The 57,671-nt window shown below is 55.5% G+C and carries 39 protein-coding genes and 1 pseudogene (1 of these 40 running past the window's edge); 10 read left to right on the top strand and 30 right to left on the bottom strand.

Annotation, left to right across the window (positions count from 1 at the left end; translation table 11 throughout):
• Positions 1 to 1,001, bottom strand: the 5' portion of a protein-coding gene (locus JG725_RS19165) for a Zn-dependent hydrolase (protein ID WP_172288678.1). Its footprint begins 205 nt before the window's first position; 1,001 of the gene's 1,206 nt are visible here — the first part of the coding sequence; it begins with the start codon at positions 999 to 1,001; the stop codon falls past the left edge of the window.
• 250 nt (positions 1,002 to 1,251) lie between these two features.
• Here JG725_RS19165 and JG725_RS19160 point away from each other — a divergent pair, with 250 nt between their 5' ends.
• A complete protein-coding gene (locus JG725_RS19160; protein WP_172288680.1) occupies positions 1,252 to 1,953 on the top strand; it encodes a GntR family transcriptional regulator in 702 nt (233 codons plus the stop codon).
• A 118-nt stretch (positions 1,954 to 2,071) separates the two neighbouring features.
• On the opposite strand, the gene JG725_RS19155 is transcribed toward JG725_RS19160, so the two are convergent.
• A complete protein-coding gene (locus JG725_RS19155) occupies positions 2,072 to 2,863 on the bottom strand; it encodes a siderophore-interacting protein (protein WP_199379463.1) in 792 nt (263 codons plus the stop codon).
• 413 nt (positions 2,864 to 3,276) lie between these two features.
• Here JG725_RS19155 and JG725_RS19150 point away from each other — a divergent pair, with 413 nt between their 5' ends.
• From JG725_RS19150 to JG725_RS19120, 7 genes are all read left to right on the top strand, one after another.
• Positions 3,277 to 4,059 (top strand): aldolase/citrate lyase family protein, encoded by a 783-nt coding sequence (locus JG725_RS19150; protein ID WP_330529056.1) that lies wholly within the window; start codon positions 3,277 to 3,279, stop codon positions 4,057 to 4,059.
• Between the two features lie 29 nt (positions 4,060 to 4,088).
• Positions 4,089 to 5,255 carry a siderophore biosynthesis protein PvsA gene (locus tag JG725_RS19145; RefSeq protein WP_199379461.1) on the top strand — a complete coding sequence of 389 codons (1,167 nt, stop codon included), beginning with the start codon at positions 4,089 to 4,091 and terminating at the stop codon, positions 5,253 to 5,255.
• On the top strand, positions 5,252 to 6,967 hold the full coding sequence (locus JG725_RS19140) for an IucA/IucC family protein (protein ID WP_233356503.1): 1,716 nt from the start codon (positions 5,252 to 5,254) through the stop codon (positions 6,965 to 6,967). The genes JG725_RS19145 and JG725_RS19140 overlap by 4 nt, the downstream gene beginning before the upstream one ends.
• Positions 6,967 to 8,136: an MFS transporter gene (locus JG725_RS19135; protein ID WP_199379459.1), complete on the top strand. Its 1,170-nt coding sequence runs from the start codon at positions 6,967 to 6,969 to the stop codon at positions 8,134 to 8,136. The genes JG725_RS19140 and JG725_RS19135 overlap by 1 nt, the downstream gene beginning before the upstream one ends.
• The gene (locus JG725_RS19130; protein ID WP_199379457.1) at positions 8,111 to 9,880 is read left to right on the top strand and encodes an IucA/IucC family siderophore biosynthesis protein; all 1,770 of its coding nucleotides are present in this window, start codon (positions 8,111 to 8,113) and stop codon (positions 9,878 to 9,880) included. Before JG725_RS19135 ends, JG725_RS19130 begins: the two co-directional genes overlap by 26 nt.
• Positions 9,877 to 11,055 (top strand): type III PLP-dependent enzyme, encoded by a 1,179-nt coding sequence (locus JG725_RS19125; protein WP_199379455.1) that lies wholly within the window; start codon positions 9,877 to 9,879, stop codon positions 11,053 to 11,055. Before JG725_RS19130 ends, JG725_RS19125 begins: the two co-directional genes overlap by 4 nt.
• A 160-nt stretch (positions 11,056 to 11,215) precedes the next feature.
• Positions 11,216 to 12,337, top strand: a complete 1,122-nt coding sequence (locus JG725_RS19120; RefSeq protein WP_172288692.1) for an ABC transporter substrate-binding protein — start codon at positions 11,216 to 11,218, stop codon at positions 12,335 to 12,337.
• 312 nt (positions 12,338 to 12,649) lie between these two features.
• On the opposite strand, the gene JG725_RS19115 is transcribed toward JG725_RS19120, so the two are convergent.
• From JG725_RS19115 to iolD, 24 genes are all read right to left on the bottom strand, one after another.
• Entirely contained in the window at positions 12,650 to 14,716 is a 2,067-nt protein-coding gene (locus JG725_RS19115; RefSeq protein WP_172288694.1) for a TonB-dependent siderophore receptor, read from the bottom strand.
• A 222-nt stretch (positions 14,717 to 14,938) separates the two neighbouring features.
• On the bottom strand, positions 14,939 to 16,603 hold the full coding sequence (locus JG725_RS19110) for a sulfatase (protein ID WP_199379453.1): 1,665 nt from the start codon (positions 16,601 to 16,603) through the stop codon (positions 14,939 to 14,941).
• Positions 16,604 to 16,782: 179 nt separating this feature from the next.
• Complete coding sequence (locus tag JG725_RS19105; protein ID WP_172288698.1) at positions 16,783 to 18,006, bottom strand: anaerobic sulfatase maturase; 1,224 nt, start codon at positions 18,004 to 18,006, stop codon at positions 16,783 to 16,785.
• Positions 18,007 to 18,152: 146 nt separating this feature from the next.
• Positions 18,153 to 19,607 (bottom strand): DUF1593 domain-containing protein, encoded by a 1,455-nt coding sequence (locus JG725_RS19100; protein WP_199379451.1) that lies wholly within the window; start codon positions 19,605 to 19,607, stop codon positions 18,153 to 18,155.
• 13 nt (positions 19,608 to 19,620) lie between these two features.
• Positions 19,621 to 21,204, bottom strand: coding sequence for a carbohydrate porin (locus JG725_RS19095; RefSeq protein ID WP_233356502.1), 1,584 nt, complete (start codon positions 21,202 to 21,204; stop codon positions 19,621 to 19,623).
• A 293-nt stretch (positions 21,205 to 21,497) separates the two neighbouring features.
• Positions 21,498 to 22,334 (bottom strand): BglG family transcription antiterminator LicT, encoded by an 837-nt coding sequence (gene licT, locus JG725_RS19090; protein WP_199379449.1) that lies wholly within the window; start codon positions 22,332 to 22,334, stop codon positions 21,498 to 21,500.
• 181 nt (positions 22,335 to 22,515) lie between these two features.
• Complete coding sequence (locus JG725_RS19085; protein ID WP_199379447.1) at positions 22,516 to 24,420, bottom strand: beta-glucoside-specific PTS transporter subunit IIABC; 1,905 nt, start codon at positions 24,418 to 24,420, stop codon at positions 22,516 to 22,518.
• Positions 24,421 to 25,173: 753 nt separating this feature from the next.
• Positions 25,174 to 26,571 carry a glycoside hydrolase family 1 protein gene (locus JG725_RS19080; RefSeq protein WP_199379446.1) on the bottom strand — a complete coding sequence of 466 codons (1,398 nt, stop codon included), beginning with the start codon at positions 26,569 to 26,571 and terminating at the stop codon, positions 25,174 to 25,176.
• A gap of 265 nt (positions 26,572 to 26,836) precedes the next feature.
• Positions 26,837 to 29,038 (bottom strand): catalase/peroxidase HPI, encoded by a 2,202-nt coding sequence (katG, locus tag JG725_RS19075; RefSeq protein WP_199379445.1) that lies wholly within the window; start codon positions 29,036 to 29,038, stop codon positions 26,837 to 26,839.
• A 356-nt stretch (positions 29,039 to 29,394) separates the two neighbouring features.
• Complete coding sequence (locus tag JG725_RS19070; protein ID WP_199379444.1) at positions 29,395 to 30,270, bottom strand: EamA family transporter; 876 nt, start codon at positions 30,268 to 30,270, stop codon at positions 29,395 to 29,397.
• Between the two features lie 101 nt (positions 30,271 to 30,371).
• A complete protein-coding gene (locus JG725_RS19065) occupies positions 30,372 to 31,643 on the bottom strand; it encodes a Glu/Leu/Phe/Val dehydrogenase (RefSeq protein WP_172288712.1) in 1,272 nt (423 codons plus the stop codon).
• Positions 31,644 to 31,757: 114 nt separating this feature from the next.
• Complete coding sequence (locus JG725_RS19060) at positions 31,758 to 32,363, bottom strand: TetR/AcrR family transcriptional regulator (RefSeq protein ID WP_172288714.1); 606 nt, start codon at positions 32,361 to 32,363, stop codon at positions 31,758 to 31,760.
• Positions 32,364 to 32,418: 55 nt separating this feature from the next.
• Positions 32,419 to 33,582, bottom strand: coding sequence for a pyridoxal phosphate-dependent aminotransferase (locus tag JG725_RS19055; RefSeq protein WP_172288716.1), 1,164 nt, complete (start codon positions 33,580 to 33,582; stop codon positions 32,419 to 32,421).
• A gap of 50 nt (positions 33,583 to 33,632) precedes the next feature.
• Positions 33,633 to 34,442: an SDR family oxidoreductase gene (locus JG725_RS19050; RefSeq protein WP_172288718.1), complete on the bottom strand. Its 810-nt coding sequence runs from the start codon at positions 34,440 to 34,442 to the stop codon at positions 33,633 to 33,635.
• A 2-nt stretch (positions 34,443 to 34,444) separates the two neighbouring features.
• Entirely contained in the window at positions 34,445 to 36,127 is a 1,683-nt protein-coding gene (locus JG725_RS19045) for a hydantoinase B/oxoprolinase family protein (protein WP_199379443.1), read from the bottom strand.
• On the bottom strand, positions 36,127 to 38,214 hold the full coding sequence (locus tag JG725_RS19040; RefSeq protein ID WP_199379442.1) for a hydantoinase/oxoprolinase family protein: 2,088 nt from the start codon (positions 38,212 to 38,214) through the stop codon (positions 36,127 to 36,129). Before JG725_RS19040 ends, JG725_RS19045 begins: the two co-directional genes overlap by 1 nt.
• Positions 38,215 to 38,268: 54 nt before the next feature.
• The gene (locus JG725_RS19035) at positions 38,269 to 39,609 is read right to left on the bottom strand and encodes an MFS transporter (protein ID WP_172288724.1); all 1,341 of its coding nucleotides are present in this window, start codon (positions 39,607 to 39,609) and stop codon (positions 38,269 to 38,271) included.
• A gap of 74 nt (positions 39,610 to 39,683) precedes the next feature.
• A complete protein-coding gene (locus tag JG725_RS19030) occupies positions 39,684 to 40,316 on the bottom strand; it encodes an RraA family protein (RefSeq protein WP_172288726.1) in 633 nt (210 codons plus the stop codon).
• A gap of 647 nt (positions 40,317 to 40,963) precedes the next feature.
• Entirely contained in the window at positions 40,964 to 41,995 is a 1,032-nt protein-coding gene (locus JG725_RS19025; protein ID WP_172288728.1) for an ABC transporter permease, read from the bottom strand.
• Positions 41,996 to 42,011: 16 nt separating this feature from the next.
• Positions 42,012 to 43,496, bottom strand: a complete 1,485-nt coding sequence (locus JG725_RS19020; protein WP_172288730.1) for a sugar ABC transporter ATP-binding protein — start codon at positions 43,494 to 43,496, stop codon at positions 42,012 to 42,014.
• Positions 43,497 to 43,528: 32 nt separating this feature from the next.
• On the bottom strand, positions 43,529 to 44,452 hold the full coding sequence (locus JG725_RS19015; RefSeq protein ID WP_172288732.1) for a sugar ABC transporter substrate-binding protein: 924 nt from the start codon (positions 44,450 to 44,452) through the stop codon (positions 43,529 to 43,531).
• 496 nt (positions 44,453 to 44,948) lie between these two features.
• Positions 44,949 to 46,163, bottom strand: coding sequence for an arabinose transporter (locus JG725_RS19010; protein ID WP_199379440.1), 1,215 nt, complete (start codon positions 46,161 to 46,163; stop codon positions 44,949 to 44,951).
• 190 nt (positions 46,164 to 46,353) lie between these two features.
• Positions 46,354 to 47,238, bottom strand: a complete 885-nt coding sequence (locus JG725_RS19005) for a sugar phosphate isomerase/epimerase family protein (RefSeq protein ID WP_172288736.1) — start codon at positions 47,236 to 47,238, stop codon at positions 46,354 to 46,356.
• Positions 47,239 to 47,327: 89 nt separating this feature from the next.
• Positions 47,328 to 49,268 (bottom strand): 3D-(3,5/4)-trihydroxycyclohexane-1,2-dione acylhydrolase (decyclizing), encoded by a 1,941-nt coding sequence (gene iolD / locus JG725_RS19000; protein WP_172288738.1) that lies wholly within the window; start codon positions 49,266 to 49,268, stop codon positions 47,328 to 47,330.
• 477 nt (positions 49,269 to 49,745) lie between these two features.
• On the opposite strand from iolD, the gene iolC reads away from it, so the two are divergent.
• Complete coding sequence (iolC, locus tag JG725_RS18995; protein WP_172288740.1) at positions 49,746 to 51,665, top strand: 5-dehydro-2-deoxygluconokinase; 1,920 nt, start codon at positions 49,746 to 49,748, stop codon at positions 51,663 to 51,665.
• Positions 51,666 to 51,945: 280 nt separating this feature from the next.
• Positions 51,946 to 52,800 (top strand): MurR/RpiR family transcriptional regulator, encoded by an 855-nt coding sequence (locus tag JG725_RS18990; RefSeq protein ID WP_172288742.1) that lies wholly within the window; start codon positions 51,946 to 51,948, stop codon positions 52,798 to 52,800.
• 140 nt (positions 52,801 to 52,940) lie between these two features.
• Here the strand turns inward: JG725_RS18990 and iolB are convergent, their stop codons facing one another.
• From iolB to JG725_RS18970, 4 genes and pseudogenes are all read right to left on the bottom strand, one after another.
• On the bottom strand, positions 52,941 to 53,774 hold the full coding sequence (gene iolB / locus JG725_RS18985) for a 5-deoxy-glucuronate isomerase (RefSeq protein WP_172288744.1): 834 nt from the start codon (positions 53,772 to 53,774) through the stop codon (positions 52,941 to 52,943).
• A gap of 24 nt (positions 53,775 to 53,798) precedes the next feature.
• Positions 53,799 to 55,304: a CoA-acylating methylmalonate-semialdehyde dehydrogenase gene (locus JG725_RS18980; RefSeq protein ID WP_172288746.1), complete on the bottom strand. Its 1,506-nt coding sequence runs from the start codon at positions 55,302 to 55,304 to the stop codon at positions 53,799 to 53,801.
• A gap of 454 nt (positions 55,305 to 55,758) precedes the next feature.
• The gene (locus JG725_RS18975; protein ID WP_172288748.1) at positions 55,759 to 57,261 is read right to left on the bottom strand and encodes a sugar porter family MFS transporter; all 1,503 of its coding nucleotides are present in this window, start codon (positions 57,259 to 57,261) and stop codon (positions 55,759 to 55,761) included.
• A 207-nt stretch (positions 57,262 to 57,468) separates the two neighbouring features.
• Positions 57,469 to 57,671: pseudogene (locus JG725_RS18970) on the bottom strand (gfo/Idh/MocA family oxidoreductase); the annotation flags it as partial.

Below are 57,671 nucleotides of genomic sequence, written 5' to 3'. Positions count from 1 at the left end.
GTTGAGGCGGCTTCAAGGCACGACATCATGTCGCTATCACAGATAACCGGCATCGATTTCGTCGTGGAAATTAAGGTCGCCTTGCAGCGATCGCGCCGGTTACTTTCCTGCACGACGCTTCTGAGCGTCTGCTCCATACGTTCAAGCACGGCTGCGGAAATATCGCGGAACTCAAGGAAAATCTCCGCCCGTCCCGGGATAACGGCAGACGGCGCGCCCGGATCGAGAGTGATATTACACGTGGTCCAGGTACTGTATTCGCTGCAAACGGTGGGGAAAAGCCGATCGAGATCGCTGAGCAGCCGCACTGCGGCAAGGCCCGCATCGCGTCGTTCACTCATCCGCGTCCCGCCGGCATGATCCTGCTGGCCTTCAATGACGATGCGCCAGGTCCAGATACCGACAATGCCGCTCACCACGCCGAGGCGAAGACCGGCATTTTCCAACTGGGTTCCCTGCTCAATATGCATTTCGAAAAAACCCCGGTAGCGCTCCGGATCGATCTGGAGGCGAGGAATACCCGCAAGCCCGGCGGCTTCCAGCGCCGAACGCAGCGGAGGGCCATTATGACGGCCACGGCTTTGGTCGATCTCCTCTTCAGTCAATGCCCCGACGATGCTGCGGCTTCCCAGATAACCGCCGGAAAAATGCCCCTCTTCATCGGCGAATGCGCAAACGTCGACGGCGAAACCCGCGCGTGCCAACGCCACGCCGGCAACGACGCCAAGCGCGCCATCAAGCCAGCCCGCTTCTATCTGACTTTCAATATGGCTGCCGACCAAGACTTTTGGCCCCGGTTTGTTCGTCCGTCCGAATACATTGCCAATGCCATCCATTGTGGCCTCAAGACCGACATCCGTCATACGCCGCATCAGCCAGCGACGGCTCTCCATATCGGCGGCGCTGTAGGTGGGACGACTCACGCCGGTTTTATAGGCGCCAATTTTTCGTAGCTCATAAAGATCGTTAAGGAATAACTCGCTATCCACTTTGTTGCTCATTTTCTTTCCCCTGACGCTGCATAGTAGAAACAGGCATTTTTACATGCACAATTGCACGCAATAAAACAAGCACAAAATATGCCAACATTTGCAACAGGATGAATGACCAGCAAGGAAAGAATCGCGCGTGCGGTGCAATAAAGATTTTTGTTGCTGGCCCCGGCATAAAACTGTTATTCATTCATATTATGATTGAATAGAGTTGAATCGCTGGTTATCTGAAAGTTAAAACACATAGACGTGGGAAGACATGACTGGACAGAGTAATAACGACAGGATCCGGGGGAAACATCCCAGTGAAGACCTGATTTATAATCACCTGATTAACGCAATTATCGACAAAAAACTGCGCCCCGGACATCACCTCAATGAGGTTAAGCTTGCTGAAAGCTATAATATTCCTCGCTCCAGAGTAAGGCGCGTACTCGAACGTCTGCGCGAGGAGGATATTGTCGAATTCAAGCTACATCAGGGGGTGTTTATTGCGCGGCCTACCGTGGCTGATGCGAAACATGTCTTCGAAGCCCGTCGAAAGCTGGAATACATTATGATCCAACTTGTCTGCGAGCGTGTGCAACCTGCCGATATCGTGGAGCTGCGCGCCCTGCTTGAACGTGAAAAAACCGCCTTTGACGCACGCCGCAATGACGTCAACCGTATCACCGCCGAGTTCCATTTCACCCTGGCCCGCATCGTCGGCAACCCGGTCATTGAACGAATGGTTTATCTGATAATACAGCGCTGCATCCTGGTTCAGTCAATGTATGAACCGAAAACCGACATCCTCTGTATGACGGATGAACATGCCGGTTTGGTCGACAGTATCGCCAACAAAGATGTAACCGGTGCTATCCGTAAAATGGAGCATCATATCGAGCACATCATTTCCAATCTCGATCTGAGCGAAACGCGTCACGCCGAAGCGGATATTTACGATTTATTCCTGCCTTAATGGTTCCCCGACTCATCAGGACTTCCGATTTCGGCGGTCTGATTGTCACATGGAAACCGGGAGCATCAACGCGCCGCTGGCCTGACAGCGCAGAGACAACGGCGAATGAAGGGTGAATTTACTTCCGGTGCCAGTAGGCGATGGCGCGAACGAAAGTCTCGTCACAGCCGCGGCGCTGGATAAAATAATCGCTCAGCCTTTTTACCGTCTCGCTTTCGCCGGTCAACCAGATGAAATAGTCGTCAGTCGGCAGCGAGATCTTGTCCAGCGCGCCGATGAGCCTGTCGAGGTTATCGGTATGCATCATTCCGTTCCCCAACCAGTTGACGTCAACGCCATTGAGATCGTCCAGATAGCCGCGGCCCGTGGATTCATCGGTATAAGCGAACAGATGGAGTTGCTCCGCTTTAATGGCGGGCCGGCGGCGTTTGAACGCCGGGAGGCCGGTTTCATCGCAGACGTAAAGCTGAAAATGATAATCATCCGGCACGATTAGCGATCCACGCGGGCCGCCAATAACCAGCTCGTCTCCCGGCCGCGCACGCTCGGCCCAGTCGCTGGCCACCCCGCCCTGATGGATATAAAAATCCAGCGTCAACGAATTCTCACCGTCAAATTCCAACGGCGTGTAATCGCGCCCGACAGGACGTTGGCCCTCTTGCCAAACGATGCCTTCCGCCGACACCTCCGGTAGATTCAGTTCGCCGTTTTTCGGATCGGGGAAAAAGAGTTTGATATGGTCGTCGAAACCCGGCGAGTTAAAACCCATTAGCTCCGCGCCGGTGAACTGAATGCGCCAGAAGCTATCCGCCACGCGGGTTTTATTAGCCACGCTGATGTGTCGGAAACGCAATTCGTTACGCACGCGCTGCGGCGCACGCTTATCGTTATCGTCAGTCTGTTTAACCAAAAGAAGTCTCCTTAATCCACCGCCGCTGACGCATGATTAAGCCAACATCCTGCCGTCATCCTCTGCGGTGCGCAGTCGGGTAATAAAATCGATGTTCATCAAAACAGGTCAGTCGCGGCAAGCATCGTCATCCTCGCCTTGCGTCCCAATGGAATGATTTCGGCAAAAACCGGCGTCAGTGAATCCGCTTTCATAGTTGAGAATCATTTCCATTTCGCTACAGATAATAGGTACATCGCCTGTTAAGCACAAGATGAGATAACGCGCGGATATTGACGCCGCTGATGGTGGCTTCATCAAAATGCTAATGGGACAACGCATAAGTAAACATTATGTAACATCTTTTCACTATAATCTCACATTGCTAATGATTATCTTTACGAAAATGATTATCATTAACATGGAGAGATAATGTGTTGTCATTACATCTGCACCCGCATAAACCGGTTCAACAGGCAATATTGGGTATGCTGAACTCGGTTCCCCACCCGACCATCGTGGAAATGATCGCCTGCGCCGGATACGACTTTGTGATCCTCGATCTGGAGCATCTCCCCCACAACGAAACGCTGTTACAGCAGTGTATCCACATTGCCCAGTTCCACCGCTGCGCGCCGCTGGTGCGCATCCCGCGGCCCGACCACAAACTGATCGGCCGCGTACTGGATATGGGCGCGCATGGCATCGTCATCCCCCAGGCGGAAAGCGCCGAACAGGTACTGGCGGTACGCGATGCCATGCGTTTCCCGCCGCAAGGCAAGCGCGGCATTACCGGCGGCAGCGTGACCGGTTTTGGCGCCCTGCCGCTGGCCGAGTATATCCAACAGGCTAATCAGGGTCTGCTGCTGATACCGATGATTGAAACCGCCGCCGGTCTCGCCGCCATCGACGACATCCTGGCGGTCGAGGGCGTCAGCATGATTATGGAAGGCGCGCTGGATCTGGCGCTGGATCTCGGCTTAGGCCCGGTTCCCCATCATGCGGACGTGGAAGCGCATATCCGCCGGCTGGCGCAACGCTGTCAGTCGGCCGACGTGCCTTTCTGCGCCAATCCCCGAACGGCCGAACAGCTGAATTACTGGCGTGAGTCCGGCATACGGGTCTGGCTATGCGGCGAGGATCGCGGATTTCTGTTCCGTAGCCTGCGCCAGCGCCTTGATGAGATCAAACCCACCGCTTTTTCCTATCCCGAATAACCATTTTCGTTATAAAACAGGTAATTATCATGCCGCAAAAGTCTCCTTTGGTGATCGTCAGCCACGTGGTCAACGCCGCCGTGACAGAAGGTTTTATCCCCGCCGCCCGTCAACTGGGTTATCCCGTCCTGCTGCTGACCGATCAGGGCATGGCACATAATCGGGCGTTGGCCGGCCAGGTGAAGATCCTCGAATGCGATGTGTTTAACCCGCTGGCCATTCTCGATACCCTTACCGATGGCGGTATCCAGCCTGCCGCCCTGTTCTCCAACAGCGACCATCTTCAGACCGCCGTCGCGATTGCCGCCGAAGCGCTCGGCCTGCCCGGCAAAGACTGGCGCATCTGTTACGCCGCCAAGGAAAAATGGCGCATGCGTCAGCGGTTAACCACGCTGGGGCTGCCCTCCACCTGGTCGACGCAACTATTGCCCGAGACGCCCGTCGCACCGGACTGGCCGTGGCCGCTGGTGGTCAAGCCCAGTCAGGGCGTGGCCTCTATGGACGTCAGTCTGATCGAGAACGCCGATCGGATGCAGCAGTTCCTCACCGCGCATCCCGCCCGCCCGACGCTACTGCTGGAGCAGTTTATTGCCGGGCCGCTGTTTACGCTGGAAACGCTGGGCGACGGTCAGACGTTGCTGCCGATTGGCGGCTTTGACGTTGAACTGTCGCCGCCGCCTCACTTTGTCGAAACGCGCGCCGTCTGGCAGGGCGAACACGGCGTGAAGTGGCGGCGACAGGCGCTGGAACAGTTGCGCCGTTTTGGCGTGGGTTTCGGCGTCTGCCACAGCGAATTCATCGCCACGCCGCAGGGGCCGGTGCTGGTGGAGATAAACTACCGCAGCATCGGCGACGGTCGTGAATTCTTGCTGGATCGCATTCTGCCCGGCGGCTGGTTCACCCCCATCCTGCAACTGCATCTGGGGCAGCCGGTTCCCGCCGTTCCCGCCGCCGCCACCCAGGCGCTGATCCATTATCTGGTCGCCGGAAAAGAAGGCACGCTGCATCAGGCGCCCCGGCCCACGCTACGTGAAGGCGTCCGGTATCGCCCGCTGAAAACGCAGGGCGAGCGCATCACGCTGACGCATTCCAATAAAGATTACCTCGGCGTGTTGTATGTCGAAGCCCGGGACAGCGCGGCGCTGCGTCAACTGGAACAGCAAACGCTGGCCCAGCTGCGTTGGGAGATCGCATGATGAATCATCAGGATTACATTACCCTGCGCATCATTAACGCCAGCCTGCGGGAAGACGTGTCGGCGCTGGTCAGCCGCGGCGACATTCGCCGGCAGGACGGGGAATACTGGCTGTACGCCGCCCATCTCAATACGCCGCTGCGTATTCAGGTGCAAAGCAGCGATTATATGCAGTCATGGGTGGCCGTCGCCCCGCGCTGGCAGATACCCGCGGGCGAAGGCTGGCAAACGCAGACGGGTTATGCCGACTGGCTGGCGCTGCTGATGCCCGATCGGGATGACGAAACCCGGCAGTTGTACGCCAGCTACCAGCAAGAAGCCGACGCCGCCTGCGAACAGGGAGAACTTTGCCATCAGGCGTTTTTGCAACAGCGCGACGACCTCGCCCGTCCGCTGCCGGCGCGCAGTTGGGGTGAGCGCCTGCGTCATGCCGATCAGATGGCCAGCTATCTCGATCACCCCTACTATCCCACCGCACGCGCCAAGTTTGGCTTCAGCACCGACCAGCTAAGCCGCTACGCGCCGGAGTTTTGCTCGCCGTTTTTGCTGCGCTGGCTGGCCGTGCCCGCCGCATCGCTGACGCTGACGCGCCCCGGTGCGCATCCGGACTGGTGGCCGTCATTTGCCCAGGTGGGGCTGGCCTGCGACCTGCGCCACAGCCACACCCTGATCCCGGTGCATCCTCTGACCTGGGAACAGCTATCCTCGCTGCCGGACGACGCCATTGCCGCGCCGCTGCCCTGGCTAAACGTATATCCCACGCTGTCCGTGCGTACCGTGCAGCTCGCGGATTTCCCGGATACGCACATCAAGATCCCTTTGGCGATGCGCACGCTGGGACAAAAAAACATCCGGCTGATAAAGCCTTCAACGCTGTACGACGGACAATGGTTCGCGCAGGTGCTGCCGCAGTTGGCGGCCCGCGATCCCATGCTACAGGGGCGGTATCGTCACGTGGATGAATCATTCTGCGGCCATCTGGGCGATGAAAAACTGTTCGCCTTTCTGGTGCGCCGCTATCCGCAGCCGCGTCAGGACGAAACCCTGGCGCCGGTGGCGGCGCTGGGCAGCGCCATGCCGGACGGCCGCGCCTATCTGGAATTTGTGCTCGACCAGCCCGGCATGCCGGCGCTGGAAGACTGGTGGCAAGACTATTGCCAACTGATGAGCGACGTCCATCTGACCTTATGGCTGCGCTACGGCATCGCGCTGGAGTCCAATCAGCAGAATGCGATTATCAGCTTTACGCCCGGGCAACCGCCGTCGCTGGTGATGAAGGATAACGATGCCGCCCGACTCTGGCCGCAACGCTTCGCGGCCGCGCGCCCGGATCTCCAGGCGCGCGTCGCCGAACTGCTTGACGAACGCATTCGGGTTGAGGATGAGCGCGCGCTGGCGCAGATGTTTATCACCATCACTCTGCAACTGGATCTCGCCGCTGTACTGGAAAATCTCGCCGACCGCGGCGCGCTGGATCGCCGACAGGGTTATCACACCCTGCGGCAGGCGCTGCTCGCCACCCTGCGACGATTGGATCGACAAGGCGTTGATACCCGTCTCCCCCGGCAGATACTGTTTGAAGAGACTTATCAGCCGGTGAAATATCTCCTGCTCAGCGGCAGTCTGCTCAGCAAACAGGCTTCCGGCGCGGCGGATATCAACAAATACTACGGACAGAGCGGCCCGAACTTTTTACGCCAGGTCGCGGAATAATGCGCGGCGTTCTGACCGTAGTGCTGGCCTGCCATTTTCTGGCGGCCTTTACCGTACTGGGCGTTCCGCTGTTTTTGCCGACGCTGTTGCAGGGATTCGGCATCCATGCCGATAGTTTGTGGATCGGCGTGTTATACAGTCTGCCCACGGTGGCGACGGCGCTAAGCGCGCCGCTGTGGGGGCGCTTTGCCGATCGTTTCGGCCGCCGGTTGTCGCTCCAGCGGGCATTGCTCGGTTTAACGGCGGCCTTTGTCATGGCGGGGCTGGCTCCGTCATTGCCGTGGCTTATCGCGGCGTTGCTGCTTCAGGGCATTGCCGGCGGGACGCTGGCCGCGGCCAATGGCTATTTGGCCGTCAGTCTCAGCGGCGCGGCGCTCGGCAACGCCCTGAACTGGACGCAGTTTTCCGCCCGGCTGGCGCTGCTGTGCGCCCCTGCCGGATTGGGCTTACTCATCAGCGCCACCCCGGTTCCGACCTTACGGCTGTACCTGTGGCTGGCCGTCCTGCCGCTGGCCGGGTTTGTGCTGTCGCTGTCGTTGCCCCTTGACGATGCGCCGCGCCATCCGTCATCACGGCCGCAACCGGCGCTTCCCGGCGAACCGCGTCATCCCGCCGCGATCCGGCTGTTGTCGTTACAGTTTCTGTTTAACTTCGCCATGGTGGTGACCTTTCCCTATTTTCTGCCGTTCGCTCAGCACTGGCTCAGCGGCGAAAGCCGCATAGGCCTGTTTTACAGCTGGCCGCATCTGCTTTATCTGTTGCTGCTTCCGCTGCTACAGCGCGTCACGGCATCTTCCGGGCATCTGGGCTATGGTCTGACGCTGATGGTTATCGCCGCGTTCTGGCACAGCGTGCTGGACAGCGCCGTCGCGTTGCTGGCGGCGCGCACCCTATTCGGCATCGGTATTCTGTTTGGCTATAACGGCATCAACCGGCTTATCAGCCAGACGATCGCCAGCCACAACGCCGGCCACGAGTTCGGCCGTCTGGATGCCGCCGGCAAATGGGCCGGCGTCGCCGCCGGTTTAAGCGCGGCCTGGCTGTGCGCCCACTTTTCCGTTAGCGCCCCCTTTATCGCTTCCGGCGTCGTCGCCGGATTGGCGTTGTTTATTTTTCTGTTCTCCCCGTTTAAGGAGTCAACCTATGAAGACCTCGCTCGCCGTCCATGAAAAACCGGGGACCGATGCGTTTATCGCCGCCCCGCTGCGTGATGCCGCGGAATACGCCACCTTCACCGCGCTGCTCAACTGCTATATCCGCGAGTTCGCCCAGCCGGCCGGTCAGGTCCGAACGGCGTCCGGCGGCAATATTCCGCAGGCGCTGGCCAGCAAGATGCTTGCCGGCGATGTGGTGGTGATCGACTTATGCGCCAGCCAGCGGCAATTGGCGATTAAGGCCGATCGCTGGAGTCTGCTGGGGCGCGGGCGTTATAACAGCACCCCGTTCATCAAGCAGTTCGGCAAACCCTGGCGGGCGATCTGCGCCGGGGAGGCTATACGATTGTTACAGGAAGAGATGGCCGCGCAGTTGCAACAGGGGATCAACCCCGAACTGGTGGAACAGATCGAGAACAGTATTCGCGTGACGCACGCCTTTCTTGAGACGCCGCTCCCGGCGTATCCCGACAATTTTGTGCGCAGCGAACAGAGCTTGATTTGGGGCCACCCGATGCACCCGACGCCCAAAAGCCGCAGCGGCGTCGATCCCGAGGCGTTGCTGGCCTGCTCGCCGGAGGCCGGCGCGCACTTTCCGCTGTACTGGTTTCGCATCGATCCCCGACTGCTGCAACAGCAGGGAGACGCACGGGCCGTCGCCATCTTGTCCACGTTGACCGATGAAGCCCACGCCTATCCCTGCCATCCCTGGGAAGCCGATCATATCCTCCGCTCGCCGCTCTACCAGCAGGCGCGGCGTCAAGGGCTGATCGCCCCGCTGGGCTTACGCGGCGCGCCGTTTTATCCCACGTCGTCGGTGCGCACGCTGTATCAGGCCGGATTACCCTGGTTCCTGAAATGCTCCATCCACGTGCGCCTGACCAACTGCGTGCGCAAAAACGCCTGGTATGAACTGGAAAGCGCCGTCGCGCTGAACACGCTGCTGGCGGAGACCTTTTGTCGACTGGAAAACCAGACGCCGGGTTTTCACATCATGCGCGAACCGGCCGCCAGCAGTCTGGATTTCAGCCTGATCCCCGGCGCCGATGCGCAGGAGGCGCGCCATTTGCAGGAGTGCTTCGGTATCCTGTACCGTGAAAACCTGCCGCCGGCCACCCGTCTGGATTGCCAGGTGGAAATGGCCGCCGCGCTCTTTGCCTGGGATCGCCAGGGCAATAGCCTGATCGCCCCGTTCATCGCCCGTCTGGCCGCGCAGCGCGATCTGTCATGGGCCGACGCCAGCCAACGGTGGCTGACCGCCTATCTTGATGTGCTGCTGCCGGGAGTGCTCAACGCTTTCTTTAATGAAGGCGTCATTTTCGAACCCCATCTGCAAAATACCCTGATCGGGTTGCAAAACGGCCTGCCGCACCGCGTGTGGATACGCGATCTGGAAGGCACCAAACTCGACCCGTCACGCTGGCCCGCCGCCGCGCTTAGCGGTATGTCGGAGCGGGCGCGGCAGTCGGTCTGGTATCCGCGCGACAAAGGCTGGCAACGCATCGCCTACTGTCTGCTGATCAACAACCTTTCCGAAGCGTTGTTCCACCTGGCCGGCGGCGACCGAACGTTGGAGCAACAATTATGGAATACGCTGGCGCAACGCCTGACGGGCTGGCGGCGCGAGCCGGAAATCGCCGCCTTGCTGTCAGGCGCCAAAATCCCGTCCAAAAACAACCTGCGCACCCGTCTGTTGCAACGCGCGGATAAGCAGGCCGACTATACGCCGATCGCACATCCTATGAGGGCTCCTGTATGACGCCTTTGGTTTATCAAACGCTCGATCGTTTACAGCAGACGCGTAGCGCGCCATTTTGCGCTTATGTCTATGACCTGTCGGCGCTGCGCGCGCATATTGCCGCCATGCGCGCCGCTCTGCCTGCGCAGTGCGAACTGTTTTACGCGGCCAAAGCCAACCCGGAAAAAGCGATCCTGCATACGCTGGCGCCGTGGGTGGACGGCTTCGAGGCCGCCTCCGGCGGCGAATTGCGCTGGTTGCGGGATCAGGTGCCGGACAGTCCGTTGATTTTCGGCGGGCCGGGCAAACTGCCTGCGGAACTGGAAACGGCGGTAGAACTGGAAATCGACGCCATCCATGTGGAGAGCCTGACCGAGTTGCGGCGGCTGAGCGATATCGCCACGCGGCGTCAACGCCCGGTCAGGGTGATGCTGCGGATGAACATTCCGCTGACCGGCATCGACGGCACCCGGTTAATGATGGGCGGCAAGCCGACGCCATTCGGACTGGACGCCGCCGAGCTGCCGTTGGCTATCGCCGCCATCGACGCATGCCGCTGGCTAAGCTTAACCGGTTTTCATTTCCACCTGATGTCCCATCAACTGGCGGTGGAAAATCATCTGGCGTTAATGCGTCTGTATCTGCGACAGGTCGCCCGCTGGTGCGAGCAGTTCGACGTGCAGATCCAACAGGTCAACGTCGGCGGCGGGATCGGCATCAACTACCGCGATCCGACGGCGCACTTCGACTGGGCGACATTCTGCCGGCGCTTGCCGGCGGTAATTAGCGAATGTCAGGCCGGGCACCTTAAACTGCGCTTCGAGTGCGGCCGCTATATCAGCGCGGGCTGCGGCTACTATGTGATGGAAGTGCTGGATATCAAGCGCAATCTGGGCGAGTGGTTCGCCATCGGCCACGGCGGCACCCACCATTTTCGCACCCCGGCAGCTCAGGGGCATAATCATCCGTTCAGCGTACTAAGACGCGAACAGCATGCGCCGGCCGTCGAAAATCAGCCGGTTACGCTGGTGGGGCAACTTTGCACCCCCAAAGATGTGCTGGCGCGACAGCAGCCCGTCGCGGCCCTGGCGATCGGCGACTGGCTGGTATTCAGTCTGGCCGGGGCCTATGCCTGGAACATCTCACACCAGAATTTCCTGATGCACGCTCCGCCGGAAGTGCTATGGCTTGAGTGACGGCAGCGCCACCGGCCGTCACGCCGATGGCGCGCCTGTTTTAAGAACCGATTGCTTTAAGCATCGATTGTTTTAAGAGTCGATTGTTTTAAGCATCGATTGTTTTAAGCGTCGATTCACTTTACATTTCGCTATCATCTTTAACCCAACGAGCAAAACCATGATCAGGTTCCCCCGTCGTTTACTGTTACTGCTGTGCATCATGACGTCCTCCCTTGTCCGCGCGGCGCCCGTCACGGTGCAGGACATCGCCGGACGGCATGTCACCGTTGACGCGCCGGTCTCGCGGGTGATGCTGGCCGACAGCCGCCTGCTGCTGGCGGTCAACATTCTCCATCCGGCCGAACCGCTGAAAAACATTATCGCCTGGGACGACTCGCTGCGGGTTCGCGCGCCGGATATGGCCCGCCACTATGCGCAGCGCTATCCGCAGCTCAAACAGATTACGGTGTTTGACAACCCCTACCGCAGCGATTTCAGCGTCGAACGCGCACTCACGCTGCGCCCCGATCTGATCGTATTCGATATCGGCGTTCTGCCCAAGCTACAAGGCAACGGCACGTTGGCGATGTTGGAAAAGAGCGGCATCGCGGTGATTTTCATCGATTTCCGTCAGCGTCCGCTGACCCATGCGCCAGACAGTATCCGCTTGCTGGGCGAGGTGTTCGGCGAACAACAGAACGCGGAACGTTTTATCCAACGCTGGCGGCAACTTTATCAACGCGTGCAGGATCGGGTGCTCACCCTTCCGGAAAATCAGCGACCCGGCGTGGTATTTGAGAACCATGCCGGCATGACCGGCGACACCTGCTGCGCGGTATTTGGCCGCAATAGCTACGGAGAATTTATTGCCGCCGCCGGCGGGCGCAATCTGCTGGCGGAGAAAGTCCCCGTTCAGGGCGCAGACGTCAGCCCGGAACTGCTGATTACCAGCAACCCGGATTATTATCTGTTAAGCGGCGCGGACTGGAGCCAGCGCGGTAAAGAATCGCTCGCGGTGCCGCTAGGCTATGAAGCCAGCCGCGAAACCGCCCTGCCGAGACTGTTGCATCTGATGGCGCGAAACGGCGTTGCCCCGATACCGGCGGTGCGGCAGAAAAAAGTGATGGCGGTTTATCACCAGTTCTACGACAGCCCGTTCAACGTTATCGCATTGGAGGCGATTGCCAAATTTCTTCATCCACAGCTATTCGCCGATGTCGATCCGCAGGCGGATTTGGAGGCGCTATATCGTGATTTCACCGGCGTGGAATACAGCGGGTTATTCTTTCTTCAGCCGTAAATAAACCTCGGGAACGTTTTTCAACGTTGCGTAGCAACGGCCCATAGAGTGACGGACAGGGCGCCCGTTATAAAAAGCCCGCTCCAACAGGAGCGGGCTCAGACCGTTGACAAACCTATCACCCTTTATCGAACGGTGATAATGGAATGGAAGAGTAAAGCGTCCGCGCCAGGGATGGCGCGGTTCGAGCTTACAGGGACGTACTTGCAGCGTCTTTACGATCCATCCATTATCGCCGCTCACCAGACTTTGTCAGCAAACTCAGCCCGCTCCAACAGGAGCGGGCTATACCGATGGGCGATCAAACCGGTATCAGAACTTATAGCTCAGTCCAGCGGTCACGGAACGTCCCGGCGCCGGCTGGCGTCCCCACGGACTGGTATCAATACCGCGGTACCAGTACTCTTTGTCGAACAGATTATTCACCGCAACATAGCCGCTCAGCAGATTACGGCCGGACTTGTACAGATCGCGGCTGACCTGCGCATTCCATACCCAGTAAGACGGCTGCTGCCCCGCGGATTCAGTGCTGTTGTCACGCACGGTGTTCGCCGCATCGGAAAAGGACTTGCTGAAATAGTAGCTTGACAGGGTAAAGGTGGTGCCGCGCCATGCGTAGCTGCCGTCCAGCGTAAGCTGGTGACGAGAGGCATAAGGGACGCGCTTGCCCTGATTCTGTCCGTTCAGCTGTTCCGCATCAAGATAGGCATAACCGGCGTGCAGCTTCAGGCCGTCCAGCGCGGCCGGACTCCAGAATCCTTCCAGTTCGACACCCTGATGGCGGGTTTTCCCCATATTCAGGAAACGGTCCGAGGTGTTTTCATAGGAAATCTGATCTTTATAGTCGATACGGTACAGGCCGGCGCTCAGGCTGACGTTATCCGCCGGGCTGTAACGTACGCCGCTCTCATAGTTCCAGGCCAGTTCCGAGCTGACATCGCCGCCTTTCACGATCTGCGTCACCTGCGCCGGGCGCAGGCTCTTCTGAGTGTTGGCATAGAGGAACCATTCCGGCGCCAACTGATAGCCGACCGTCAGCCCCGGCAGCCACTGGGCATCCTGCGCGGAAGTATTTACGCCGGTGATCTTATCGGCGTATTTTTCGGTCACACGCTCAAAACGCACGCCGGGAGTAATGGTCAGACGATCGTCCAGCAGTTTGACCGCGTTGCTGATATAACCGGCCCAGGCCCGGTCGTCGAAATCCCAATCGCGGGTGGTGGCCGTGGCGCCGCTGGCCAACGTACGCTGTTTCACCTGATAGTCGATCTCTTCTTTAATAAAGCGCGCCCCGATAATCCACTGCTGGTTCACGCTATCGCCGTCAATATCCAGGCTCAGGCGAGGCTCCGTTCCCCAGACGTTGAAGCTGCGCGGCGAGTTCTGCACGATCCTCGCAGGCAACGCGGGGTTCCAGGTCTGACCCGCCACCCCGCTCATCCCGACGTGGAAATCACGGTCGGATTGATGACCGAAAAACATCCAGTTAAACTCCGCCGAATCGACAAAGCCAAGCGATCCCAATTGCTGGTTATAGACTGCGCTATAGCGCTTGGTGTGACCGTCGTAATCATCCCACGGACGCGTGCTCTGACGACGATCGGCGCGGTAATCCGCGCCGGACAGCGCCCCGGCCAGCTCGGCATGGGCATCGTAATACTGGTAAGAAAGATCAAGGCTGGTCTCGTCGTTGATGTTCCACAACCCGCGGATACGGTAGTTTTGCACCTTACTGGCGCTGTGTTCGCGGAACGAATTGCCTTTCACCTGGTTGGCTTCCAACTGAAGGCCGAAGCTATCATTAATCATGCCGCCGGTACGCAGATAGGTATCCCACAGATTGCGGCCGCGGCCGAAGAACGTGGCGCGTTCGGCGATTTCATTTTCCCAGGCAACCGGGATCGGTTTACTGATCAGGTTGATTACGCCGCCGACGTTGTTCGGCCCGTACTGCACCGCCGCTCCGCCGCGCACCACATCAATACGGTCGATGGTGGCGAAACTGGTGGGGAACAACGACATGCCTTCCTGACCATAGGGCGCCAGCGCCAGCGGAATGCCGTCTTGCAGGATCTGGGAGCGCCCGCTGCGGCTGTCGTACAAACCGCGAACCGCAATCTGCGGCAGAATTCCCGTGCCGGTTTCATCCTGAATTTTCACCCCGGGCACGCGCTGCAACGCATCATCCAACGTCCGGTTCGCACCCTGATGAAGCTGTTCATGTGTGATGACGGTACGGTTGCCCGCCCAGGTTTTCACCTCTTCCGCTCTGGAATCACCTAAAATATTGCCATTAACGGTGATAGTTCCCTCATCTGACCATGCTGTATTGCTGAAAAGAATCAACGCCACGGCGCTGGCGATACGGCTGTGCTGCATGAATAACATCCTTCTTGTTGTTAATGATTCGCATAATCATATTGATAATCTTTACCAAAATAAAACGATATCTTTACACTTCTGGACGATTCTTCATTTTTTGCACACAATTCAGCCAGCAGAGGAGTTATCTAAAGCGGGAAATACGTTGTTGAGAGAATAAGGCGGCGGTTCACAGGATATTCATAGCGGGCACAGAATGCCCGCCGACGTCAGAGAGGATTATTTATCCATCATCTCCTTTAACAGCGGTTCGCTTTTCTTCACCGCTTCATTGGATGCTTTTACTCTAGCTTCTTTGCCGACCTGATCGGGAATAAAGCCGGCGAGGATCTCCTCATGATTATATCCCTTCAGCCATTCACGCGGGAAAGGCGCCAATTGCTCCCCGGCTCCTTCATGGCGATAGACCTGGCCTTGCCCTAACCGCTGGTTATAAGGAATGACATTTTTGCCCTGGTGATCGCGCAGTTCCTGATAAAGTTGCTTACGCAACGCGATCTTGGCATTGATGATTTTTTCATCCTTCGCATCGATCAGGTTGTGTTTTTCCTGCGGGTCATTGCGCATGTCATACAGTTCTTCCTTATCCCACACGCCATAGTACTGAATGTATTTATATTCCGGCGTACGAATGGCAAACGTGGTGGGCGTTTGCGGAAAGCTGTATTCCCAGAAGTATTCATAGACGAAGTGGTCTTGCCGTTTCGGCGCCGTTTGCCCCTCGACGCCAAGTTTCCAGAAGCTCTGACCATCATAGTTTTTCGGCGTCGGAACCCCCGCAGCCTCCAGAATAGTCGGGGCGATATCAATGTTTCTGACAATATCCTCCACGACCTTGTCTTTGGCAAAACCCGGACCGGATGCAATCAGCGGCACGCGAATCGACTCTTCGTAAGCATTGCGCTTATCGATTAAGCCATGCTCGCCGAACATAAAGCCATTGTCCCCCATCACCATAATAATGGTGTTTTGATCCAGACCTTGCCGTTTCAGCCAGTCGCGCACGCGCCCTACGCTGTCATCCACCGAACGCAGCGTTTCGTAGTAATCGCGCTGGTACTGCTGAAGATCCATGTTGGTGTTGTAAGGGTAATCAACGCCGTGCCAACTATTACGCTGGTTTTTCACCCACATCGGTTTACCGGCATAGTTTTCCGGGGTATCGGCATAGGTATCGGGCAGCGGGAATGTGACCCCTTTCATACTGCCGCGGTGGCGTTTAGCCGGCAGGAAATCCGAGTGCACGCCTTTATGCGACAGATACATCATGAACGGTTTGTTCTTATCAAGCTGATTCAGCCAGTTCACCGCATAGTCGGTCAGTTCATCGGTAATATAGCCTTTTTGCGGCACCATTTTTCCGTCGATATTAAGCATTACCGGCTTACCATAGTTGTCGATAGGGTAATAACTGCCCTGCCCCAGCAGCCCGACCCAGCGATCAAAACCGGCAAATCCTTTATTCGCGGTTTTATCCGCGCCGCCAAAATGCCACTTACCGAAGAAACCGGTTTGATACCCCTTGTCGCGCAGCAACTCCGGAAAATAGTTCAGATGCGAAAGATCCGACGGATTATTGTCCGACACGCCGTGATTATGGACATACATTCCCGTCAGGATACTGGCGCGGCTGGGCGAACACAGCGAGGTGGTAACAAACGCGTTTTTAAAATACGTGCCTTCTTTGGCGATGCTGTCCATATTTGGCGTATCAATGGCCGGATTCAGAAATCCGAACGCATCATAGCGCTGATCGTCAAGCAGGATGTAGATCACGTTGGGTTGTTGCGACACGACAGATGAGGAAGCTGGCGCGGCGGCATGCACGCTCGCCGCCTGCATGCAAGCCAGCGTAATTGCCGCCAGAAGTTTATTTTTTTTCATTACAGTTCCTTTCTCTATACACTAAATAATCCGAGTTGCAGAAAGTTGAGCGAGGAAAGCCAACGCACCTGCAACTTGAAGTATGACAGGTATATACCGTCTTCCCGCACCGTACGGATCAGACAGCATTAAAAAATCTACGTTTTAATGAAAATACCCAGACAGTCATTCAATTTCAGTTAATAGAATGTTTGTTTGATATTCCTCCTTATCTTTTTCATCGATTCTTTACGCACCATTTGCGTTAATAATGACTGCATGCGCGGCAGCACATGCAACAGATGCGTTTTAAATCCGTCACAAAAATAATTTTTATTCGGCCGGCCATCGCTGGAAATTTCAAAGCGATGTTTTGGGCAGCCGCCATGACATACCGGCCTTACCGCGCAATTCAGGCAATCTTTACTGATGTTTTTCAGTTTATGCTGACCAAAAGCGATATTGCGCGGTGAATTAACCAACGAGACCAAATCATCCTGATTAATATTTCCCAGCTTATGTTCGGGATATACAAAATGGTCGCAGGAATAGACATCGCCGTTCGACTCGACAATAAGATTTCCGCCGCAGGTTTCATTAATGACACAGGCGCTGAGCTGACCGGTCATTTTGGTCAACGTATGCTCAAAATTCATGACAAATACATTGCCCAAATCGTGTTGCACCCAGTAATCAAAAATAGTATTCAGGAAACGCCCGTAGGCTTTGGCGGGAACAGACCATTCCGTTACGCTGCACTGGCCGGAAAAATCAGGCTGGATCAGCATCAGTCCGTTTGCGTCCGGCTGCGCCGCACGGCGCTCCACCAGCGGAATAAACTGCATATAACGGCTGCCGATGCGCTTGAGAAAATGGTAAACGTCCAGCGGACGTTTAACGTTTTCCGCATTCACCACCGTCAACGTATTGAATTCGACCCGGTGACGCTTCAACGCCTCCAGCCCTTGCATCACGGCATCAAAGGTGCTTTTTCCGCTTCGGGTAAGGCGATGCGCGTCGTTGCTGATCCGGTCGCCATCGATCGACAGACCGACCAGAAACTGGTTTTCCTTTAGAAAGCGCGCCCAGTCATCGTCGATATTGATGCCGTTGGTTTGAAAGAAATTATTGATCCGTTTGCCGCCGCGGTATTGATTCTGTAACCGTAGCGCCTCACGAAAGAAATCAATGCCCAGCAGCGTCGGTTCGCCGCCCTGCCACAGAAAGTCCACCACGTCGGCCTGCTGCCCGCTGATATTTTTACGGATATAATTTTCCAGCGTTTCGCCATCCATCTTCCAACGGCTTTTCCGCTCTGGATAAAGGTGCTCCTTCTCCAGATAAAAACAGTAAGAGCAATCGATATTGCATACCGAACCCGACGGCTTGGCCATCAATTGAAAATTGGCAATGGATTGGCTCATGGATACCTCTGTCTCTGCTTACGGGGGGGACAACCACTTATTGAGTTCCGTGCGGTTGGGATTGCCAACGTCCTTGTCGGCCGATAGTCATCAAACACAGCGGTTTCTTTTCTCCCGACGCGCGATCGTCAATCCGGCGCCTCCATTCACTGCGCTGCGGGCAACACCGTCACAATCGCCCGCCGATAGGACGTTAATGCCGGAGAGCCGTTGTCTTTCCCTTCCAGAATAATATGGAACGGCGTCGCTGTCTTGACGGCGGGCGCGGTGAAACGGGTTTGTTCCCCCTGTTGATGAGACAGCTCAAGTCCCGGCCCAAAATGAATGCCCATCGCCGTTGCGGTCGGTTCTTTGTATTGCCACCAGCGATACGTGACCTGATTGCCGTCGACATCGCCGGAACCCTGCGCCGAGAGCGTGACCACCTCGCCGGATTTCACCTGCCAGGACAAAATCTGTGTCCCCGGCGCGCCATTGAGCACCAGATTGGGGTTATGGTTGGCTTTTTTCACCTCCCCGGTCAGAGTCCAGTCCATTCGGGCGGCAAAGTCATTCTGGAAAGCATCGCGCCACCGCCAGATCGTCGCTGGCGCCGTGCGGTATTTTTTCCCGTCGACGCCCATGACTTCATCCGATGTGCTGACGCGCAAGCCTCCCGCATCATCCGGTGCGACAGCGGCATAGCGCCCGCCCCAGCCGCCATATTCCGGATGTTCAGGATCGCCAAGCCCGGTGCGCAGCAAATACAGGAAGGATGGCGAATCGCCTTCCATCGAGTATTCCACCGCCGGATATACCGCGCCCAGCGGGCCTTTACGCCGGATGTTCTCCGCCAGCCAGTCGTTATTCACTTTGCTCATATCGCCGCCGATCGCCCGCGACGAAGATATCCCGATCCAGGTTGACAGGAAATACTCATTCCAGGCATGAATGCTGGTGATATAGCGCAGCTGCGGGAAATTACCGCGGATCCACACGCCGGTGTTATCCTGATCGGAAATGGCATAAACACGGATCTTCTTGATGAAAGCGGCAACCTCTTCCGGCGTCCGGCGCGCTTTTACATCATGCAGCGCCTGGGCCAGATCGACGCCGCCGCCCCACAGGGTAATCCATAAGGGACGATCGTCCTGTTTATCCACCGCCTGAATGATAAGCTCTGACGCCGGCGTCGATTTGCCATCGCCGACATACGCCATGCCGTATCCCGCCTGCCCGCTGCGAACCACCTGGCGTAGCGCCTGAGCGGAAGGGTATCCCTGCGCATGTTTCTGTAGATTTGGCAACACGCGCTCATAGGCATCAATACGTTCGTGGATCATCGGCGTGTTGACTTTGTCGCGCAGCCAGGTCGAGGTGGTCGCCACGATGCCTTCTACGTCAAATTCATTGCTGTACAACAAAAATCGAACCAGAGACTGGGAATCGTCCGGCTCATTGCCAATATCACTCAGAATCAGTATGCGGGTTTTTTCCGCGTTCACCGCCGCCGCAGCCCCCTCGGTTACCGCGGAGGCCGCCGCCACGGAAAATGCCGGACAACATGCCGCCAGACATACGCTCAATGAAATTGATTTAATCTTTTTTGCTGAAAAAAACATATTTTTTCCCTTATCAGAAAACCACTTCCGCCTGGACGCCGAAGCTGATTTGATACTCTTTGCCATCGTTAAAACTCTGGTTATCTATTTCATTTTCCAGCGCTCTGAGATAGCTGGTGTAGAAACGGATTTCAGGTCGCGATTTCAACAGGCTGGTGTCTACTTTGAACGTGTGCGCCAGCGTCACTTTATAACCCGATTCATCATAGCCAATATTATTGGCGCTATTTTCCTGAATAAAGTAACCCAGCTCCAGCGCCGTTTGGTTGGTTCTATCCCAAATATAGGCAGGGCGAATCACCGCACGAAGGGTTTCAAAATCGGTGTGCGCGCCGGTATACGTGGAGTAAAGGTCATTACCGCGACCATACACCAGTGAATGGGCCATAATAATATCATCACGCAGGTATATTTCCCCCTGGTTAACCAATCGCCAGCCAATACCGTCGCTGTGAATGCCATAATAAGAACTGTTATAGTCAAAATCCGGATTGGCGCTCGAAATATTCATAAATTGACTGGCCATCGAGTTATTGGCGACTTGCGCCGTCAATTCATTAAATCCCCCCAATACAGGGTGACGTAAAATAGCCTGACCCAGCCATGATGATTTTACTTTATAGTCATCACCGGAAGTTTGCGCGACTTTTTGCTCATCAGTCTGATTAGCAAAAGCATATTTCGCGCCGACTTCCAATGACAATTTTTCGCTCAGCGGAATATCTTTATATCTGACTTCAGCAATATTGACATTAACCTGAGTCGTATCGCTACAGCTTGAGGTTGTACATACGGCACTGTAATTATCGATATCATTACGCGTCAGCGCCATACTTAAAGAACCGACGGGGAGTTGCCAATCTTCAATACCCAGCCCTGCGCCGGAAAGTGTCCGATTACTTTTCCAGTCCAACATATGGATTTCATATTGGGGCAAGGTATGCTTACCGATCCAGAATTTCGCTTCCGGCGCGAAGGGCAGGAATCCGGTCGTTTCAACATACAGTTTACTGAGTTTCCCCATGCCGCCGCCGGCCATCCCTTTTTCAAACGATTCATTACTCTGAGATAAACCTAAATCCCCTTCAAACTGCACATTCGCCCAAATAGATTTATTGCCTTCCTGCCACGCGCGTTTTTTGAACGACAGGTTATACCAACCATCATATTCATTGCCGAAGCGGCCAAGCGATCCCACCGCCCAGGATTTGGGGCCGCCATTGGTCGTGGATGCCCAACCGGTACGGAAATAACCCGAGTATTTAAACCCGGTATCATCCTGAACATATTTACTGATTTTTTTCAGCGTTGATTCTGATAATTCCGGTTCGCTTTCATTCACCGCCGCCGTAGTCGATACGCTGCCGGCAACAGCCGTGGTTTGTTGCGGCTTCACCGCTGTTGATTGTCTGACTTTTTCTTTTTCCTCATAGGCTTGCAGCTTATCCTGGGTAATCCGCAATTGCTCCTCCAGCAACGCCATCCGCTGTTCAAGGGTTAAAGGTTGCGCCATCACATTCGGTGCGAATCCGTAACAGGACAACAACATTAAAACCAGCGCCTTGTGTTTAAATGGCAGATGTTTTTTCTTCATCATTTTATTCCTCATTAATATCGACAACCATCACCCGGTCATGCTCCGTCGTGATGTATCCCTGATGCGGCAAAAAACGGCAATTAGGTACTTTTCCAGGATTAAAAAAAACTCCAGGATTAAAAAAAAACCCGCCCAGCCGGATGAATCATCATTTCACCCAACAAGACAGGTTTCGCCTGAATTAAATCAGTTACGTCCTATTTAATGTCACTATAATTTATATTCTTTTATTCATTCAACTTTTACAATTTCGAAACGTGAGCGAAGTCACCTGAAAAAATTTCATCAATATCCTATTTTGAATTATTGTTCAGTCGATTGATATGAATAGTCAAAAACATGATTTCATCCGTTGTCAACTGATATTGATAGTGTCGCTCAACATAATTGTAAACTCGCATCGCACAGGCATAGGCCGTCTGCATTATTTCTTTTATGCCTTCATAAATACTGTCATCGGCATGGCTTACCGCATTCCGATTGAATAATCGTAATGCAAAAAACTTCAAATGCGTAATAAAACGTTGGTAATCGATGGAATTTTCATCGTATTTAATACGCAGGTCATATTTTACAATGGTTAATATATCCTTAATAAGCGTAGCGCTTTGCACGGTGCTTTGCATATCGGTGTTGTTTTTCGCATTAACCAGATGCAGCGCGATAAATCCCGCTTCATCGTCGGGTAAACGGACTTGCAGTTTTTCCTCTATAATATCCAACGCGCGCAAACCGACGGAAAACTCTTTCGGATAGAAGAGCTTAATTTCCCACAGCAATTGATTATGAATTTTCATGTCGCTTTTAAAGCGTTTGACCGAAAAATTAATATGGTCGCTCAAGGCCAGAAACAGCGTATCCTGTAATTCAATATCCAATGCACTACGCGCCAGCGCAATGATCTGTTCGGTAATATTCAGATAGACGGGAGGAATTTCCGCCAGAATTTCCGCAAAAAAAGCGTTCAGCCCGCCGCTGGTTTTGAGAAAACGGCTCTCGATCATCTTTTCATCCACACAATCGCCATTTTTCTTGCCAAAACCAATGCCGCGCCCCAGTGCTACGCATTCTTCTCCTTTGTCTGTCACCGCCAGCACCGCATTATTGCTTAATATTCTGTTTATTTTCATTATGACGCCTGTATGGTTGTTCCGGCGGGGCAACAGTCCCGGTATCGCGACCGTTGCCCTGCTCGTATTCTGCTGTCATCCTTGTGTCTTGATTCACCCACTGCGGACACAGTCTACGCCATTATAGGTAGGTAATAACCTGACGATGCTTGTCCGCACCCTTTTTCAGTCTGCATCATAATCATGCGAGCGCAATAATGGTATCGCCCGCCTGCTGGTATCGTTCGGTGCTGAGACTGAATACGCGATAATCATCGGCATTAGTGACCACGATCGGCGTTACCGTGTCATAACCCGCTTTCTCGATCTCGGCCAAATCAAATTCCAGCAACAGTTGGCCTTTCTTTACATCATCCCCTTCCGCGACCTGCATGCGGTAATGCTTACCATCCAGTTGCACCGTATTGATCCCGACATGGATCAGTATTTCAGCGCCGGCGGATGAGCGAATGCCAATCGCGTGGCCGCTGGCGAACGTACTGGCGATTGTCCCGTCTACCGGCGAATAGATGCGGCCTTCCTGTGGCCGGATGGCAATTCCCGCGCCGACGATACCGGAAGAAAACACCTTGTCATTAACCTCGGCCAGCGGAACCAACTCGCCTTTTACCGGGGAACCAATCTGTTGGCTGGCGGCGGTCGTCGCGTTCAGATCGGCGGTCGCGGCCCGGTCGGATGTCGGCGAAGGAGACGACGGCGCCGGTGTTTGCACCGCAGGTGCATTAGGTTCCTCGAACCCGACAATCATGGTTAAAATCAGGCTGGCAAGGAAAGCGATCACGCAACCGATGATAAAGCCCAGGAAACCCTCGCCGTAGAAAATCGGCAGCGTCAGTAATCCGGGCATCCCCATGGAGATGGCCGAACTTTTCGCATAACCCGCCACCGCGCCGCCCATTGCGGCGGCAATCACCGCGCAGACGAACGGCTTTTTCAGCTTCAGCGTGACGCCGTATACGCCGGGTTCGGTGATGCCGAACAGCGAGGCAATAAAGGAACTGCCTGCCAGCGCTTTGAGTTTTTTATCTTTGGTACGCAGCATCACGCCCAGCAGCGCTCCGGATTGGGCAAACACGGACGGACTGGACGCGGCCTTGAGGTAGCTGTGCCCCATAACGGAAATATCATTGATAAAGACGGTGACAAACCCCCAATGCACCCCAAAAATCACCAGAATCTGCCACGAGGCGGCAATCAGCGCACCGGCGATAATCGGGTTGAAGTTATAAATGCTCACAAACAGCGAAGCGATTAACTCACTGGCCGAAATGCCGATCGGCCCGATGGTCATCAGCGTCAACGGCACCATCAGCACCAGCAGGAAAAACGGCGTCAGGATATTGCGCACGCTTTCATGGATGTGGCGATTCAGGAAGCGTTCGATATGCGACATCAGCCATACCGTGAAGATAATCGGAATGACCGACGAGGTATATTTCATCATCACCACCGGCAAACCGAAGAAGGTGACAGGTTCCCCGGCCTCAAACAATCCCAGAATGGTGGGATAGACCAGCGCCCCGGCAATCGATACGGCGACGAAGATATTGGTTTCAAATTTACGTGCGGAGGTGATGGCCAGCAGCATCGGCAGAAAGTAGAACAAGCTGTCGGACGCCGCGTGCAGAATAACGTAGGTGCTTTCCTTGTTGTTCAACCACCCCGCCGCTATTGCGATAGCCAGCACGCCTTTCAACACCCCGGCGGCGGCCATCGCTCCCAGCAAGGGGGTAAAGATCCCCGCCACCAAATCAATCAGCCGCCCCATGATCGAGACGCTATTTTCAGCGCCCGCCGCCGGGGTATCGCCGCCCGAACGTTTATTCCCGCCGTCTTCCAGCAATCCTGAAATCGGACCGAAAGCGCGGTACACCTCCGGCACCCGGTTGCCGATAACCACCTGCAACTGTCCCGACCCATTGATCACCGTAATAACGCCATCCAACGCTTCCAACGCGGGCAAATCCACCTTGGCGTTATCCACGATCTTAAAGCGCAAGCGTGTTGCACAATGAACCAGAGTCGAGACATTTTCCTCTCCTCCGACCAACCTCAGAATACTTTCTGCCAGCACTTTGCTATTCATAATGACACGTCCCGTTTCGTAAATGGCTGCAACTGTCTTGTACAATTTGTCTTGCTTACGCCCGCTGGCCAGCTGGAAAAAAGCAAAAAAAAACCTGGATAAAAAAGTGTGTCAACACACTGTTTTATCCAGGTCTCGCCCAGAAGATCAACGCTTCTGGTGACGTCCAATGGGTTACTTGTAGCAAGTCCGTGCCGAGAAAGCCACTGCTATGTTTTATTTTGTGAAAAGTATCACTAAATTTTTACCAGGGCATCAACAAAAGCCCGCGTCCCAACGTATCGCGTACCGCCCCTGGTAAGCTTGCCATATTACGCCGAGAGCAATCCGCGCAATATGGCTTGCGCATGTCCATGACTTCCCTGAAAACGGCTTGTCTCTTCGTCACAACTCAGGAAGAAACGCCGAGCAACGGTTTGTTTTTCCCTTTGGCGTAAAAGGGGCTGAGTCGGGGGAGGCCTTTAGGATGAGCCGCAGGGATGCGGCTCAAGCCAGTGCCGCGTCAGGAACGCGTCACTGGCGGTCCGTCAAAAGGACTCCCCCGGCGAAGGCATCGCGTAGCGACCCCGTTCCGCCCAAAAGCCAGAGGTCAAGGAGCTGCGGCGATTGAGCGCTCCTTGTCGGGCGCGTGCTACGACGTGGCATGAAAATACCTTTCTTTTCGCGCACGAAATAGCTCTGAACCCACATATTTACCATTATCGGTAAATATGTGAATAAGAGACAAGAAACGACAGGGATTAACCCGCAATATTACTCGGCCAAACTGCGGCCGTTGCTGTTAATCACATCCTGATACCAGAAAAAGCTCTTTTTGCGGCGACGCTCCAGCGTGCCCTGCCCCTCATCGTCACGATCGACATAAATAAATCCGTAGCGTTTCGACATTTGCGCCGTGCCGGCGCTGACCAGATCGATCGGCCCCCAACTGGTATATCCCATCAATTCAACGCCGTCCTCAATCGCTTCCCTTACCTGTATCAGGTGCTGCTTAAGATACTGAATGCGATACTCATCATCGATGCTGCCGTCGGCCTCGGGAACATCCCGTGCGCCCAGGCCGTTTTCAACGATAAACAGCGGTTTCTGATAACGGTCATGCAGTTCATTGAGCAGATAACGCAGCCCTTCGGGATCGATCTGCCAGCCCCACTCCGAACTTGCAAGATGCGGGTTGGGGATCATCCGCATAATGTTTGCCTGAGATACCTGATATTTTTCCGGCTCCGCCGTGGCGCAACCGCTCATATAGTAGCTGAACGAGACGAAATCGACGGTTTCTTTCAGGTCGACTTTATCCTGCTCGGTCACCTGCAAACTGATGTCATTTTCCCGGAAATAGCGCCGTATCCAGTTCGGATAAGCGCCACGCGCCTGAACATCGCCAAAAAACATCCATTCGCGATTGACGCTCTGCGCTTTCAAGACATCCGCCGGCTTACAGGTGATCGGATAGCGCACGCCGCCTAATAGCATATTGCCGATTTTCGCATCAGGAATAATCTCATGGCAGGCCTTTACCGCACGGGCGCTGGCGACCAGCTGGTGATGAATGGCCTGATAAATATCCTGTTTGCTGCGATCGCTCGTCAACCCGACGCCGGTGAACGGGGCATGCAGCGCCATATTGATTTCATTAAAGGTCAGCCAGTATTTCACCTTGTGACGATAGCGGGTAAACACCGTGCGCGCATAGCGTTCAAACAGCGGGATGGTCTCACGGCCGCCCCAACCGTCGTATTGCTTGACCAGTCCATAAGGCATTTCATAGTGGGACAGCGTAATCAGCGGCTGAATACCATAACGAGCCATTTCGTCGAACAGACGATCGTAGAACGCCAGTCCCTCTTCATTCGGTTCGGCCTCATCGCCATTCGGATAAATACGCGTCCAGGCAATCGAGGTGCGCAGCACCTTGAACCCCATTTCGGCAAATAACCGAATATCTTCAGGATAGCGGTGGTAAAAATCGATGGCGACGTCCTTGATGTTGGTGATGCCGTCGCCGCGTTCCACCACCTTGCCATGCACGCCTTTCGGTTGAACATCGGAGGTGGAAATGCCTTTCCCACCTTCATTCCACGCGCCTTCGACCTGATTGGCCGCCATCGAACCGCCCCACAAAAATCCTTCCGGAAATGCCTTTTGCATCGCAAACCTCTCCTCATTGACAGCTGAAAAGCAAAAAAAAACCTGATTCAATTCATGATGTTAAAAACATGAATTGAATCAGGTTTCGCTCAGGTTGCCCCGATAACGTCCTCTACCCACAGTTATAGCGGCTAACGCGGCCTAACTCAAGCGCCCAGCGATGATCTCTTGATCGGTGTCTGAAATTTAATAGAGGAATTCACTCTCGGCCCGGCTCGCCGGGCCGAGAATGTTCAGACGCGATGGGTTAACATCGCGCTACGGATCATACCAGGTCGAAGCGATCGAGGTTCATGACTTTGTTCCACACCGCGACGAAATCCTGCACAAATTTCGCCTGCGCGTCCGCGCTGCCGTAAACTTCGGCCAACGCACGCAGCTGCGAGTGCGAACCGAAAATCAGATCGACGCGGGTGGCCGTCCAATTGAGTTCGTCGGTCACGCGGTCGCGTCCTTCAAACACGCCTTCATTGTCCGCCGCCGCTCTCCACGTCGTGCCCATATCCAGCAGGTTCACAAAGAAATCATTGGTCAGCTCCTGCGGACGCCGGGTAAATACGCCATGCTGGGTTTGGCCGGCATTGATGTTCAGTACCCGCAACCCGCCGAGCAGCACCGTCATTTCCGGCGCGCTCAAGGTGAGCAACTGCGCCTTATCCACCAGCAACGCTTCAGCAACAACGCTGTAGCGCCCCTTAAGGTAGTTGCGGAACCCATCGGCAATCGGCTCCAGCACGTCAAAGGCCTCAATATCGGTTTGTTCCTGCGAGGCATCCATACGTCCCGGGGTGAACGGCACGGTCACCGGGTGACCGGCGTTTTTCGCCGCCTGTTCAACGCCGGCGCAACCGGCTAGCACGATCAGGTCGGCCAGCGACACTTTCTTGTCGCCGAACTGGCTGCTGTTAAATGTCTGCTGAATACCTTCCAGCGTGCTTAACACGTGCGCCAGTTGCTCGGGCTGATTGACCGCCCAATCTTTCTGCGGCGCCAGACGAATACGAGCGCCGTTGGCGCCGCCGCGCTTGTCGGAGCCGCGGAACGTCGATGCCGACGCCCAGGCTGCCGATACCAATTGCGAAATAGACAGACCTGAAGCCAGAATTTTGTCTTTCAGATCGGCGATATCCTGTTCATTAACCAGTTCATGATCGACTGCCGGGATCGGATCCTGCCAAATCAACTCTTCCGCAGGGACTTCCGGGCCGAGATAACGGACACGCGGCCCCATATCACGGTGCGTCAGCTTGAACCAGGCGCGGGCGAAAGCGTCGGCGAACTCATCCGGATTCTCATAGAAGCGGCGGGAGATTTTCTCGTAGATCGGATCGACGCGCAAAGAGAGATCGGTGGTCAGCATGGTCGGCACATGGCGCTTTGACGGATCGTGCGCATCCGGCATTTCGCCTGCTCCGGCGCCATCTTTCGGCTGCCACTGATGGGCGCCGGCCGGGCTTTTGGTCAGTTCCCACTCGAAGCCGAACAGGTTTTCGAAGAAATAGTTGCTCCATTTGGTCGGCGTTTGCGACCAGGTAACTTCCAGACCGCTGGTGATGGCATCGCCGCCTTTGCCGGTGCCAAAGCGGCTCTTCCAGCCCAGCCCCTGTTCTTCAATGCCGGCGGCTTCCGGTTCCGCCTCGACCAACGCTGCATCGCCCGCGCCGTGAGTTTTACCGAAAGTGTGACCGCCCGCGATCAGCGCGACGGTTTCTTCATCATTCATCGCCATGCGGCTGAACGTTTCACGAATATCTTTCGCGGCGGCCAGCGGATCAGGATTGCCGTCCGGGCCTTCCGGGTTGACGTAAATCAGCCCCATCTGCACGGCGGCCAGCGGGTTTTCCAGATCCCGTTCGCCGGAATAGCGTTTGTCGCCGCCCAGCCAGATGGTTTCGGAACCCCAGTAAACATCTTCTTCAGGTTCCCACACGTCGGCGCGCCCGCCGGCAAAACCGAACGTTTTGAATCCCATCGATTCCAGAGCGACGTTGCCGGTGAGGATCATCAGGTCGGCCCAGGAAATGTTGCGGCCATATTTCTGTTTAATCGGCCACAGCAAGCGACGCGCCTTATCGAGGTTGGCGTTATCCGGCCAACTGTTAAGCGGGGCGAAACGCTGCTGACCCGCACCGGCGCCGCCGCGGCCATCACCCGTACGATAGGTGCCCGCGCTGTGCCAGGCCATACGGATGAACAACGGACCGTAATGGCCGAAGTCTGCCGGCCACCAGTCTTGCGAATCGGTCATCAGGGCGTGGAGATCTTTTTTGACCGCCGCCAAATCCAGGCTGTTGAACGCGGCGGCATAGTCGAAATCTTTATCCATCGGGTCGGATAGGGAGGAGTGCTGGTGCAGGATTTTCAGATTCAGTTGGTTCGGCCACCAATCTTTGTTTGAGGTGCCGCCGCCGCTGTTCGGCACTTTACTACCGCCACCCGAAAACGGGCATTTGCTTTCAGTTGTCATGAGTTTTCCTACCTCTATTTGTGTGTCCTATCGACTCGGCCAGTCTGGTGTACGAATGTTGAGTCGTTGACATGAAATTGCTCGTAATATTCGCCTTGGGTGCTGCGCTAACGGTTAACGTAAAACATGGAATTTCATTGGATCGTTATCGAAAGAACGTCCGTTGACGGCGCGTTCTTTCGGCTGAAATTCACGGGTAATCTTACTCAGTTCAGGGTTATAGATAAAATAGAATCACATGACCATTGCGATAGCTGCTAACTATCAATTAGCTAAAAACAAAAGCTGAATATTGCAGATAGGAAAGGACGGCAGTAGCAGGCCAACAAGATAACGGTGTATGCTGCGACACGCACTTACCGGGGTGATTGACGCACCATGCCCCTGCGAGAAGGCAGCTTCACCACCGCGATGAAGGTTCCGCCAATCACCAGTACGGCGCCGGCCAGTTTATAGGCATTCAGGCTATCGCCCATCAGCACTACGCCCATGCCGATGGCAAACACCGGGCTTAACAACGAGAACGGGATAATCTGGTTCACCGGATAACGTTTTAACAGCCAGTACCATAACGAATACGCCACCAGCGACGCGCCGATGGCGCTGTAAAACACCGCGAACCAGCCTCGCCATGACGCATCCGCCAACGCCCCGATCTGATCGGTCTCAAACACCAGCGACGCCAAACCGACAAGCGGGATGGCAAAAAACGACATCCACCCGGCCATGGTCACCGGATGGATATTGACCGAGGATTTAACAATAATATTGCTCACCGCCCACCCCATGGCGCTGATAAGCAGTAAGATGACGGCGCTCCACGACGCGGCCGTCGGACTGCCTGAAATCACCACCGCGCCGCTCAGCGAAACCGCGATCCCCAGACACTGCACCAGACGCAGCTTTTCATTAAGAAATAGCGCCGCGATGATCATGGCGAACGGCGTGCCTAACTGGACGAGCACTGCCGCGGTGCCGGCATCGGTAAAACGCATACCGACAAACAGCAGCGCGAAATGCAACAGCCCGAAGGTCAATGCCAGCCACAGCATCGTTTTCAACTGTTCGCGGTTTATCCGCGTGAAGGGAACAATCAGTAGGGCGACGACGACAAACCGCAGCAACGTTAAAAATAGCGGCGGCAACTCCGCGATACCCATTTTGATGGCGATAACATTGAATGCCCACATGAAGACAACCAGTAAAACAATGAACACATGCCCTAACGCCACAATGTTAACCTTTTATATAAAGAAACAGGCAGCCTCTCACCCATCCGAGTGAGAGGCTATGCGAACCCCCCCGGCGATATGAACCTGCGGGCAAATCCGACTCAGGGATACAACCCGCGTTCTTTACGCGCCATCAATATCCTTTCGCAGGCGACCGCATAAGCGGCGGTACGCAGCGTCACCTGTAGCTTATCCGCTTTTTGCCATACGGCATCCAGGGCATTTTTCATGATGTGATCCAGCCGGTTATTAATCTCGTCCTCGCTCCAGAAAAAGCTGGAAAAATCCTGCACCCATTCGAAATAGCTGACCGTTACCCCGCCGGCATTACAAACCACATCAGGCACCACCACGATATTGCGCTGACGCAAAATATCATCGGCTTCAGGGAAAGTCGGGCCATTGGCGCCCTCAAGCACCAGCCGGCATGACAAGTTGGCCGCTCTTTGCGGCGTGATTTGCCCTTCCAGCGCCGCCGGGATCAGAATATCAAATTCCTGCAACCAGAAATCATCACTGCGGATAACGTCGGCCTGGGGATAACCGGCGATGGCGCCGTGCGATTGCTGCCAGGCCATTAATGCGGGAATGTTAATGCCGTCCGCGTGATAGAGCGTTGCGCTGTGATCCTGTACCGCCACGACCTTCGCCCCCTGCCTGGCGAATAACATCGCCGCGATGCTGCCCACATTGCCGAACCCCTGCACCGCCACGCGGGCGCCATCAAGGGATAAGCCAATGTTGTCAGCCGCCGCGCAGCCGGTGACAAACACCCCGCGTCCGGTGGCGCTGACGCGACCGAGAGAACCGCCCAGATGAATGGGTTTACCGGTCACGACGCCGGTTGTGGTGGCGCCGACATTCATCGAGTAGGTATCCATCATCCATGCCATGATCTGCCCGTTGGTGCCGACATCCGGCGCCGGGATATCCTGCTGCGGGCCTATCACGCCGCCAATCTCGCTGGTATAACGGCGGGTCAGGCGCTCAAGCTCTTTAACCGACAATGCTTTCGGATCGACGCGGATCCCGCCTTTGGCTCCGCCGAACGGCAGGTTCAGTACCGCGCTCTTGATCGTCATCCAGGCCGAAAGCGCCATAACCTCATCCAGCGAGACGTCAGGATGAAAGCGGACGCCGCCTTTGCCCGGTCCGCGTGATAAATTGTGCTGTACCCGGTAACCCTCAAAATGTCGAATGCTGCCGTCATCCATTTCCAGAGGAATATCCACAATCAGCGTCCGTTTGGGATGGCGCAACGTATCGATCCATTCGCCTAACTCACCGAGGTACGGCGACACGCGTTCAATTTGTGATAAATAGGTGGCCCACGCAGAGGACTTATCTGCCGAAACATAAGACAGTGTGCTCATGATTAACTATACCTGCTGATTTAGTTGAAAAACATCATCATTTACCTGAAGAACGGACGTAAGAATCCCTCGCCGCGCGGCGATAGTCAGTTCAATAAGCCAGGGTGTCGTTTTTTACCGTATCCGGCTGGTCGCGGCCGTCACCGGTTTAACCTCCGCCCAACCTTTAAGGCCGCCGATAAGCACCGACATTAACTGCGTGCCGACTTCCCTTTCACTCAGGCCGACGGTATCCATCAGGTCAAAGATCTCCCGCGGATCAAACAGGATGTTCCACAGGAAGACGGCTTTATCGCCGATGTCCGGCAGCGCCATTTCGGCCATCGCCTCGCGCAGCGGCGGCCTGACGGCATCGGCCTGCACCAGAAGATAATCGGCGCCTTCCCACAGGCGCTCCAGATAGCCGCGCCGGTTACGCATCGGCACCATCGCCGCCCCGCGCTCACGCACCAGCTTGATCCAGTAACGGCAAACCTTTTCCAGCCGCTCCAGGCCGGTGCAGGTTTGCCGCTCGCTGAACGCCAACAACAGTGCCCCCACATCGCGCCGATAGGTATTCAACACCTCTTCAACCGATGAAAACTGGCGATATGCGGTCGCCACCGATACTTGCGCCTCCACAGCAATCTCGGACAGGCTGATCGGCCCCTCCGCCACCTCAAACAACCGGGCGGCCGCCTGAATCAGACTTTTGCGATTTCGTTCGGTATCACTGCGCATAATCCCACTCCATACGATGCAAATTAATGAATTACACTGTTGTTGCTTTTGTTTGTTAACTCAGCATCGCCAGGCCGCGCTTCAGTCTGGCGACGCCTTCGGCGATGGCCTCTTTACTGGCCGCATAGGATAGACGCAAATGACTTTCCCCCGCCGCGCCGAATTCGCTGCCCGGACGAACGGCAAGGCCTTGTTCACGCAGCAGCCCCACCATATCAATGGCCGGGATCGGCAATGAATAAGACGGGAAGCAGTAAAACGCCCCTTCCGGCTGATTGAGCGCCAAGCCGGGAATAGCCGATAAGCCGTCCATCATCAGCGCGCGACGCTCGCGGTAGACCGCATACATCCGTTTCACGTCATCTCCACAGGATTTTAACGCCACCAGCGCCGCCCGTTGCACCGCCGTGTTGACGGAGCCATTCAGGGTATTGTGCACGCGCGCCGCCGCCGTAATCATATCAGCCGGCCCCGCCAGATACCCTACCCGCCAGCCCGTCATGGCATAACTTTTCGAGAAAGTCTGACAGTACAGGGTGCGGCCTTTGAAAGCGGGAACCTGCAATACCGACGTAAAGGCCTGGTCGGTAAAGACTAAATCACTGTAGGCCTCATCGGCAATCACCAGCGTACCGGTCTTGCGGACAATACGGCCCAGCGTTTCGATCTCACGCTGGCTATGGACAATCCCGGTCGGGTTTCCCGGGTTACAGAAGATGAACAAGCGCGCGCCTTCCATCATGCTTTCCAGCAGTTCAAGATCCCAGTGTAAATCTGCGCGGCAGGGCATCGGCAGACAAACGCCGCCCGCCATATTCACCAGATCGGCGTACAGCGAATAGGTCGGATCGGGGATAACCACCCGGTCGCCGGGATTGACGATAGACAAAATCGCCGCCGCCAACCCGCCGGTGCCGCCGTGAGTGACCAGGATCTCGCCGTTGCCTACCGGATCGCCGGACAGTGAGGAAACCTGTTCGGCCAACGCCTGGCAAAGCAGTTTGTCGCCCAACAGCGGGGCATAGTGGGTGTAACCCTGCTGTAAGGCCTCCGCCGCGGCGGCGATGATGCGCGGCGGCGTATCAAAATCAGGCTCGCCCATCGCCAGCGACACCATATCGCTGCTCGACGGAGGTTGTTGCACGCGTAATGAGGTGCTCTCTACGCGTAATACGGCGTTAGACGCCTTGAAGCGCGGGACGGATGTTGAAGAACTCATTTCTCACCTTATCTTAATGATATTCATGGTTAATCATTGGGCTGCGGAGCTTAGCGATAGTTTTCCCTTTCGGCGCGACATTCCGGCGGCGCGCCTTTCCAGCGGCTCACCTCAAGATCGCCGGAGATGTCGCGCTGATAGGCCGGCGCAACGATCAGTTCTTCAATCACGGTGCGCGGCGGCAATGCCGCACACAGTAAAATAGCTTCAGCCACATCCTCCGGCTGTACCATGGTCTCACGCACGCTCTTGACCGGCGGGTTGGCGCGGTTGTCCATGATCGGCGTATTCACCTCGCCCGGTAAAATGCAGGTGGCGCGGATCCCCTGATTGCGAAACGTGTTGTGCAGATAGGTCATGAAATTACGCACGCCGGCTTTCGCAGCGCCATAGGCCGCGCCGCCCAGTAAATTCGGCCGTAGCGCGGCGAGGGAGGACACGGTAATAATGCTGCCGCCGCCGCGTTGCAGCATGTCGGGCAGCACCGCCTGAGTCAGCAGGAACACGGCCTTCAGGTTCACATCCTGCACCTGTTGCCACTCATCCTCTTCAATCCAGCGGGCGTTCAATACCTTGCTGGCGCTGCCGGCATTGTTGACCAGAATATCCACCGCCCCCAGTTGTTCAATCGTCCAATTCACCAGACTCACCACCTGGGATTTTTGTTCGATATGCGCGGCATGCACCCAGGCCTCTCCCCCTTGCTCGCGGATACCCGCGGCCACCTGATCCAGCACCGTCTGCCGACGCCCGACCAGCACTACTTTAGCCCCTTTCGCCGCCAGCAGTTCGGCGGTGCTGCGGCCGATCCCGCTCCCCGCGCCGGTAACGATGGCGACTTTGCCAAGTAAAGCATTCATAGTTATCTCCGCTCCGTGTTGTCGAGGCTAAAACCGTAATCGCGCAATGCCCCTTCCGCCGTGATATAGCCTTGCTGTAGATCGTACACAATGGCCTCTTTCGCTCGCTCGGCGACCGGCATTTTTCCGCCGCCGCCGGGCATCTGGATAGTGACTTCATCGCCGGGGAACACATCATGACGTCCCACCGGTTTTTCCAACTGCCGTCCGTTAATGGCGATGTAGTTCGGCGCCCCGGCCTGCCCCCCCAGCACCCCCTGCGCCGGATGTTTCTGGCGCGAATAGAACATGCTGTGCGACAGCGGAAATTTGCCCAGATTGCGGATCACCATACGCTGCGCCAGCCCGCCGCGATAACGCCCCGCGCCGCCGGAGTCCGGGACAATGGCCTTTTGCAGGAACAGCAGCGGCGTCGCGGATTCAATCAGTTCGATCGGCGTCGACGACATGTTGCCGGGGAACCCGGTCACGATGCCGTCGGCGTGCGGTCGCGCCCCGGTGCCGCCGTTGACGCACAGGCTTTCCACGAAACGCCGGCCGTCGTCCAGTTGACCGGCGAACACGTCGCAGGTGACCGGCGCGCTGCCGGAGTGGCCCATTACGCGCTCCGGCATCACCTCGGCCAGCGCGGAGAAAATGGCGGCATGCGCCATGTGGCCGACGCGGTTACGCATCTCGACGGCGCAAGGCGGTCGCGCATTGGCGATCGAGCCTTCCGGGGCGGTCACGGTAATCGATTTGAAACAACCTTCATTGTTCGGCAGATGCGGCTCCAGCAGACACTTCAGCGGATAGACGCTGTAGGCGTAGGTAAACGACATCGGGCAGTTGCTGCCAAACAGCGATTCGTCGGACGAGCCGGTATAGTCGATAACCACATTGCTCCCCTCAACGATCACCGCGACGTGCAAATGGATATCGCCTTCATAGTCGCCGATATCGACAGAGGCCTCGTAGCGGCCATCCGGCACCGCCAGAATCGCCTTGCGCATCGCATTTTCCGTTAGCGAATGGATCTTCTCCGCCAGCGGTTCGACGCGGCTGATGTGCAGATCGTCCATCAGTGCCAGCAGGCCGTCGGCGCCAATCTGGTTAGCCGCCAGCATGGCATGCAGATCGCCCTGCACCTGATCCGGCGAGCGCACGTTGGCCAGCAGCAAATCCAGCAGTTGCTGATTCACTTCACCGGCCACGATCAGCTTGCTCGGCGGGATCAAAAAGCCTTCTTCATAGATGTCGCGCGACGACCCCATATTCAGCGAGCCGCCGATATCGGACATATGCGCCGCCGAACCGGTAAAGGCCACCAGTTCGCCGTCACGGAAAACCGGCGTCACAATGGTGACATCATTCAGGTGACCGGTGCCCAGCCAGGGATCGTTGGTGATCAGGCTGTCTCCGGGCTTCAGCGTTTCAGCCGGGAATTTCGCCAGCAGATGACGCACCGTGGCGGGCATAGTGCCGATAAACACCGGTACGCTGGCCTTCGGCTGCGCCAGTGAATGGCCTTGCGCATCCATCAACAGGCAGGAGTAATCGCCCACTTCACGGATAATGCTGGAGAACGCCATGCTGATTAACGTTGCCGCCGCTTCTTCAGAAATGCTGACCAGACGATCCCAGGTGATGCGCAGGCTGATGGGATCGTTCAGGAAATCGAGGTTGTCTTCAGTACGGGTATTCATCAGTGGATCTCCATCAAGATATTGCCCTGCTGATCCAGCGTGGCGGTCGCCCCCGGCCCAACGTAGATCGCGCACTCTTTCTCTTGCAGTAAGGCGGGGCCGGCGACGGGTTCCGCCACCGTCAACAGGCTGCGCGGGATCACCCGGCACGGGCTGAAGCCCTGCTCGCGGCCAAGGTAAACCGCCAGCGTTTTTTCATGCTCGTCGCTCGCGTTGCCGCTTTGCTGCCCGCCGGCGGCAATGGCTGGCGGCGTGGTCTGCACGCGTCCGCGCCAGTTCACCACCTCCACGCCCTGTCCGGGCAGGGTGCGGCCAAAACGCGCGTAATGCGCGGTTTCAAACGCCGCGATCAGCGAGGCGATATCGCCTTGCGTCAGGAACGCATCCGGCAACATAACCGTCAGTTCGGAACCCTGCCCGACGTAGCGGACGTCCGCCAGTTTCTGGGTCGATGCGCTTTGCGGATCGACGTTAGCCGCCGCCAGGGTGGTGAAGGCTTCATCAAAGCCTTCGGCAAATACCGCGTGGATGGCATTAAAATCCAGCCCCGGCAGCAAGCGGCAGCGGTCGCTGCGCACAAAGTCGGCGCTGGGCGGCGCCGTCAGCAAACCGAATGCCGAATACACGCCGGCGCCGTCCGGGAAGTAAACACGCTTCACGCTCAGCAATTTCGCCAGCGACCAGGCATGACTCGGGCCGGCGCCGCCAAAGGCCAGCATAGTCATCTGCTGCGGGCTGACGCCCTTTTCCACCGCATGGGTGCGCAACGCTTCGGCCATTTTATTGTTGGCGACCTGATGAATGCCCCAGGCGGCATCTTCGATGCTCAACCCCAGCGGCTCCGCCACGCGGCCGATGGCGCGCCGCGCCGCGTCCACATCCAGCGTCATCCGTCCGCCGAGGAAAGCGTGCGGATCAAGCAGCCCCAACACCACGTTGGCATCGGTCACGGTCGGCAACTCGCCGCCGCGGCCGTAACAAGCCGGCCCCGGGAAGGCGCTGGCGCTCTCCGGGCCGATTTCCAGCAGACCGAGCGAATCGACCCGGGCGATACTGCCGCCGCCGGCGCCGATTTCAATCATATCGACCACCGGCAGTTTTACCGGCAGACCGCTGCCTTTCAGCAGGCGATCGGCGCGGCCGACCTCATAATCGGTGGTAATGGAAGGCTCGCCGTTGCGCACCACACAGGCTTTGGCGGTGGTTCCGCCCATGTCAAACGCCAGCACCTGCGGATGTTGGTTCTTACGGGCGAACGCCGCCGTCGCGACGATGCCGCCCGCCGGGCCGGATTCGATAATGCGCGTCGGGTACTCCGCCGCCACCTGCGGCGCCATCAATCCGCCATTGGAACCCATCACCAGCCAGTCGCAGGTAAAGCCTCCTTCGCGCAACTTATTTTCCAGACGCGACATATAGCGTTTGGCTTTCGGCTGGACAAACGCATTCATCGCCGTCAGCACGCCGCGATCATACTCACGGATTTCGCGCGATACCCGGTGCGATACAGAGATGGATACGCCAGGCAGTTCACGCGACAGAATCGCGGCGATTTGATTCTCATGTTCCGGCCAGGCATAGGCATGCATGCACAGCACCGCCACCGCTTCGTATTGCCGCGCCCGCAGCTCGGCGGCCAGCGTAATCACCTCACTGGCGTCCAGCGGCGTAATCACCTCGCCCCGACTGGTGACGCGCTCGTTCAACTCATAAGCATCGGAACGCGGCAGCAACGGCGCGGCCGGCGCGCCATTCAGGTCGTAGATGTCGTAACGGTATTCACGCCCCATGATTAATACGTCGCGAAACCCTTTGGTCACCACAAATGCCGTCCTGGCGCCGCGACGTTCCAGCAACGCATTGATCGCCAACGTGGTGCCATGCGTAATGGTGTGAACCTGTTTTGCCTCTACTCCGGCAATCTCCAAAAGCTGCGTCAGACCGATATACGCGCCTTCAGAGGGATCTTCCGGCGTGGTCAACGTTTTGTGGCGTAGCGCATAGCCAGTGGCATCGTCCAACAGCACCAAATCGGTAAAAGTACCGCCGATATCAAATCCCATTCGCCACGTTGATGCGTGTTTCATAATTACCTCGATTGCTTCTCGGGTTACTCAAAAATTCATGCTTTGGCCGGTGACTTACGCGTCACGCAGCGGTTTTCCGGCGGTTTCTTGCAGATAAATGGCGCTAACCAACGTTAAACAGGCGGTGAGCATCACCATATAACTCGGGATACTGGCGATGCCGGTCAAGCCAATCAGCCAGGTCATCAGCAGCGGCGCCGAACCGCCAAAAATCACCGTGGAAACGTTGAAACCAATGCTATAGGCGCTGTAACGCACCGTCGTCGGGAACATCTCGGCCAGCGTGCTTTGAATCACCCCGGCGTGACCGGCAAAGGCAAAGGCCAGCAACATGGCGGACATACACGCCAGCGGCAGCATGCCGAGCGTCAGCAGCCAGAAACACGGCCAGGCCAGCAACGCCAATGCCACCGCCGAGGCAATCAACAGCGGCTTGCGCCCCAGGCGATCCGACAGCCAGGCCATCATCGGAATGGCGCCGATAATGGTCAGCAGGCCGCAGGCGGTCACCAGCAGACTCTGTACCTGAGTAAAGTGCATCACCTTATTGAGGTAGGTCGGCATATAAACGAACAGGATGTAATAACCGGGGCCGTTTACCGCCGGCAGCGTGATCGCCAGACCGATGGCCTTCAGGTGACGCCGCGAAGTGAACACTTCTTTCAACGGGTTGCGAACGATGCGCTTATGGCGCTGCATCATCCGAAAATGCGGCGTATCTTCCATCCGTGAACGGATATAGAAACCGATCATCGCCATGGGGATCGCCAACAGGAAAGGAATACGCCAACCCCAGGCGCGCATGGCGTCGGCGCCGAACAGATTGATCAATCCGCCAATCAACAGGCTGCCGAACAGCAGAGCGACGAAAGACCCCATCACCAGCGGCGACATCACGACCGCGCGTCGGTGATCCTCGGCGTACTCGGCCACAAAAGATCCTGCGCCGGATACCTCGCCGCCGGCGGAGAAGCCTTGCACCAGACGCAGCAGAATCAACAGCGCCGGCGCCACCCAGCCAATGCTTTCATAGCTTGGCAGCAGACCGATGGCGGCCGTGGCGAGCGAAATCATCAGCAGCAGAATGGCCAGCAGCTTCTGACGGCCAATCTTATCGCCCAGATAACCGCAAATTACGCCGCCGAAAGGTCTGACGACAAAACTGACGGTAAAACCCACGTAGGTCAGTATCAGACCGGCATTGGTGGTGCCCACGTCATTCGCCATAAAGACCAGAACCAGCGTGCTGACCAGCAGGCCGTAAATGCCGTAGTCATACCATTCAACGAATGAGCCGATACCACCGGCCAGTGAAGCGCGTCTGACCGCGTTATTCTGGGCGTCTTCTTTCACCGGTATGGAATAGTTCATGGGTATAGCTTGTGATTTATTCATTGTTCTGCCCTGCAATAGTGTTAATGTTCCGCCGATGCACGGTACGGTGGTGCAACGGGCCGCCATGCGTCAGATCACCGATACTGTCGCGTCACTTCCGCGGTCAGTTCGGCTTCTCGTTTCGCCACTTCTTTAACACGCGCTAAAATGGCCTCGGCTCGCCAGAGTGGGATGATGGCGACGCCATCATCGTCAGCCACCACGATATCGCCGGCAGAGCAAACCACGCCGCCGATAGCCACCGGTTCACCGATCACCCCCGGGCCATTCTTATAAGGCCCTGCAGGTGTCGTGCCACGAGCGAAGGTCGGGAACCCCGTCGACTCGATAACTTTGCGATCGCGCACCGCGCCATCCAACACCTGACCGTGGGCGCCGGCATGCTGAAAGCGCTGGGTCAGTTGCTCGCCGACCAACGCGCGATCGACATGACCGAGGCCGTTAATCATCACCACATCGCCCGGTTCGACGTAATCCAGCGCTTTAATCACCGCCGCGTTATCACCCGCGGCGACCAACACCGGTAAAGCGAACCCGACAAATTGCACGCCGGGAAACAACGGGACGATGCCGGCATCGCACATCCCCAAACGCTCCATCGCGTCACCAATATTGGCGACCGGGAAAGGTTTAAATGCGGCCAGCCACTCGCGTGAAGGACGTTGCCAACGTGGCGCTATACGAATATCTGCATTTTCTAATGACATGGGTTTACTCCCCGCAATGAGATCACGTGTGATTAATATTCTGTTCTTTCGTTTTTAATTGAAAAGAAATTACCTAATGAGAAACTTTTATCACTTTTAAATCGCAGAGGTCAAATAAAACAAACAGAGGAAATTCATATATTACATGGCGTAAAAATAAGAAATAGTTTTGACTGAACCTGGTTTAACTAAAAAATAATACATAAAAATCAATGGTATAACACAAAAATACTGATGAGAAATCATTATGATAAAATGAATTAACAAGGGGGGGGGTAATAAACAAAAAAAGTATACTTAATACATTTAAAGGAAAAAATTAAAACCTATGAATTTATTTTCACAAACACCATTAAATGAAATTTAAATCGCCATAAATATACGCACAATAATAGTGATTTAATGCACGTTATAGGTGCAGCATTATTTTAATCATTAAATAACGCTCAGTTAATGGCTGAAAAAACACGCCAGGTCCGCACCATCATGAAGCATGGTCATGCCATCCAATGCGGGTAACGACAAAAAAAACCGGAAATGGGCGTCAACAAAACGCGGCGGCGTTCATGCGGGGGATAAGGGGCGCGGGATACGTTGGCTACCAGGCCATCATCACTTTCGTTCCGATGGCCGTCGCCAGGCTATCGCTAGAATTTTTTGCGGTTACGGTGCATATCAATAGAAACCGCGCTGACGATAATCAGGCCTTTGATGATATCCTGAATATAGGCATCGACGCCGACAAAAGTGAAGCCGCTCTTGATCAGACCGAGGATCACAGCGCCAATCAGCGTGCCGGTAATGCGTCCGACGCCCCCCATCAGGCTGCTGCCGCCGATAACTGCCGCCGCGATGGCGTCCAGTTCATAGGTCATCCCCATGCTCGACTGGCCGCTGCTGACGCGCGCGGCCAACACCACGCCCGCCAGGCCGGAAAGCCCGCCGGCGATGGTGTAGACAATCACCAGGTATTTGTTGACGTTGATGCCGGAGACCTTTGCCGAGATCATGTTGCCGCCGATGGCGTAAACGTATTTTCCGTAACGGGTGTGCTTCAACGCGATATGGAAGATCACCACCACCACCAGAAAAATGACTACCGGCATGGCGCCCTGTCCGATAGCGCTAAAGCCATCGGAAAGAAAGCTTATCGGGTTGCCGTGGGTATAGTATTGCGCCAGACCGCGCGCCGATACCATCATCCCCAGCGTGGCGATAAAGGGCGGAATACCGGTTTTGGTGATCAATATGCCGTTGATCAAACCGCAAATCACCCCCACGCCGATCCCCGCGCCTATCGGGATCGCCGCCGGCAGATCGACCAGCGACGGATACATCGGCGACAGGCTGTCGGAGGTCTGCGCCAGACTGGCCGCCACCACGGCGGTCAGCGCGATCACCGAGCCAGACGAAAGGTCTATCCCGGTGGTGATGATGATCTGAGTCACGCCCACCGCAATAATCCCGATAATAGCCACCTGCAATATGATCAGCAGCAGACGGTTCGGGTTCATCAGAAAGGATTGATCGCGCACATACCAACCGATGATTTCAAACACCAGGGCAATACCGATCATGACAATAAAGATCCCGGTGTCTTTCGGCATCCTGTTCTTCAGCCAATCAGGCAAGAGAAAGCGTTTGGCGGGCTGTTGCGAAGACTCTTTTATATTATTCATGTCCATTCCTTACGTCTTATCTGGATGCCAGCGACAAAATGGTTTCCTGGTCGGCATCCTCTTTATTGAGAATGCCGGTGATACGGCCTTCATGCATCACCATGACCCGATCGCTCATACCAAGAATTTCCGGGAGTTCCGACGACACCATAATGATGGCGACACCACGGTTGGCCAGTTCACTGATCAGGCGATAAATTTCCGCCTTGGCGCCCACATCGATCCCGCGCGTGGGTTCATCAAGGATCAGAATTTTCGGCTGTGCCAATAGCCAGCGGGCAATCAATACCTTTTGCTGGTTACCGCCGCTCAGGTTATTAATGATTTGATCCATCGTTGGGGTTTTAATATTCAGCCGTCTGATTTGCGCCATGCACTCTTCGGCCATCTGCACGTGTCTGATGAAACCGTTTTTACCGATGTAATCCGGCAGTTTGACGATGCTCATGTTTTCCATCACCGACAGCACCAGAAATAAGCCGGACTTTTTGCGGTCTTCCGTGAGGAACGCCAGCCCTTTTTCTATCGCCGTCGACGGGGAGTCCACCGTGGTTGGCACGCCGTCTATCAGGATCTCGCCGGCATCGGGCGGCGCCATGCCGAACAGGCTTTCCATCACCTCACTGCGCCCCGCGCCCACCAGACCGGCGACGCCGAGGATTTCTCCACGGCGCAGCGAAAAGCTGACATCATGGAATATCCCCTGGCGAGTCAGCCCGCGAACCGTCAGGACTTCTTCTCCTATGGCATTATTAAATTTCGGAAACAGCTGGGTTAATTCGCGCCCCACCATTTGGGTGATCAGCGACTGACGCGAAAGGTTGGCGGTCTGATCGCTGCTAATCCAGCAGCCATCGCGGAAAATACTGACTTCATCGGTAATCGCAAACACCTCATCCATTTTGTGACTGATATAGATGATGGCTTTTCCCTGGGCGCGCAAATCGCGAATAATGGTAAACAGGTGGGCGACTTCCGTTTCCGTCAGCGCTGACGTCGGCTCGTCCATAATAATGATGTCTGAATTCCACGAAACGGCCTTGGCAATCTCCACCATTTGCTGATTGGCGATGCTTAAATCCCCCACCAGTCGCTCCGGCGGCAGACGAATATTGAGCCTGTCGAGCAGCGCAATGGTCTGGGAATTAAGCCGGGCGTGATCGACAAACCCATACTTCAAAGGTTCACGCCCCAACCAGATGTTTTCAGCAATGGTCATATAGGGAACCAGATTGAGTTCCTGGTGGATCATTGAGATCCCCGCGTGCAGGGCGGCCTGAGTGTTGTCAAACTGTACCGTTTTCCCCTTCATGCGGATCACGCCGTTGTCGGGACGGTAAATGCCGATAAGGCATTTCATTAACGTAGACTTGCCCGCGCCATTTTCCCCCATCAGCGCATGGACGGTTCCCGCTTTGATCCGCAACGAAACATTGTTGAGCGCCTTCACACCAGGGAAAAACTTGCTAATACCTTCGGCTTCAAGTGCATAAGCAGTCATATTTCACCTCCGAGCTACGGTGTCAGAAACGATTATTTAGTGTTGCGGCTAGCGAATTCCTGATAGTTATCTTTGGTAATCAACTCGAAGGGAACCAGCACAGCGGACTCTACTTTTTCGCCGCCGATCAATTTCATTGCGGTATCGACAGCGCCTTCCCCCTGTCCCTGGGCACTCTGGAACACCGTGGCGACCATTTTGCCGTTTTTGATGAACTGCAACGCATCCGGCGTGCCGTCCACGCCGGCAACCAGTATGTTGTTCGAATTGCGGCCCAGAGCCTGCAATGCGCCGATAGCCATTTCATCGTTGTTGGAGGCAATGGCGTTAATTTCTTTACCGGTGGTCAACCAATTGGTCACCAGATCGACCGCTTCGTTACGCGACCACTTCGCCGTTTGCTCTTCCACTATTCTGATGTCGGGGTATTTAGCGATCACGGATTTGACGCCTTTGGTGCGTTCACGGGTGGATTCATTGGATAATTCGCCCAGCAGAATTGCCACGTTGCCCTTATAGTCCATCGACTTTGCCAACGCTTCCATCTGCAACTGCCCCGCCACCTGTGAATCGGAACCGACGTAGGCCATTTTGCTGCCCAGCGCGGCCTGGGGATCGCGGTTGACAAACACCAGTGGAATACCGGACGCGTCGACGACTTTGATGATGGGCTGCACGGCATCGGTATCCACCGGCACGATAATAATCGCGTCCACGCCCTGACCAATGAAGTTCTGTACCTGCTGGAGCTGCTGCGCCACATCGCCTTTGGCATCTTCCATATGAATTTTGGCTCCTGCTTCCTGAACTTTTCTTTGAATGTTATGCCGCAGGATGGTTTGCCAGTTGTCATCAAATACCGCCATGGAAGCGCCAATCAATATCTCTTTGGCATGACTGGTGAGCGGTAACATGCAGGCGAACAATATGGCCAAGACTGTGTTTTTGATATTCATGATCAATCCTCATCACTCATTGTTATGTGCAGGTACGTGAAGATCATAATGAAAAATATTTTTTACATTAATTCAACGCAGCTGCTGGCACGTATCGGGTTCACAGCGCAATCTCCAGCAATAGTTCAGATTTTTTCTCGATCTCCTAATTGCTTTAATACATTGATAAAAATAAATTTTTGAAAAATACCCTGGCGTGGGTTAGGTGATTTTGACGCCAGACAGGTAAAATCAGTTTTTTTATTTCATATTTATTAATTTAAAACGTATTACATAAAAGCATTGAAATGAATATTTTAAAAACAGGAAAAAACAAAAATTTGACATATATCCAACATTTGATTGAAAAATGTTCAAGAATGAGAGCTACCTCAGAGGATAGAAATGAAAGACCGGGAGAGAATTCATTGTGGGTTGATCGGCATAATACGGGTTGTGTCGAAAGGGGAAGGTGCGCCGACCTTCCCGCAGCGCGAATTATTTAGAGCGGATACCGTTAGTCATTCGAAGGTACTGCGGCAGACATACTTTTTATCATCAGAATTTGTACCACCATCACACCCAGCAGCGCACATGCGGCAGCCGCTAAAAACACACTGCGATAGCCCGCCCAGGTTGCCAGCGTTCCGATCAGCGGCCCGGTGATGCCATAGGCGATATCCTGAAAGGCGGAATATCCTCCCAATGCCGTACCTCGCACCTGCTGGCCCACTCGCTTAAGCACTTCAACGCCCAGAGAAGGGAAAATCAGCGAGCATCCTCCTCCGGTCAGTGCGGCGCCAATGAGAGCGAACCCGGCGGTGGGCGCCTGCCAGATGCATATCAAACCCACACACTCCAGCAGCAACGAATACCTGGCAACCCAAAATCCGCCGCGCCGATCGGGCAGCGATCCAAAGCACAACCTCACCGCAATAAAACTTACGCCAAAGGCGGTCAGGGCAAAACCCGCATTCCCCCACTGTTGTTCAGCAAAATACAGCGAAATAAAAGCGCTAAGCGCCGCAAAACCGACGCCTTGCAAAGCCAACGCCACCCCTGGCCGCCATATCTGACCGACAACGGAAAACAGGGACTGACGCGTAGCGCCGTTCTTCGCAACGCTCGGCACGCTGAAATTGCACACCAGCGCCAGGAGAGGCAACAGCAAAGTCATCATCCCCAGCGCAAAAAATCCCCATAGCTGATAAATGACTAATCCAACCGGCGCGCTTACCGCCAGTGCGCCGTATGTCGCCATCCCGTTCCAGGACATCACCTTGCCGGAATGCGCGGCGCCGGCCAGACCGATTCCCCATGTCAGATTGCCCGTCAGCAGTTGACTTTCTCCCAGCCCGAGCAGTATCCGTCCCAGCAAAAGCACCCCAAACGCCCACATCATGCTATCGGGCGATACCAGCAGATCGGATACCAGATAGGCCATTCCCGACAATCCGCAGGTAAGCAACCCAAAGTAGGTCGTCCGTTTGGCGCCTTTATTATCAGCCGAACGCCCCGCATAGCTGCGGGTCAACACCGTGGCTAAAAACTGAAGGCCCACGGTCAAACCGACCAGGGTGTTATTTAGCCCCAGCACCTGATGTACATATAACGGAATCGCGGTCAGCGGCAGCCCAACGGTCATGTATGCAATAAACATGGCGATGCTGATACGCAGCAAGGAATGATGTTGGTAAGAGGGAGATATTTTTAGCTGTGCAGGAGCAGACATTTTTTCCTCACGAAGACGACTTTCAGGCAATCAGCCCTTAACAAACGATCGGAGAATCAATCCTGTTTTTGATGGCGGCTCAATGCAAGAAATGCCCGCCTGCGCAGGCATCGCGGTCAAGGGCGATATCAACGACAGGACAGACAATATGCCCGGCCGCCAGTCATCCATTGACCGGCGGCCTGACGGCTTACCGGCCCAGCAATTCCCGCTCGATAAGCTCGCGGGTTTCCACTGCCTGGTATTTCATTTTTTCCGGATAACCGAACAGCGAGGCGGCAATAATCGACTCCCCCCCCACCTTGAAGGTGCGATTGGCAAAGTCCATTTCCCGCAGCGTCTGAAACAGCGCGTCGAAATCCACCTCACCTTCGCCGACCCCCACATGCTGATGGACGACGGCGTCAACGCCCGGCGGGTTGACGATGTAACGGCAATGCTTGGTATGGTTCATGGTATCGGCAATCAGCACATGGGAAAGATCGTCCCCGGCATATTTCAGCATGCTGGCCACGTCCCCGACGCCTTTGTCGTAGAAAAAGGTGTGCGGCACGCTATAGAGATACTTCACATTCTCGCTGCGCAGGGATTTGACCATATCGGCGGTCGGGTTGCTCTCTTCACAGAAATCCCAGGGATGGGACTGGATTTCAATGCGGATGCCTTCACGCTCGGCGATCGGCAACAGTTCTTCCATGGACTTGTACCACATTTCCTCACAAATCTCCGGCTGGTTAGGGTCTCCCGCCAACTCGGTATTGATAACCGGCACTCCCATTTCAACCGCAATCTCAATCATGCGCTTCCAGTTTTTTACCGCCGCCTGGCGTCGGGCCTCATCAGGACCGGACCAGCGATAGACCACGATGAATGACGAAATTTCCACGTTGTTATCGCGCAATGCCTTCTTATACTCGCTTACCAGTTCCCGGCTAGCCTTGGGATACTTGTAAAACGGGTTGATACGCGGATGCGGTGATTGTTCAATATAGCGATATCCCCAGTCGGCTACCTGCCTGACCATATCCGTGATGCTCATTTCTTTAATCACATCAACATCAAAAGCGATTTTCATTGGGTTTACTCCTTCACTTGCATCGTTGAGTCAAGGGGGTTTGGGCAGCGGCGAGCGTCCTGCCGCCCTAATATCATCATCATTGCCGATCAGTAACGCCGCGCCCGTTCGGTATTGTCCGCCAGCATACGCGCAACCGCCTGAACCGACTCGCTTTCGGAAACCTCGGCTCCCCCGACCCGCCACCAGCTGAAATACTTGTGGATCATCGTCTTGGGCAACACTTTGATATCCAGTAAGGTGGAGACGGTCTGCCGACGGGCATCCTCAAGAGCGTGATGCAGTTCTTCCAGGGTGGTGACCCGGTAGCTCTTGCAGCCGTAACCCTCGGCGATTTTGGCGAAATCCACCGGCACCAGGCCGCCGTCAAGTCTGGACGGCGAACCGTCGCGGAAACGAAATTCGGTAAAGAAGCTGTTCATGCCGTGTTCCATCTGCAAATTGTTGATGCAACCATTGGTCATGTTATCCAGCAACACCACGTTGATTTTGCGGCGTTCCTGAATGGAGGTGACCAGCTCGGAGTGCAGCATCATGAACGAGCCGTCTCCCACCAGGGCATAAACTTCGCGATCCGGTTCCGCCAGCTTGACGCCCAGCGCGGCATTCACCTCATATCCCATGCAGGAATAGCCATACTCGACGTGGTAACCGTGCGTATCGGTAGTGCGCCATATACGCTGGAGATCGCCAGGCAGGCTGCCGGCGGCGGCGACGATCACCGCATTGCGCGGAATGGTGCGGTTTAGCACCCCCAGCACCCGGCTTTGGGTCAGTACGGAACCGGTAAGACGATGAAATTCGGTAAACACTTTCTGACGATCGAGATGATCGTCAATCTCGGGTACGAAATCCTCGCCGGAAAAGTCGACGGCGTAGACGCGATCGGTCTCATCCAGCAACTGCCGCCGCACCTCTTCCACCTTTCCTTCCCAGGCGATCGGCCAGTTTTCAGGCTGTAAACGTTCGTTGAGCGCCACGAGCGCTTCGCGCGCATCAGCCACCAGTTGGCGGCCATCAAGTTTGAACGCGTCGAAACGGCTAACGTTGATATTCAGGAATGACACCTCGGGATTCTGAAATATCCATTTCGACGAGGTGGTAAAATCGGTATAGCGGGTGCCGATACCAATAATCAGATCGGCTTCCTTCGCCAGCAGGTTAGCCGCCAGCGTCCCGGTTTCGCCCACGCCGCCTACGTTCAGCGGATGCTCCGACACCAGCGTACCTTTACCGGCCTGCGTTTCCGCGAAAGGAATATTAAACCGTTCGGCAAACGCCTGGAGCGCCGCGCCGGCGCCGGAATATTTGGCGCCGCCGCCACAGATAATCAGCGGCTTACGTTTGCCGAGCAGCAGTGAGCGCGCGTCGTCCAACATGCCGGCGGTCGGCAGGGTGCGTTCGATGCGGTGCACGCGTTTCTGGAAGAAATAGTCCGGATAATCATAGGCCTCGCCCTGCACATCCTGCGGCAAAGAGAGAGTCACAGCTCCGGTTTCCGCCGGGTCGGTCAACACCCGTATGGCGCTGATGCAGGCGGTCATCAGTTGCTCAGGGCGGACAATCCGATCCCAGTATTTGCTCACCGCCCGGAAAGCATCGTTGGTACTGATGCTTAAGTCATAGGATTGCTCGATCTGTTGCAGCACCGGATCGGGCTGGCGAGTGGCGTAAACGTCGCCCGGCAGCAGCAGCAGCGGAATGCGGTTGGCGCTGGCGGTCGCGGCGGCGGTGACCATATTTGCCGCGCCGGGGCCGACCGACGACGTGCAGGCATAGATCTGACGGCGCAGCGATTGCTTGGCAAAACCAATGGCCGTATGGGCCATGCCCTGCTCGTTGCGCCCCTGATGAATGTGCAGTTGGCCGCAGTCCTGCTCCAGCGCCTGCCCGAGCCCCAATACATTGCCATGGCCGAAAATAGCGAAGATACCTTTGACAAACTTGGTCTCGACGCCGTCAACCTCAACATATTGGTTATCCAGAAAACGCACCAATGCTTGTGCCGTGGTAAGTCTGATCTTGTTCATTTTCCACCCTTCTATATCATCTGGCCTATGGGGGAATGTCCCGTGCTGGCCTGTCAGGTTTCCGGTACATGGTGAGACTTGAGATTATAGTTAGAATGGTTTTCATATAAAAAGACAAATAAAATTAAAATTCCATTTTTGAGAGGCTAATCAAAGAATCAAAATTTCATGGCGCGCCTGCGCTTTCCACCATCGTTTTTCGCTCATCATTGACGGTATCAATTGGATAAAATACCAGTTAATTACATAAAGTTAATTTTAAAAATCAGCAATATAATTGAAAATTTATTTTTTAAAACCGATCGACTGAAGTCAGCGTTAAAAATCAACATTCTCGTCCGTCCGGTTGAATTTTGATGCTATTTTGTCACTAAAATTGAATTTATAAATTCCATTTATATTGAAAATGAAATCTTTAATCCTCATAATAAACCAACATCAAATGGCTTTCTTCCTAATACTTTAGAGGAAATACACATGGGCACAGCGCAGAAACAGCTTGATGTCATCTGCATCGGACGTATCGCGATCGATCTCTACGGACAACAAATCGGCGCGCGTTTGGAAGACATGACGACATTTTCCAAATACCTGGGCGGATCTTCCGGCAACGTGGCCTACGGCACGGCGGTCCAGGGATTAAAATCCGGCATGCTGGCACGCGTCGGCGACGAACACATGGGCCGATTCCTGCGTGAAGAACTGCAACGTGCCGGTGTGGATACCCAATACCTGATTACCGATAAAGAGCGTCTGACGGCGCTGGTGATCCTCGGGGTCAAGGATCAGGAAACGTTCCCGCTGATTTTTTACCGTGAAAATTGCGCCGACATGGCTCTCTCGCCGGACGATATCGACGAAAGCTATATCGCCTCCTCACGGGCGGTGGCGGTGACCGGCACCCACCTTTCGCATCCCAATACCCGCGCCGCCGTACTCAAGGCGCTGGACTTCGCCAAACGCCACGGCCTGCGCCGCGCGCTGGATATTGACTATCGTCCGGTGCTGTGGGGGTTGACCTCGCTCGGCGACGGTGAAACCCGCTTTATTTCTTCCGAACGGGTCACCCGGGAGCTACAGGATGTGCTGCATCACTTTGATCTGATTGTCGGCACGGAGGAAGAATTCCATATTGCCGGCGGCACCACCGATACGCTGGCGGCGCTGCGCAACGTGAGACGCGTCAGTCAGGCAACGCTGGTGTGTAAGCGCGGCGCTCAGGGTTGTTCGGTGTTTGAAGGCGAGATCCCGGACAGTTGGGACGCCGTCGCGCTGCAAAGAGGCGTGCGGGTGGAGGTGCTCAACGTGCTCGGCGCCGGCGACGCTTTCATGTCCGGCCTGCTGCGCGGCTACCTGAACGGCGAGAGCTGGGAGCAGGCCTGCCGTTACGCCAATGCCTGCGGCGCCCTGGTGGTCTCCCGCCACGGCTGCGCGCCGGCCATGCCGACCAAGACCGAACTGGATGATTATCTGTCGCGCGTGGACAGCGTCAAACAGCCGGATAAAGATCCCCGCCTAAACCACCTGCACCGGGTGACCACCCGTAAACAGGCCTGGCCCGAACTCTGCATCTTCGCCTTTGATCACCGCAAGCAGTTGGTCGATCTCGCCGTCGCCGCCGGTAAGTCGCCGGATGAGATCCCCAGGCTGAAACAGTTGCTGCTTGAGGGGGCCCGCGAAGCCGCCGCCGCGACCGGTCTTGACGGCAACGCCGGCATCCTGGCCGATACCACTTTCGGCCAGGCGGCGCTGAACGACATCACCGGCCAGGGCTGGTGGATCGGCCGGCCGATAGAATTGCCCAGTTCGCGTCCGCTGCGCCTTGAACACGGCGATATCGGTTCTCAACTGGTTAGCTGGCCGCTGGAGCATGTGGTCAAGTGTTTGGTGTTCTATCATCCTGCGGACCCGGAATCACTCCGGCTGGAGCAGGAAGCGCTGATAAGCGAGGTCTATCATGCCTGCCAGCAGTCCGGCCACGAGCTGCTGCTGGAGCTTATCCTGCCGGAAAGCAACCCCGACCGGGATGAGAAGCACTATGCAACCCTGTTGCAGCGCTTCTATTCGTTGGGCGTACAGCCTGACTGGTGGAAATTGCCGCCCATGTCGTCCCAAGGGTGGCAGGATATCGGCCGCATCATTGAAGAAAACGATGCCTACTGCCGCGGTGTCCTGATCCTCGGTCTGGATGCGCCGGAGGCCGTTCTGAAACAAGGTTTCGCCGCCGCGGCCGACGCGCCATGCGTCAAAGGTTTCGCCGTCGGGCGCACCATTTTCGCCGAAGCCTCCGATCGGTGGTTTCGCGGCAAGCTGGACGATCGACAACTGGTCGATGCCGTCAAACAGCGCTTTATGACCCTTATCGAGTACTGGCGCCTTTACCGGCCGGTACGCTGACCGTTAACCATCTGACCGCCAGGCGCCTGCCTGGCGGTTTCTTTTGCGAAGTGAAATAATTTTTTCATGCCGCGCGAAATAAATCCGCAGCGCCGCTCCAGCTAAAAAAACCGACCGGCCATACTCACGGGAGCTGATACCATTCATAGCCCTTACCGAGTCTAAGCTTGACCCCCTTCAAAGTATGGCTTGATATTTTCAATAATATGTTGATTTGAAATTTCTAATCGTAATAATCATTCCTAGCGCTCTCGCCCTGACTGACTATTAAGTGGTTTCCATGACAACAGTTTCCCAACTCTCGTCGTTGCAAGATGAAATACGCGACCGATACGATTCGCTTAGCAAACGGCTGAAACAGGTGGCGCGCTATATGCTGGATAACAGCAGCAGCATTCCGTTTGAAACGATCGCCTCCATTGCTGAAAAAGCCGATGTTCCGCCTTCAACGCTGATCCGCTTCGCCAATGCATTCGGCTTTGACGGATTCAACGAAATGAAACAGGTATTCCGTCAAGACCTGATGGAGGGAACCGTCAGCTATACCAATCGCGTCAGGCTGTTCCGGCAGACCGCCAGTAAAGATACGGCCGCGCCGGAAACACCGATGGAAATACTGAATATGTTCAGTATGGTTAACAGCACGGCATTACAGCAGTTACCCGGGCAGGTAAACGAAGCGGATCTCAATACGGCGGTGAAACTGCTGGACGAAGCCGACAATATTTATATTATCGGCCTGCGGCGCTCATTCAGCATCGCCTCTTATCTGACCTATGCTCTGCGTCATCTGGAACGACGGGCGTTTCTTATCGATGGTTTGGGCGGCATGTTCAACGAACAGTTAAGCATGGTGAAACCCTCCGATGTGGTGGTCGCCATCAGTTACTCGCCCTATGCTCAGGAAGTGGTGGATTTGGTATCGCTCGGCGCCAAGAGCGGCGTCAGACAGATTGCCATTACCGACAGCATGGTCAGCCCGCTGGCGGCGTTCAGCGACGTCTGCTTTGTGGTGCGCGAGGCTCAGGTGGACGGTTTCCGTTCTCAGGTATCATCCATGTGCCTGTCCCAGACGCTGATGCTGTCGCTGGCGATGAATAACGCCGCCCGCGCCGCAGGCAATACGCCATCCTGATGCAAGATTGACCGACTTCTCTGACCGGCGACCGTCCGGTCAGCCTCGATTCAACACCACCGTCGCCGCATAAAAAACTGCACCTGAATCAGTTGGTATCCAACCTTTAGGGTGCAGTTCCGTAACACGGACGGTATCTATTATGGTATCGGTCTTGATGCCCGGGGATAAGCGTCGGAGTTAATCCAGGCGTGATCTTTTTCCCAGGTAAACTGCCATTTACGTACCGGACCGGCCATCACATTCAGGTAATAGCTGTCATAACCGGCGATCGTCGCCACCGGATGATAACCGCGCGGCACTTTCACCACATCGCCGTTATACACCGCCATACACTCGTCCAGGCTGCGATCGTCGGTATACACCCGCTGTAGGCAGAAGCCGCGCGCCGGATCGAGCCGATGATAGTAGGTCTCCTCCAGATAAGTCTCATCGGGCGAGTTTTCCTGATCGTGCTTATGGCTGGGGTATGAGCTGGTATTCCCCTCATCGGTATAAACCTCGACCACCAGCAGGCTGTCGGCCGCTTCGGTCTCCGGCAAAATATTATGCACCAGACGCTGATTGCGCCCCTTGCCGCGCTGTTCCACCCCCACGTCCCGGGGGGCAATCAACCGCGCCGGCAGATCGCCGTGACCGGGCGCGCTGCACACCGCCAGTTCCAGATCGCTCTCGGCCGCCACGCTGACCCGATCGTGGTGCGGCACATACACTGAAAAAGGCGGTATGCGCTCAAAGGGACTCATTCTTTTACCAATATGACTAAACTCGGCATGGCGCGTGGCGATGCTGGCTATCCCGGCCACCAGCACCAGGCAAAGCTCGCGATCGCCGCTCTCCAACTCAAGCGTCTGTCCGGCTTTAAGCTGCCAGGCATCAAAACCCACGTAACGCCAGCCGGCATTTTCCGGCGTAATATGCTGCCGGTGTCCGTCGGCATCGTCCGTCCGATATTTTGATAACAGTTCGCTCACGTCATCCTCCTGTTGAATAGATGATTATCCCAGCGTCGGCATGCTGTATTCCGATACGGTGAGCTGTCCGGTCGGCCAACGGGTGGTCACGGTCTTCATTCGGGTATAGAAGCGCACACCGTCGGTCCCGTGTACGTTCAATGCCCCGAATACCGAGCGTTTCCAGCCGCCAAACGAGTGAAACGCCACCGGAACCGGGACCGGCACATTGACCCCGACCATACCGGCCTGTACCCGATGAGTGAAGTCGCGAGCATAGCGGCCGCTGCTGGTGAAAATGGCGCTACCGTTGCCGAACTCGTGGCTATTAACGATGTTCAGCGCGGTTTCGTAGTCAGGCGCGCGCACGACGCCCAGCACCGGTCCGAAAATCTCCTCCCGGTAAATCACCATATCGGTGGTGACGTTATCGAACAGCGTACCGCCGACATAGAATCCTTCCTCATGGCCTTCCACATTATAACCGCGACCGTCGATAACCACGGTAGCGCCTTCTTTCTCGCCCTGATCGATATAATTCAGCACTTTTTTCTGATGGACCGAGGAGATAACCGGCCCCATTTCATTTTCCTTGCCGCTGCCTTTAGCGCCGGGACCCACGCGCAGTTCGGCGATCAGCGGTTTGAGTTTGGCGATCAGTTTGTCTGCGGTTTCATCCCCGACCACCACTACGATAGGCAGCGCCATACAGCGCTCACCGGCGGAACCGAAAGCCCCGCCCATCACCGCATTGACCGTTGCGTCCAGATCGGCATCCGGCATGACGATAGCGTGGTTTTTGGCGGCGCCGAAAGCCTGTACCCGTTTGCCGTGAGCGCTGGCGGTTTTGTAGATATGCTCCGCTACGCCGGATGAACCGACGAAACTGACCGCCTGAATGCGCGGATCGCTGGTCAGCAGGCTGGCCTCGTCGTTACCGCAGTGCACCACGTTGAATACGCCATCGGGCAAGCCCGCCTCGGTCAGTAGCTCCGCCATGCGAACGGAAGCCGACGGGTCGGCGGCCGGCGGTTTGAGCACAAAAGTGTTGCCGCAGGCCAGCGCAATCGGGAACATCCACATCGGCACCATCGCCGGGAAGTTGAACGGCGTAATGCCGGCCACTACCCCCAGCGGCTGCATGATCGAGAAACTATCCACGCCGGTGCCGACATCGGCGGAGTAGTCGCCCTTGATAAGATGCGGAATGCCGCAGGCAAACTCCACCACTTCTATGCCGCGGGTCAGTTCACCCAGCGCATCGGAAAACACCTTACCGTGCTCGCTGACAATCAACTCGGCCAGTTCATCGCGATGCAGTTCCAGCAGCGTTTTGAAATTGAACAGGATACGGGCACGACGCAGCGGCGTGGTTTTCGCCCACTGTTCAAATGCGGCATGGGCGATACCGATGGCTTCCTTCACTTCATCATGGGTGCTTAACGTGACCTGACTCGCTACCTTGCCGGTAGCAGGATTGTATACCGGAGAGGTATTGTTGCTTGTGCTAATCCGCTGTTTGCCGCCGATGTAATTACCCACTATCTTCATCTTGTCTCACCCTCGTCTACTGAACCACTCCCACACCTGGCTCGGTTCGGGAGATAAAATCGCTTGCCGCAGTGACCCATCTTGGTAAAGGTCAGGGCTTAAGAGCCGTCGCTGGCGAGCGACTATATGATAGTAACAATAGTGTTATGAAAAAAATATTTCAAATAAATTATTTTGAAATTTTCATTTAGTGTGAGCTGACGCATACTTTGCCGGGTAATAAATCATGGCGTCTCGTCGCGCTGTGCCGCTACGTCAGGCAGTATCCATGCGTCTTGACTGGGAGCGGATAAATCAAGGGCCGCACAGTGAGGCCGATCGAGGACTTATCCCATTTCAATGAAAGCATTTGCCGTTAGATCGGCGTTCGGTATAACGCCTACCGGTGATTCCCGAATAAGCGTCATACGGATTTACCGAAAACTATCTCTTGCCAGGTTAGGTGATATCGCGTTTAGGGTTCCTGCGTTTTACCGGCAGTTTGCCTGAGCTGATTACGCTCGGCTTTTTTAGCGGCTTTAGCGGCAAAGTCACTATCATATTTATCACGCAGATAATGTTCGATCTGCTCCAGACTGCGGTTGCGTGTTTCAGGAATGTATTTCAGGACGAATACGATGCCGAACAGACCGATCACCCCGTAGGTACAGAATGCGCCCGCCAGACCAAACGTATCGAGCAGTATGGGGAATGACATGGCAATAAAGACATTTGCCCCCCACAGCGCGCATACCGCGCCGCCCATACAGATCCCGCGAATTTTGACGGGAAACATTTCAGACAGCATCAGCCAGATGACCGGCGCATAGGCGCCCTGCAAAAAGCACAGGAACAGCAGCATCCCGCCCAACACCAGATAGCTGCGCAACAGGTTCACGTCGCCGCCGACATGCTCGGGCATAAAGCCGGAAATAGCCGCCAGTAAGAACAGACAGCAGGTACAACCAATCTGTCCCAGCGCGGCCATGGTGCGTCGGCCGATATAACCGAGCAACACAATGCCGATCATCACCATAATGACCGAAACCACGCCGTTTGCGATAGTAGCGAACAAGGCGGCGTCGGTGCTTAACCCGGTGTTTTGTAAAATGGTCGGCGCATAATACATGATGCTGTTTACGGCGGTGGCCGCATGGAAAAAGGCAAATGCAACGCCGATAAGGAACACCTTACGCATCCATGGCACACGCAGATCTTTCAGGGAACCTTTCTGACGGGACTGTTCCGCCACGGTTTCCTCGATCTCCATCATTTCCCACTCAACGTCTTCCTTTGCCCGCGTTTTATTTAATACATTCCGCGCTTCGGCAAGGCGGCCCTTCAGCGCGTACCAGCGCGGCGTATCGGGCATATACAGCATACCGAACCACAGTAAAATGGCGGGAATGGTGGCAATACCCAGCATCCAGCGCCAGGTGTTCTCGCCGCCCCAGATTTCGTTAAAAGCAAAGTTCGAGACATAGGCGAGCAATTGACCGGTTACGATCATTAATTCACTGATGGTAACCAATTGTCCCCGCCGGTTAGCCGGGGCGATTTCAGCAAGATACACAGGCACCGTCGTGCCGGCGCCGCCGACCGCCAATCCCAGGATGACACGGGAAAATACCATCACGGTCAGATTGGGCGCCAGCGCTGTTCCCAGGGCGCCGATCGCAAAGATGACAGCCAGTATCAGGATGATTTTCCGGCGGCCGAGCCTGTCGGCAAGCGAACCGGATACGACTGCCCCGGTGGCGGCGCCCACTAAGAGCGAACTGGTTACCAGACCGGTGGTGAAAGGGGTTAATTGCATTTCCGGGCCCATAAACAGCAGAACGCCGGAAATGACGCCAGTATCGTATCCAAACAGCAGACCACCCAGTGTGGCGATAGCGGCAATTACTTTGACTAAAGGCTCAGTTTTGGCGTTGCTGTTAGGACCTGATGCAGGGTTTTTAGTAATATAATGTTCCATTGAGTCAAACTCCAAATAGGGCTAGGTCATTGTCATTATTACACTTTCTCTTTACTTCGTTAGGCTGAGATAGCGGTACACGCAGTGGCTGCAACACCTGTTTCAGTCACTGCGAAATGACAAGGTTACTGGCTGATGTCCAGCATCGCCTCGCAGGGCAGATGGCCAAGGCTGTCGGTACAAAATGAAAGTTTCATCGTATTGTCCTTACTCGTAATCGACCCAGGTGGCGCCGCTGTCAGCAGAACGAACACAGTTTTCAATCCAGCGCACCCCTTCTAGGCCGGCATCGATATTGGGATAGATTAATTTCTCCAGCGTCGCGGTATCGCCCGTCCGTTTAGCGTGGATGGCGATGGCGCATTGCAGGTAGATATTCGCCCAGGATTCCGCCAACCCTTCGGTATGCA

It is taken from the genome of Brenneria sp. L3-3C-1 (assembly GCF_016456245.1).
Classification (GTDB): domain Bacteria; phylum Pseudomonadota; class Gammaproteobacteria; order Enterobacterales; family Enterobacteriaceae; genus Brenneria.
Note: the sequence above shows the minus strand (reverse complement) of the source record. Positions and strands in the feature narration are given on the sequence as shown.

Bases quoted from the DNA above. Each gene is read 5' to 3' on its own strand.
- JG725_RS19045 (WP_199379443.1), bottom strand. From the start codon at position 36,127: ATGAATACCCGTACTGAAGACAACCTCGATTTCCTGAACGATCCCATC.
- JG725_RS19065 (WP_172288712.1), bottom strand. From the start codon at position 31,643: ATGAGCACACTGTCTTATGTTTCGGCAGATAAGTCCTCTGCGTGGGCC.
- JG725_RS19110 (WP_199379453.1), bottom strand. From the start codon at position 16,603: ATGAAAAAAAATAAACTTCTGGCGGCAATTACGCTGGCTTGCATGCAG.
- JG725_RS19020 (WP_172288730.1), bottom strand. From the start codon at position 43,496: ATGACTGCTTATGCACTTGAAGCCGAAGGTATTAGCAAGTTTTTCCCT.
- licT (WP_199379449.1), bottom strand. From the start codon at position 22,334: ATGAAAATAAACAGAATATTAAGCAATAATGCGGTGCTGGCGGTGACA.
- JG725_RS19025 (WP_172288728.1), bottom strand. From the start codon at position 41,995: ATGAATAATATAAAAGAGTCTTCGCAACAGCCCGCCAAACGCTTTCTC.
- JG725_RS19050 (WP_172288718.1), bottom strand. From the start codon at position 34,442: ATGAATGCTTTACTTGGCAAAGTCGCCATCGTTACCGGCGCGGGGAGC.
- JG725_RS19140 (WP_233356503.1), top strand. From the start codon at position 5,252: ATGATGAATCATCAGGATTACATTACCCTGCGCATCATTAACGCCAGC.
- katG (WP_199379445.1), bottom strand. From the start codon at position 29,038: ATGACAACTGAAAGCAAATGCCCGTTTTCGGGTGGCGGTAGTAAAGTG.
- JG725_RS19005 (WP_172288736.1), bottom strand. From the start codon at position 47,238: ATGAAAATCGCTTTTGATGTTGATGTGATTAAAGAAATGAGCATCACG.
- JG725_RS19085 (WP_199379447.1), bottom strand. From the start codon at position 24,420: ATGAATAGCAAAGTGCTGGCAGAAAGTATTCTGAGGTTGGTCGGAGGA.
- JG725_RS19100 (WP_199379451.1), bottom strand. From the start codon at position 19,607: ATGTTTTTTTCAGCAAAAAAGATTAAATCAATTTCATTGAGCGTATGT.
- JG725_RS19035 (WP_172288724.1), bottom strand. From the start codon at position 39,609: ATGAATAAATCACAAGCTATACCCATGAACTATTCCATACCGGTGAAA.
- JG725_RS18990 (WP_172288742.1), top strand. From the start codon at position 51,946: ATGACAACAGTTTCCCAACTCTCGTCGTTGCAAGATGAAATACGCGAC.
- JG725_RS19030 (WP_172288726.1), bottom strand. From the start codon at position 40,316: ATGTCATTAGAAAATGCAGATATTCGTATAGCGCCACGTTGGCAACGT.
- JG725_RS19135 (WP_199379459.1), top strand. From the start codon at position 6,967: ATGCGCGGCGTTCTGACCGTAGTGCTGGCCTGCCATTTTCTGGCGGCC.
- JG725_RS19055 (WP_172288716.1), bottom strand. From the start codon at position 33,582: ATGAGTTCTTCAACATCCGTCCCGCGCTTCAAGGCGTCTAACGCCGTA.
- JG725_RS19010 (WP_199379440.1), bottom strand. From the start codon at position 46,163: ATGTCTGCTCCTGCACAGCTAAAAATATCTCCCTCTTACCAACATCAT.
- JG725_RS19125 (WP_199379455.1), top strand. From the start codon at position 9,877: ATGACGCCTTTGGTTTATCAAACGCTCGATCGTTTACAGCAGACGCGT.
- iolC (WP_172288740.1), top strand. From the start codon at position 49,746: ATGGGCACAGCGCAGAAACAGCTTGATGTCATCTGCATCGGACGTATC.
- JG725_RS19105 (WP_172288698.1), bottom strand. From the start codon at position 18,006: ATGAGCCAATCCATTGCCAATTTTCAATTGATGGCCAAGCCGTCGGGT.
- JG725_RS19015 (WP_172288732.1), bottom strand. From the start codon at position 44,452: ATGAATATCAAAAACACAGTCTTGGCCATATTGTTCGCCTGCATGTTA.
- JG725_RS19040 (WP_199379442.1), bottom strand. From the start codon at position 38,214: ATGAAACACGCATCAACGTGGCGAATGGGATTTGATATCGGCGGTACT.
- JG725_RS19120 (WP_172288692.1), top strand. From the start codon at position 11,216: ATGATCAGGTTCCCCCGTCGTTTACTGTTACTGCTGTGCATCATGACG.
- JG725_RS19145 (WP_199379461.1), top strand. From the start codon at position 4,089: ATGCCGCAAAAGTCTCCTTTGGTGATCGTCAGCCACGTGGTCAACGCC.
- JG725_RS19160 (WP_172288680.1), top strand. From the start codon at position 1,252: ATGACTGGACAGAGTAATAACGACAGGATCCGGGGGAAACATCCCAGT.
- JG725_RS19115 (WP_172288694.1), bottom strand. From the start codon at position 14,716: ATGCAGCACAGCCGTATCGCCAGCGCCGTGGCGTTGATTCTTTTCAGC.
- iolD (WP_172288738.1), bottom strand. From the start codon at position 49,268: ATGAACAAGATCAGACTTACCACGGCACAAGCATTGGTGCGTTTTCTG.
- JG725_RS19130 (WP_199379457.1), top strand. From the start codon at position 8,111: ATGAAGACCTCGCTCGCCGTCCATGAAAAACCGGGGACCGATGCGTTT.
- JG725_RS19060 (WP_172288714.1), bottom strand. From the start codon at position 32,363: ATGCGCAGTGATACCGAACGAAATCGCAAAAGTCTGATTCAGGCGGCC.
- JG725_RS18975 (WP_172288748.1), bottom strand. From the start codon at position 57,261: ATGGAACATTATATTACTAAAAACCCTGCATCAGGTCCTAACAGCAAC.
- JG725_RS18980 (WP_172288746.1), bottom strand. From the start codon at position 55,304: ATGAAGATAGTGGGTAATTACATCGGCGGCAAACAGCGGATTAGCACA.
- JG725_RS19095 (WP_233356502.1), bottom strand. From the start codon at position 21,204: ATGATGAAGAAAAAACATCTGCCATTTAAACACAAGGCGCTGGTTTTA.
- JG725_RS19080 (WP_199379446.1), bottom strand. From the start codon at position 26,571: ATGCAAAAGGCATTTCCGGAAGGATTTTTGTGGGGCGGTTCGATGGCG.